63 protein-coding genes and 1 tRNA gene (1 of these 64 running past the window's edge) are annotated in these 55328 nt (G+C 71.6%); 48 read left to right on the top strand and 16 right to left on the bottom strand.

Translation table 11 applies throughout. The features are described 5' to 3' along the window. From ACCP09_RS02925 to ACCP09_RS02840, 18 genes are all read left to right on the top strand, one after another. On the top strand, positions 1-1091 hold the 3' portion of the coding sequence (locus ACCP09_RS02925; RefSeq protein ID WP_433742988.1) for a CoA-acylating methylmalonate-semialdehyde dehydrogenase. The gene continues 400 nt to the left of window position 1, outside the view; the window shows 1091 of its 1491 coding nt (coding positions 401-1491); its start codon lies beyond the left edge, outside the window; its stop codon occupies positions 1089-1091. 364 nt (positions 1092-1455) lie between these two features. After that, complete coding sequence (gene hrcA, locus ACCP09_RS02920) at positions 1456-2481, top strand: heat-inducible transcriptional repressor HrcA (RefSeq protein ID WP_017981227.1); 1026 nt, start codon at positions 1456-1458, stop codon at positions 2479-2481. Between the two features lie 36 nt (positions 2482-2517). Next, on the top strand, positions 2518-3681 hold the full coding sequence (dnaJ, locus tag ACCP09_RS02915; protein WP_017981228.1) for a molecular chaperone DnaJ: 1164 nt from the start codon (positions 2518-2520) through the stop codon (positions 3679-3681). Then, positions 3681-4433 (top strand): 16S rRNA (uracil(1498)-N(3))-methyltransferase, encoded by a 753-nt coding sequence (locus tag ACCP09_RS02910; RefSeq protein ID WP_378332728.1) that lies wholly within the window; start codon positions 3681-3683, stop codon positions 4431-4433. The genes dnaJ and ACCP09_RS02910 overlap by 1 nt, the downstream gene beginning before the upstream one ends. 360 nt (positions 4434-4793) lie before the next feature. Further along, positions 4794-5153, top strand: coding sequence for a histidine triad nucleotide-binding protein (locus ACCP09_RS02905; RefSeq protein WP_433742985.1), 360 nt, complete (start codon positions 4794-4796; stop codon positions 5151-5153). A 90-nt stretch (positions 5154-5243) separates the two neighbouring features. Next, the gene (locus tag ACCP09_RS02900; RefSeq protein WP_027931581.1) at positions 5244-6338 is read left to right on the top strand and encodes a PhoH family protein; all 1095 of its coding nucleotides are present in this window, start codon (positions 5244-5246) and stop codon (positions 6336-6338) included. 2 nt (positions 6339-6340) lie between these two features. Further along, positions 6341-6889 carry an rRNA maturation RNase YbeY gene (ybeY, locus tag ACCP09_RS02895; RefSeq protein WP_017981232.1) on the top strand — a complete coding sequence of 183 codons (549 nt, stop codon included), beginning with the start codon at positions 6341-6343 and terminating at the stop codon, positions 6887-6889. Between the two features lie 11 nt (positions 6890-6900). Next, positions 6901-8238 (top strand): hemolysin family protein, encoded by a 1338-nt coding sequence (locus ACCP09_RS02890; RefSeq protein WP_027931580.1) that lies wholly within the window; start codon positions 6901-6903, stop codon positions 8236-8238. Next, a complete protein-coding gene (locus tag ACCP09_RS02885) occupies positions 8231-8563 on the top strand; it encodes a hypothetical protein (protein ID WP_027931579.1) in 333 nt (110 codons plus the stop codon). Before ACCP09_RS02890 ends, ACCP09_RS02885 begins: the two co-directional genes overlap by 8 nt. After that, positions 8560-9453 (top strand): GTPase Era, encoded by an 894-nt coding sequence (era, locus tag ACCP09_RS02880; RefSeq protein WP_020416609.1) that lies wholly within the window; start codon positions 8560-8562, stop codon positions 9451-9453. The genes ACCP09_RS02885 and era overlap by 4 nt, the downstream gene beginning before the upstream one ends. A gap of 73 nt (positions 9454-9526) precedes the next feature. Next, the gene (locus ACCP09_RS02875) at positions 9527-10279 is read left to right on the top strand and encodes an RDD family protein (RefSeq protein ID WP_378332726.1); all 753 of its coding nucleotides are present in this window, start codon (positions 9527-9529) and stop codon (positions 10277-10279) included. 4 nt (positions 10280-10283) lie between these two features. After that, entirely contained in the window at positions 10284-10697 is a 414-nt protein-coding gene (locus ACCP09_RS02870; RefSeq protein WP_378362028.1) for a DUF2752 domain-containing protein, read from the top strand. Positions 10698-10709: 12 nt separating this feature from the next. Continuing rightward, complete coding sequence (recO, locus tag ACCP09_RS02865) at positions 10710-11465, top strand: DNA repair protein RecO (protein WP_026152973.1); 756 nt, start codon at positions 10710-10712, stop codon at positions 11463-11465. 37 nt (positions 11466-11502) lie between these two features. Further along, positions 11503-12321 (top strand): isoprenyl transferase, encoded by an 819-nt coding sequence (locus tag ACCP09_RS02860; protein WP_017981239.1) that lies wholly within the window; start codon positions 11503-11505, stop codon positions 12319-12321. Then, complete coding sequence (locus ACCP09_RS02855; RefSeq protein ID WP_017981240.1) at positions 12318-12722, top strand: hypothetical protein; 405 nt, start codon at positions 12318-12320, stop codon at positions 12720-12722. Before ACCP09_RS02860 ends, ACCP09_RS02855 begins: the two co-directional genes overlap by 4 nt. Positions 12723-13605: 883 nt before the next feature. After that, positions 13606-14616: a permease gene (locus ACCP09_RS02850; RefSeq protein WP_433742979.1), complete on the top strand. Its 1011-nt coding sequence runs from the start codon at positions 13606-13608 to the stop codon at positions 14614-14616. Continuing rightward, on the top strand, positions 14613-14972 hold the full coding sequence (locus tag ACCP09_RS02845; protein ID WP_027931575.1) for a hypothetical protein: 360 nt from the start codon (positions 14613-14615) through the stop codon (positions 14970-14972). The genes ACCP09_RS02850 and ACCP09_RS02845 overlap by 4 nt, the downstream gene beginning before the upstream one ends. A 12-nt stretch (positions 14973-14984) precedes the next feature. Beyond that, on the top strand, positions 14985-15707 hold the full coding sequence (locus ACCP09_RS02840) for a TIGR03943 family putative permease subunit (protein ID WP_433742977.1): 723 nt from the start codon (positions 14985-14987) through the stop codon (positions 15705-15707). Between the two features lie 133 nt (positions 15708-15840). On the opposite strand, the gene ACCP09_RS02835 is transcribed toward ACCP09_RS02840, so the two are convergent. The 3 genes from ACCP09_RS02835 to ACCP09_RS02825 all read right to left on the bottom strand — a co-directional run bounded on the left by ACCP09_RS02835 (position 15841) and on the right by ACCP09_RS02825 (position 17173). After that, positions 15841-16257 (bottom strand): nuclear transport factor 2 family protein, encoded by a 417-nt coding sequence (locus ACCP09_RS02835; protein ID WP_027931573.1) that lies wholly within the window; start codon positions 16255-16257, stop codon positions 15841-15843. Positions 16258-16364: 107 nt separating this feature from the next. After that, positions 16365-16793: a Fur family transcriptional regulator gene (locus ACCP09_RS02830; protein ID WP_026152974.1), complete on the bottom strand. Its 429-nt coding sequence runs from the start codon at positions 16791-16793 to the stop codon at positions 16365-16367. Further along, positions 16790-17173, bottom strand: coding sequence for an ArsR/SmtB family transcription factor (locus ACCP09_RS02825; RefSeq protein ID WP_020416619.1), 384 nt, complete (start codon positions 17171-17173; stop codon positions 16790-16792). Before ACCP09_RS02825 ends, ACCP09_RS02830 begins: the two co-directional genes overlap by 4 nt. A 173-nt stretch (positions 17174-17346) precedes the next feature. Between ACCP09_RS02825 and ACCP09_RS02820 the strand changes: the two genes are divergently transcribed. Next, positions 17347-18732: a glycine--tRNA ligase gene (locus tag ACCP09_RS02820; protein ID WP_027931572.1), complete on the top strand. Its 1386-nt coding sequence runs from the start codon at positions 17347-17349 to the stop codon at positions 18730-18732. 22 nt (positions 18733-18754) lie between these two features. On the opposite strand, the gene ACCP09_RS02815 is transcribed toward ACCP09_RS02820, so the two are convergent. Together ACCP09_RS02815 and ACCP09_RS02810 are read right to left on the bottom strand one after the other, a co-directional pair. Beyond that, positions 18755-19279 carry a GNAT family N-acetyltransferase gene (locus ACCP09_RS02815; protein WP_431907086.1) on the bottom strand — a complete coding sequence of 175 codons (525 nt, stop codon included), beginning with the start codon at positions 19277-19279 and terminating at the stop codon, positions 18755-18757. After that, the gene (locus tag ACCP09_RS02810) at positions 19276-19824 is read right to left on the bottom strand and encodes a helix-turn-helix domain-containing protein (protein ID WP_123683313.1); all 549 of its coding nucleotides are present in this window, start codon (positions 19822-19824) and stop codon (positions 19276-19278) included. Before ACCP09_RS02810 ends, ACCP09_RS02815 begins: the two co-directional genes overlap by 4 nt. Before the next feature lie 120 nt (positions 19825-19944). On the opposite strand from ACCP09_RS02810, the gene ACCP09_RS02805 reads away from it, so the two are divergent. The 9 genes from ACCP09_RS02805 to ACCP09_RS02765 all read left to right on the top strand — a co-directional run bounded on the left by ACCP09_RS02805 (position 19945) and on the right by ACCP09_RS02765 (position 29259). Then, positions 19945-20862: an ABC transporter ATP-binding protein gene (locus ACCP09_RS02805; protein ID WP_433742974.1), complete on the top strand. Its 918-nt coding sequence runs from the start codon at positions 19945-19947 to the stop codon at positions 20860-20862. Continuing rightward, positions 20859-21587, top strand: coding sequence for an ABC transporter permease (locus ACCP09_RS02800; protein WP_433742972.1), 729 nt, complete (start codon positions 20859-20861; stop codon positions 21585-21587). Before ACCP09_RS02805 ends, ACCP09_RS02800 begins: the two co-directional genes overlap by 4 nt. 14 nt (positions 21588-21601) lie before the next feature. Next, positions 21602-22717 (top strand): sensor histidine kinase, encoded by a 1116-nt coding sequence (locus tag ACCP09_RS02795; protein ID WP_027931567.1) that lies wholly within the window; start codon positions 21602-21604, stop codon positions 22715-22717. Next, a complete protein-coding gene (locus tag ACCP09_RS02790) occupies positions 22714-23319 on the top strand; it encodes a response regulator transcription factor (protein ID WP_433742970.1) in 606 nt (201 codons plus the stop codon). Before ACCP09_RS02795 ends, ACCP09_RS02790 begins: the two co-directional genes overlap by 4 nt. A 25-nt stretch (positions 23320-23344) precedes the next feature. Beyond that, positions 23345-23977 (top strand): YdcF family protein, encoded by a 633-nt coding sequence (locus tag ACCP09_RS02785; protein ID WP_027931565.1) that lies wholly within the window; start codon positions 23345-23347, stop codon positions 23975-23977. A 137-nt stretch (positions 23978-24114) separates the two neighbouring features. Further along, entirely contained in the window at positions 24115-25365 is a 1251-nt protein-coding gene (locus tag ACCP09_RS02780; RefSeq protein ID WP_027931564.1) for a deoxyguanosinetriphosphate triphosphohydrolase, read from the top strand. Next, on the top strand, positions 25365-26258 hold the full coding sequence (locus ACCP09_RS02775) for a YwqG family protein (protein ID WP_433742967.1): 894 nt from the start codon (positions 25365-25367) through the stop codon (positions 26256-26258). Before ACCP09_RS02780 ends, ACCP09_RS02775 begins: the two co-directional genes overlap by 1 nt. A gap of 93 nt (positions 26259-26351) precedes the next feature. Next, positions 26352-27464: a serpin family protein gene (locus tag ACCP09_RS02770; protein ID WP_433742965.1), complete on the top strand. Its 1113-nt coding sequence runs from the start codon at positions 26352-26354 to the stop codon at positions 27462-27464. Positions 27465-27474: 10 nt separating this feature from the next. Then, a complete protein-coding gene (locus tag ACCP09_RS02765) occupies positions 27475-29259 on the top strand; it encodes a glycosyl transferase (protein ID WP_027931560.1) in 1785 nt (594 codons plus the stop codon). Here ACCP09_RS02765 and ACCP09_RS02760 read toward each other — a convergent pair. Continuing rightward, positions 29256-29699, bottom strand: a complete 444-nt coding sequence (locus ACCP09_RS02760; RefSeq protein WP_027931559.1) for a MarR family winged helix-turn-helix transcriptional regulator — start codon at positions 29697-29699, stop codon at positions 29256-29258. The two genes, ACCP09_RS02765 and ACCP09_RS02760, sit on opposite strands and share 4 nt — an antisense overlap. Before the next feature lie 65 nt (positions 29700-29764). On the opposite strand from ACCP09_RS02760, the gene ACCP09_RS02755 reads away from it, so the two are divergent. Continuing rightward, positions 29765-30919, top strand: a complete 1155-nt coding sequence (locus ACCP09_RS02755) for an MFS transporter (protein WP_433742963.1) — start codon at positions 29765-29767, stop codon at positions 30917-30919. Here ACCP09_RS02755 and ACCP09_RS02750 read toward each other — a convergent pair. After that, positions 30916-31104 (bottom strand): hypothetical protein, encoded by a 189-nt coding sequence (locus tag ACCP09_RS02750; protein ID WP_433742961.1) that lies wholly within the window; start codon positions 31102-31104, stop codon positions 30916-30918. The genes ACCP09_RS02755 and ACCP09_RS02750 overlap by 4 nt on opposite strands. A gap of 138 nt (positions 31105-31242) precedes the next feature. Here ACCP09_RS02750 and ACCP09_RS02745 point away from each other — a divergent pair, with 138 nt between their 5' ends. Then, a complete protein-coding gene (locus tag ACCP09_RS02745) occupies positions 31243-31539 on the top strand; it encodes a hypothetical protein (protein ID WP_433742959.1) in 297 nt (98 codons plus the stop codon). 75 nt (positions 31540-31614) lie between these two features. Continuing rightward, positions 31615-32184 carry a carboxymuconolactone decarboxylase family protein gene (locus ACCP09_RS02740; RefSeq protein ID WP_027931556.1) on the top strand — a complete coding sequence of 190 codons (570 nt, stop codon included), beginning with the start codon at positions 31615-31617 and terminating at the stop codon, positions 32182-32184. On the opposite strand, the gene ACCP09_RS02735 is transcribed toward ACCP09_RS02740, so the two are convergent. Then, positions 32144-33127, bottom strand: coding sequence for a sigma-70 family RNA polymerase sigma factor (locus ACCP09_RS02735; protein WP_027931555.1), 984 nt, complete (start codon positions 33125-33127; stop codon positions 32144-32146). The two genes, ACCP09_RS02740 and ACCP09_RS02735, sit on opposite strands and share 41 nt — an antisense overlap. 13 nt (positions 33128-33140) lie before the next feature. Here ACCP09_RS02735 and dnaG point away from each other — a divergent pair, with 13 nt between their 5' ends. From dnaG to ACCP09_RS02710, 5 genes are all read left to right on the top strand, one after another. Next, positions 33141-35027 (top strand): DNA primase, encoded by a 1887-nt coding sequence (gene dnaG / locus ACCP09_RS02730; RefSeq protein ID WP_017981264.1) that lies wholly within the window; start codon positions 33141-33143, stop codon positions 35025-35027. A 3-nt stretch (positions 35028-35030) separates the two neighbouring features. Further along, on the top strand, positions 35031-35552 hold the full coding sequence (locus ACCP09_RS02725; RefSeq protein WP_433742956.1) for a hypothetical protein: 522 nt from the start codon (positions 35031-35033) through the stop codon (positions 35550-35552). Positions 35553-35567: 15 nt separating this feature from the next. After that, the gene (locus ACCP09_RS02720; protein ID WP_027931553.1) at positions 35568-36323 is read left to right on the top strand and encodes a trans-aconitate 2-methyltransferase; all 756 of its coding nucleotides are present in this window, start codon (positions 35568-35570) and stop codon (positions 36321-36323) included. A gap of 17 nt (positions 36324-36340) precedes the next feature. Further along, positions 36341-36997 (top strand): transcriptional repressor LexA, encoded by a 657-nt coding sequence (gene lexA / locus ACCP09_RS02715; RefSeq protein WP_433742954.1) that lies wholly within the window; start codon positions 36341-36343, stop codon positions 36995-36997. Between the two features lie 186 nt (positions 36998-37183). After that, positions 37184-37408, top strand: coding sequence for a hypothetical protein (locus ACCP09_RS02710; protein WP_433742952.1), 225 nt, complete (start codon positions 37184-37186; stop codon positions 37406-37408). Between the two features lie 28 nt (positions 37409-37436). Here ACCP09_RS02710 and ACCP09_RS02705 read toward each other — a convergent pair whose 3' ends face one another. Then, positions 37437-37679: a hypothetical protein gene (locus ACCP09_RS02705; RefSeq protein ID WP_017981268.1), complete on the bottom strand. Its 243-nt coding sequence runs from the start codon at positions 37677-37679 to the stop codon at positions 37437-37439. A gap of 143 nt (positions 37680-37822) precedes the next feature. On the opposite strand from ACCP09_RS02705, the gene ACCP09_RS02700 reads away from it, so the two are divergent. Beyond that, positions 37823-37895: transfer RNA gene (locus tag ACCP09_RS02700), tRNA-Asn, on the top strand. A gap of 368 nt (positions 37896-38263) precedes the next feature. Here the strand turns inward: ACCP09_RS02700 and ACCP09_RS02695 are convergent. Next, positions 38264-38755 (bottom strand): nuclear transport factor 2 family protein, encoded by a 492-nt coding sequence (locus ACCP09_RS02695; RefSeq protein WP_433742950.1) that lies wholly within the window; start codon positions 38753-38755, stop codon positions 38264-38266. A 64-nt stretch (positions 38756-38819) separates the two neighbouring features. Between ACCP09_RS02695 and ACCP09_RS02690 the strand changes: the two genes are divergently transcribed. Together ACCP09_RS02690 and ACCP09_RS02685 are read left to right on the top strand one after the other, a co-directional pair. Next, positions 38820-39545 (top strand): SDR family NAD(P)-dependent oxidoreductase, encoded by a 726-nt coding sequence (locus ACCP09_RS02690; RefSeq protein ID WP_433742948.1) that lies wholly within the window; start codon positions 38820-38822, stop codon positions 39543-39545. After that, complete coding sequence (locus tag ACCP09_RS02685; RefSeq protein ID WP_123683300.1) at positions 39542-40246, top strand: SDR family NAD(P)-dependent oxidoreductase; 705 nt, start codon at positions 39542-39544, stop codon at positions 40244-40246. Before ACCP09_RS02690 ends, ACCP09_RS02685 begins: the two co-directional genes overlap by 4 nt. A 16-nt stretch (positions 40247-40262) precedes the next feature. Here ACCP09_RS02685 and ACCP09_RS02680 read toward each other — a convergent pair whose 3' ends face one another. Genes ACCP09_RS02680 through ACCP09_RS02660 form a run of 5 tightly spaced genes read right to left on the bottom strand, consistent with a single transcriptional unit; the run spans position 40263 to position 46070 of the window. After that, positions 40263-41684: an NAD-dependent succinate-semialdehyde dehydrogenase gene (locus ACCP09_RS02680; RefSeq protein ID WP_433742945.1), complete on the bottom strand. Its 1422-nt coding sequence runs from the start codon at positions 41682-41684 to the stop codon at positions 40263-40265. Continuing rightward, positions 41684-43693, bottom strand: coding sequence for an acetate--CoA ligase family protein (locus ACCP09_RS02675; protein ID WP_433742943.1), 2010 nt, complete (start codon positions 43691-43693; stop codon positions 41684-41686). The genes ACCP09_RS02680 and ACCP09_RS02675 overlap by 1 nt, the downstream gene beginning before the upstream one ends. A 24-nt stretch (positions 43694-43717) precedes the next feature. After that, a complete protein-coding gene (locus tag ACCP09_RS02670) occupies positions 43718-44533 on the bottom strand; it encodes an enoyl-CoA hydratase/isomerase family protein (protein ID WP_433742941.1) in 816 nt (271 codons plus the stop codon). Positions 44534-44544: 11 nt separating this feature from the next. After that, entirely contained in the window at positions 44545-45114 is a 570-nt protein-coding gene (locus ACCP09_RS02665; RefSeq protein WP_433742939.1) for a 3,4-dihydroxy-2-butanone-4-phosphate synthase, read from the bottom strand. Further along, a complete protein-coding gene (locus tag ACCP09_RS02660; protein WP_378362065.1) occupies positions 45111-46070 on the bottom strand; it encodes a phosphotriesterase family protein in 960 nt (319 codons plus the stop codon). The genes ACCP09_RS02665 and ACCP09_RS02660 overlap by 4 nt, the downstream gene beginning before the upstream one ends. 145 nt (positions 46071-46215) lie before the next feature. Between ACCP09_RS02660 and ACCP09_RS02655 the strand changes: the two genes are divergently transcribed. Genes ACCP09_RS02655 through ACCP09_RS02625 form a run of 7 tightly spaced genes read left to right on the top strand, consistent with a single transcriptional unit; the run spans position 46216 to position 53333 of the window. Then, positions 46216-47268, top strand: coding sequence for an LLM class flavin-dependent oxidoreductase (locus tag ACCP09_RS02655; protein WP_433742936.1), 1053 nt, complete (start codon positions 46216-46218; stop codon positions 47266-47268). Between the two features lie 45 nt (positions 47269-47313). Further along, positions 47314-48033, top strand: a complete 720-nt coding sequence (locus ACCP09_RS02650) for a TetR/AcrR family transcriptional regulator (RefSeq protein ID WP_433743108.1) — start codon at positions 47314-47316, stop codon at positions 48031-48033. Positions 48034-48038: 5 nt separating this feature from the next. Next, positions 48039-49271: an acyl-CoA dehydrogenase family protein gene (locus ACCP09_RS02645; protein WP_027931543.1), complete on the top strand. Its 1233-nt coding sequence runs from the start codon at positions 48039-48041 to the stop codon at positions 49269-49271. Continuing rightward, entirely contained in the window at positions 49271-50194 is a 924-nt protein-coding gene (locus tag ACCP09_RS02640; RefSeq protein WP_433742934.1) for a cyclase family protein, read from the top strand. The genes ACCP09_RS02645 and ACCP09_RS02640 overlap by 1 nt, the downstream gene beginning before the upstream one ends. A gap of 17 nt (positions 50195-50211) precedes the next feature. Continuing rightward, complete coding sequence (locus ACCP09_RS02635) at positions 50212-50676, top strand: flavin reductase family protein (RefSeq protein ID WP_027931541.1); 465 nt, start codon at positions 50212-50214, stop codon at positions 50674-50676. Between the two features lie 37 nt (positions 50677-50713). After that, positions 50714-52012, top strand: a complete 1299-nt coding sequence (locus tag ACCP09_RS02630) for an MFS transporter (RefSeq protein ID WP_123683295.1) — start codon at positions 50714-50716, stop codon at positions 52010-52012. A 13-nt stretch (positions 52013-52025) separates the two neighbouring features. Continuing rightward, a complete protein-coding gene (locus ACCP09_RS02625) occupies positions 52026-53333 on the top strand; it encodes an MFS transporter (RefSeq protein WP_433742931.1) in 1308 nt (435 codons plus the stop codon). Positions 53334-53409: 76 nt separating this feature from the next. Here ACCP09_RS02625 and ACCP09_RS02620 read toward each other — a convergent pair whose 3' ends face one another. Continuing rightward, positions 53410-53793, bottom strand: coding sequence for a hypothetical protein (locus ACCP09_RS02620; RefSeq protein ID WP_433742929.1), 384 nt, complete (start codon positions 53791-53793; stop codon positions 53410-53412). Here ACCP09_RS02620 and ACCP09_RS02615 point away from each other — a divergent pair. Both ACCP09_RS02615 and ACCP09_RS02610 read left to right on the top strand, forming a co-directional pair. Further along, positions 53786-54997: a carboxylate-amine ligase gene (locus ACCP09_RS02615; RefSeq protein ID WP_433742927.1), complete on the top strand. Its 1212-nt coding sequence runs from the start codon at positions 53786-53788 to the stop codon at positions 54995-54997. The genes ACCP09_RS02620 and ACCP09_RS02615 overlap by 8 nt on opposite strands. Before the next feature lie 56 nt (positions 54998-55053). Next, positions 55054-55257 carry a helix-turn-helix domain-containing protein gene (locus tag ACCP09_RS02610; RefSeq protein WP_027931536.1) on the top strand — a complete coding sequence of 68 codons (204 nt, stop codon included), beginning with the start codon at positions 55054-55056 and terminating at the stop codon, positions 55255-55257. Positions 55258-55328: the final 71 nt, after the last annotated feature.

Raw genomic sequence — 55328 nt, 5'->3', positions numbered from 1 at the left:
TGTACTCGATCGCGCAGCCGCTCGGCGTGGTCGGGGTGATCTCGCCGTTCAACTTCCCGGCGATGGTGCCGCTGTGGTTCGTGCCCAACGCGCTGGCCTGCGGCAACACGGTCGTGCTCAAGCCGAGCGAGAAGGACCCGTCGGCGTCGCTGTTCATCGCCGAGCTGTTCGCCGAGGCCGGGTTGCCGGACGGGGCGCTCAACGTGCTGCACGGGGACAAGGTCGCGGTCGATGGGCTGCTGACCCATCCGGTGGTGAAGGCGATCTCGTTCGTCGGCTCGACGCCGATCGCGCGGTACGTGTACGAGACCGCGACCGCACACGGCAAGCGGGTGCAGGCGCTGGGCGGGGCGAAGAACCACATGGTCGTGCTGCCCGACGCCGACCTCGACCTCGCGGCGGACGCCGCCGTGTCGGCCGGGTTCGGATCGGCGGGGGAGCGGTGCATGGCGGTGTCCGTGGTGGTCGCCGTGGATCCGGTCGGCGACGAGCTGGTGTCGAAGATCGCGTCCCGGATGGGCTCGCTGACGGTCGGCGACGGGCGGTCGCCGGACTCGGAGATGGGCCCGCTGGTGACGGCGGCGCACCGCGACCGGGTGCAGTCCTATGTGGAAGCCGGGGTGTCGGCGGGGGCGTCGCTCGTGGTGGACGGCCGGTCGGTTTCGGTGCCCGGCGGCGGGTTCTGGCTCGGGCCGACGCTGTTCGACCAGGTGCGCACCGACATGTCGATCTACACCGACGAGATCTTCGGCCCGGTGCTGTCGGTCGTCCGGGCCGGCAGCTACGACGACGCGCTGGCGCTGGTGAACGCCAACGCCTACGGCAATGGGACGGCGATCTTCACCAACGACGGCCGTGCCGCGCGGCGGTTCCAGAACGAGGTCGAGGTCGGGATGGTCGGGCTCAACGTGCCCATCCCGGTGCCCGTCGGGTACTACTCGTTCGGCGGCTGGAAGGACTCCCTTTTCGGCGACAGCCACGCCTACGGGCCGGAAGGGTTCCACTTCTTCACGCGGACCAAGGTCGTCACGTCGCGCTGGCCGGACCCCTCGCAGGGCGGGGTGAACTTGGGCTTCCCGCGCAACTCCTGAGCGCCCACTCGGTTGGCCAGCAGTTCCCGACGCACGCGCCCCGGCCTGGGGCGAGCAGCCGCTCACCCTGTCCGGCCGGGGCGCGATCCCGGCCCTGCTCGGCGCCGTGCCGACCGCGGTGGCCTGTTCGCGCTGGACTGGGCCGCCGACCTGAACCAGGCGATCCGGCAGGCGACCGATCTGTCCGGTGCCGACGAGTGGACCAAGGTCCACCTGACGCAGGGCGTGGTCATCGCGCTCGCGCCGGCGCGGTGGGCGCCCCGTGGGTGCCCGGCACGTGAGCCGGTCACAAGCGAGGGCGCTTCAGGTTCGTCTTCCGTAAACTCAGGGTGAGATACCCGCCGTAGGAGTTCGGAGGTGAGGCGTGCCCAGCTCGGAGGAGCGTCGCTTCGAGGTCCTGCGCGCCATCGTCGCGGACTACGTGTCGACCCACGAGCCGGTCGGCTCCAAGGCGCTCGTGGACCGGCACAGTCTCGGCGTGTCCAGCGCGACGGTGCGCAACGACATGGCGGTGCTGGAGGAGGAGGGGTACATCACCCAGCCCCACACCAGCGCCGGCCGCATTCCCACCGACAAGGGCTACCGGCTCTTCGTCGACAAGTTGTCCGAGGTCAAGCCGCTGAGCCCGGCCGAACGGCGGGCCATCATCAGCTTCCTCGACGGGGCGCTGGACCTGGACGACGTCCTGCGCCGCTCGGTGCGGCTGCTCGCGCAGCTGACCAGGCAGGTCGCGGTCATCCAGTACCCGACGATGTCGAACTCGTCGCTGCGCCACCTGGAAGTGGTGCCGCTCACACCGGCGCGCCTGATGCTGGTGATCATCACCGACTCCGGACGGGTCGACCAGCGCACCGTCGACCTCGGTGACGTGATGACCGAGGAGAACGTCGCCCGCATCCGCGAGATGCTCAACGCGGCCCTGGCCGGCCGCCGCCTCACCGACGCGGCCACCCGGGTCACCGAACTGCCCGACCAGGCGCCCGGCGAGCTGCGCGACGCGCTCGTGCGGATCTGCACGCTGCTGGTCGAGCACCTGGTCGAGCACCCCGAGGAGCGGCTGGTCCTCGGCGGCACGGCGAACCTCACCCGCAGCGTCGCCGACTTCCCCGGATCGCTGCGCCAGGTGCTCGAGGCGCTCGAGGAACAGGTCGTGGTGCTCAAGCTGCTCGCCGCGGCGCGCAACCCCGGTGCGGTCACCGTTCGCATCGGTGAAGAGAATGAAGACGAGCAGATGCGCAGCACCTCGGTCGTGTCGATCGGCTACGGCAAGAACGACATGCTGCTCGGCGGTATGGGTGTGGTCGGTCCGACGAGGATGGACTACCCCGGCACGATCGCCGCGGTGCGCGCGGTGGCCAACTACGTGGGGCAGATCCTGGCCGGCGGCTAGCCAGGGCGATGCTTGTCTAGGAGGACGGTTCAGAAGGTGGCCAGGGACTACTACGGCATCCTCGGGGTGCCCAAGAACGCGAGTGATCAGGAGATCAAGCGCGCCTACCGCAAGCTCGCCCGCGAGCTGCACCCCGACGTCAACCCGTCCGAGGACGCCCAGCACAAGTTCAGCGAGGTCACCACGGCGTACGAGGTCCTGTCGGACCCGCAGAAGCGCAAGATCGTGGACCTCGGCGGCGATCCGCTGGACAACGGGGCCCGCGCCGGTGGTGGCGGCGGCGACCCGTTCGGCGGGTTCGGCGGTCTCGGCGACATCATGGACGCCTTCTTCGGCGCGGCCACCGGCGGCGGACGCGGGCGCGGCCCGCGCAGCCGCGTCCAGCCCGGCTCGGACGCGCTGATCCGGATCAGCCTCAGCCTCGAAGAGTGCGCGACCGGGGTCGACAAGGAGATCACCGTCGACACCGCGGTGCTGTGCGACCAGTGCCACGGCAACGGCACCGCTCCCGGCGGCACCGTGAAGACCTGCGACACGTGTGGTGGGCAGGGTGAGATCCAGTCCGTGCAGCGGTCCTTCCTCGGCCAGGTCGTCACCTCGCGGCCGTGCCCGGTGTGCCGCGGCTTCGGCGAGGTCATCACCGACCCGTGCCGCCAGTGCGGTGGCGACGGCCGGGTGCGTGCCCGCCGTTCGGTGACCGCGAAGATCCCGGCCGGTGTCGGCGACGGGATGCGGATCCGGCTGTCGGCCCAGGGCGAGGTCGGTCCCGGTGGCGGCCCGGCGGGCGACCTCTACATCGAGGTCGACGAGGAGCCGCACGAGGTGTTCGTGCGCGAGGGCCACGACCTGCACTGCAACCTGCGGATCCCGATGACGGCGGCCGCGCTGGGCGCGACGGTGCCGCTGGAGACCCTGATCGACGGCGAGTACGAGCTGTCGGTGGACCCGGGCACCCAGTCGGGCACCGAGCTGGTGCTGGCGGGGATGGGTATGCCGCGGCTGCGCTCGTCCGGGCGGGTCGACGGGCGGGGCGATCTGCACGTCCACGTGGACGTCACGGTGCCGACCAAGATCGACGAAGCTCAGCGCGAGCTGTTGCAGCAGCTGGCCCAGCTGCGCGGCGAGGAGGCCGGGGTGACGTCCAACGGGCGGCACCAGGGCGGGCTGTTCTCGAAGCTGCGCGCCAAGAGTCACAAGTAATGCCGTCCACCACGCCGCCGGTCTTCCTGGTCGAGGAGCTGCCGGCGGGGCCGCGGTTCGTGTTGTCCGGCGAGGAGGCCCGCCACGCGGCGACCGTGCGGCGCATGCGCGCGGGGGAGCGGCTGGTCGCCTCCGACGGCCGCGGTTCGGCCGCGGAGTGTGTGATCGTGGAGGTCCGTCCGGGCCGTGAACCGGTGCTGGACCTGGAGGTTTCCCGGCGGTGGACGGAGGCCGCGCCCGCGCTGCGGGTCGTGGTGGCGCAGGCGCTGGCCAAGGGCGACCGCGGCGAGCTGGCCGTGGAGCTGGCGACGGAGGCGGGCGCGGACGAGATCCTGCCGTGGCGGGCCGAGCGCAGCGTGGTGCGCTGGGAGGAGGGCCCGCGCGGGGCGAAGGCGCTGGCCCGCTGGCAGAACACCGCGCGCGCGGCGGCCAAGCAGGCCCGGCGGGCGTGGGTGCCGCCGGTGCGCGAGCCGGTGAGCACGGCCGAGCTGGCGGCGGTGGCGGCCACAGCGGCGTGTGCGGTGGTGCTGGAGGGCAGTGCTTCGCGGCGGCTGACCGAGCTGTCGCTGCCCGCCGCCGGGGATCTGCTGCTGGTGGTGGGCCCGGAAGGCGGCATCACCGACGGCGAGGTGGACGCGCTGACATCGGCGGGTGCGGTCGGGGTCCGGCTGGGCCCCACGGTGCTGCGCACGTCCACCGCGGCCGCGGTGGCCCTGGGCGCCCTCGGTGCGATGACTTCCCGCTGGGACTGACCGTCACGCGCTGTCGTCGCCGGACCGGGCGAACCGTGGAGCCGGTCATCTCCGCGGAACATCACGGAAACCGCACCGCAAGCGGCTCAACGGCTGATTCGCGTACCGCCCGTCTTCGAAACCTGGAAAAAATTGGGTGTCGACTGTGGCGCACCGGGCATCGCACCCATTACCCTGACCCACACGACACCTGGGGTCGCCCCCGGGTGCCCAAAGCCCCGCCGGACACCTCCCCCCTCGGTCCGGCGGAGCCGCGGAGGCGGTGGAGCGACCCCCAGGCTCCACCGCCCCGCGGCGTCTACCGCGAGTCGCGACTTCCCTTGCGCCACCGCACTTCCCGCACGCGATAGGGTTCGCCGCATGAGTGATGCCGAGACGCTGTTCGAACGGATCATCGCCGGTGAGATCCCGAGCGAGAAGGTGTACGAAACTGAAACGACTTTCGCGTTTCGGGATATCCAGCCGCAGGCTCGCGTGCACGTGCTCGTGGTGCCGAAGAAGCGTTACCGGAATGTCGGCGAGCTGGCCGCCGCCGATCCGCAACTGCTCTCCGACGTGCTGACGACCGCCGCGAAGGTCGCCGAACTCGAGGGCATCGCCGAGTCGGGGTACCGCGTGGTCTTCAACACGGAGAGTGACGCCGGCCAGACCGTCTTCCACGTGCACGCGCACGTCCTGGGCGGGGAACAGCTCGGGTTCTTCGGGCGGCTCGCGAAGTAACCGACTGCGCGCGCCCCGCCCGGCCCGCTAGCATCGATGGGGTAAGCAGGAAGAGAGCAGCGGAAACGCAGAAGGCAGGCCCGAGGACACTTGGCCGGAACCGCACAGGGTGGAGCCGCCCGATCGGACGTTCCCGAGAGCGCCGGGGACGTCACTGAGACCACCGGAACCGCACGGAGCACGCGCAGCGCCCAGTCCCGGTTCCCCATTCCGGACGGCGCGGTGCTGACGCTGCTCGGATCCCGCGACGAGAACCTGCGGGTGGCCGAGGAACTGCTGGCCGCCGACGTCCACGTCCGGGGCAACGAGGTCACCCTCACCGGGGAGCCCGCGGACGTCGCGTTCGGCGAGCGCGTGTTCGCCGAACTGGTCGCGCTGGCCGGGCGCGGCCAGCAGGTCGGCCCGGACACCGTCCGCCGGACCGTCGGCATGCTGTCGGCAGGCGGCGCGGAGTCGCCTGCCGAGGTGCTCAGCATGGACATCCTGTCCAGGCGCGGCCGCACCATCCGCCCCAAGACGCTGAACCAGAAGCGCTACGTCGACGCCATCGACAAGCACACGATCGTGTTCGGGGTCGGCCCGGCCGGCACCGGCAAGACGTACCTGGCGATGGCGAAGGCCGTGCAGGCGCTGCAGGCCAAGGCGATCACCCGGATCATCCTCACCCGCCCCGCGGTCGAGGCCGGGGAGCGGCTCGGCTTCCTGCCGGGCACGCTGTCCGAGAAGATCGACCCGTACCTGCGGCCGCTGTACGACGCGCTGCACGACATGGTCGACCCGGACTCGATCCCGCGCCTGATCCAGGCCGGCACGATCGAGATCGCCCCGCTGGCCTACATGCGCGGCCGCACCCTCAACGACGCGTTCATCATCCTCGACGAGGCGCAGAACACCACGCCCGAGCAGATGAAGATGTTCCTCACCCGGCTCGGCTTCGGCTCGAAGATCGTGGTGACCGGCGACATCACGCAGGTCGACCTGCCGACCGGGCAGAAGTCGGGCCTGCGGGTGGTGCGTGAGATCCTGGAAGGCGTGGAAGACTTGCATTTCGCCACGCTGACCAGCTCCGACGTGGTGCGCCACCGGCTGGTCGGGGACATCGTGGACGCCTACGAGAAGTGGCAGGCCGAGCAGGACGCCGAGCGCGGCACCGGCACCGGGAACGGCTGGCGGGGCCGGCACTGAGCATGACCATCGAGATCGCGAACGAGTCCGGCGTCGCGGTGGACGAGACGTCGATCGTCTCGGCTGCGCGCTTCGCGCTGGACCGCATGGAGGTCAGCCCGCTCGCCGAGCTGTCGGTGGTGCTGGTGACCCTGGACGTCATGTCCGACCTGCACGAACGGTGGATGGACCTGCCCGGTCCCACCGACGTCATGGCCTTCCCCATGGACGAGCTGGACGCCGCCCGCCGCCCCGACGCCGGTGACCCGTCGCCCGCGCTGCTCGGCGACATCGTGCTGTGCCCGGCCTTCGCCAGGGACCAGGCCCGCACCGCCGGTCACTCGCTGCTCGACGAGCTGCACCTGCTGACCGTGCACGGTGTGCTGCACCTGCTCGGCTACGACCACGCCGAGCCCGCCGAGGAGCGCGAGATGTTCGGGCTGCAGAAGCGGATCCTGGCCGACTTCCAGGCCGCGGTCGCCGAGGCGCGGCGCCGCGACGCGCAGCGCACGGCCGACGACCGGCTGCTGGGGGCCGCGGGCCTGGACGGCCCCGCCGACGCCGAAAGCTGAGGCGGCCGGAGATGGCGAGTTCGGCCGCTCTCCTGGTGATCGCCGTGGCGCTGGTGCTGCTCGGCGCGGTCCTGGCGGCCGCCGACGCGGCGGTGAGCACCGTGTCCAAGGCCCGCGCCGAGGGGCTGGTCCGGATGGGCCGCCCCGGCGCCCGCCAGCTGGCCATGGTGATCGACGAGCGGCGCAGGCACATCAACCTGCTGGTGCTGCTTCGGCTCGGCTGCGAGCTGACCGCGACGGTCCTGGTCACCGTCGTGTTCCTGCGCTGGATCAAGCCCGAAGCGCTGGCGCTGGTGGTGGCCGCGCTGGTGATGGTGCTGGTCAGCTACGTCCTCATCGGCGTCGGGCCGCGCACCATCGGCCGCCAGTACCCCTACCGCGTGGGCACCGTCATCGCCTGGCCGGTGCGGGTGCTCGGTTCGGTCCTCGGGCCGCTGTCCCGGCTGCTGATCATCATCGGCAACGCGATCACCCCCGGCCAGGGGTTCCGGGAAGGCCCGTTCACCACGGAAATCGAGCTGCGCGAGCTGGTCGACCTGGCCGAGGAACGCGGCGTGGTGGAGCCGGGCGAGCGGCAGATGATCCACTCGGTGTTCGAGCTCGGCGACACGGTGGCGCGCGAGGTGATGGTGCCGCGCACCGAGATCATCTGGATCGAGCAGACCAAGAGCGTCCGGCAGGCGCTCGCGTTGTCGCTGCGTACCGGGTACACCCGGCTGCCGGTGATCGGCGAGTCGGTGGACGAGATCGTCGGCGTGGTCAACATCAAGGACCTGGTCCGGGCGCAGCTCGAAGGCGGCGAGGCCAAGCCGGTGTCGGACCTGATGTACCCGGCGAGCTTCGTGCCCGACTCCAAGCGCCTGGACGACCTGCTGCGGGAGATGCAGGTGTCGCACAACCACCTGGCGATCGCGGTCGACGAGTACGGCGGCACCGCGGGCCTGCTGACCATCGAGGACATCCTGGAGGAGATCGTCGGCGAGATCACCGACGAGTCCGACCTGGAGGAACGGCCGCCGGTCGAGCACCTCGACGACCGCACGGTCCGGGTGTCCGCGCGGCTCGGCGTCGGCGACCTGGGCGAGCTGTTCGGACTGGAGCTGGAGGACCACGACGTGGAGACCGTCGGTGGTCTGCTCGCGCAGCGGCTCGGGCGGGTGCCGCTGCCCGGCGCCGAGGCCGAAGTGGACGGCCTGCGGCTGCACGCCGAGGGCGGCAAGGACCGCCGCGGCCGGATGCGGATCACGACCGTGGTGGTGCAGGCGGAGAGCGACGAGCTGGCCGGACGTAGGGTGCGTACCGGTAACGGTGACCACGACGAGGCCGACAGGAGTGTGGACCATGCCTGAGCTGGACCCGGAGGACGAGAAGATCGTCATCCTCGCCCGATCCGCGCGGGCGCGGAACTCCGCCGCCGAGGGCGCCGCGGTGCGCGACACCGACGGCCGCACCTACGCGGCCACCACGGTCGACCTGCCCTCGTTCAAGATCACCGCGTTGCAGGCGGCGGTCGCGGCTGCGGTGTCCAGCGGGGCGGAGGGCCTGGAGGCGGCCGCGGTCGTCACGGCCGAGCCGTTCGTGGCCGAGGCGTCCGTGCAGGCCGTGCGCGACCTGGCGAAGACGGCGACGATCCTGCGGGCCGATCCGTCCGGAACCGTGCAGGAAGTCCTGTGACCCACCGCTCCGGTTTCGCCTGCTTCGTCGGCCGTCCCAACGCCGGCAAGTCCACCCTGACCAACGCGCTGGTCGGCACCAAGGTCGCGATCACCTCGAGCAAGCCGCAGACCACCCGGCACGCCATCCGCGGCATCGTCCACCGCGACGACGCCCAGCTGGTCATCGTGGACACGCCCGGCGTGCACAAGCCGCGGACCCTGCTCGGGCAGCGGCTCAACGACGTCGTGCGCGAGACATGGTCCGAAGTGGACGTCGTGGGGTTCTGCGTGCCCGCCGACGAGAAGGTCGGCCCCGGCGACCGCTACATCGCGAGCGAGCTGCGCAAGGTCGCCAAGCGCACCCCGGTCATCGGGATCGTCACCAAGACCGACGTGGCCAAGCCGGAGCAGATCGCCGAGCAGCTGCTGGCGCTGCAGGACGTGCTGGACTTCGAAGAGCTGATCCCGGTGTCCGCGGTGGACGGTTTCCAGGTGAAGCAGCTGGAGGACCTGCTGGTCGCGCGGCTGCCCGAGGGCCCGCAGCTCTACCCGGACGGCGACCTGACCGACGAGCCGGAGCAGACGCTCGTGGCGGAGCTGATCCGCGAGGCGGCGCTGGAGGGTGTGCGCGACGAGCTGCCGCACTCCATCGCGGTGACCGTCGAGGAGATGCTGCCGCGCGAGGACAAGCGCGACCTGCTCGACATCTACGCCACGGTGTACGTCGAGCGGCCCAGCCAGAAGGGCATCATCCTGGGCCACCAGGGCGAGCGGATGAAGGCCGTCGGGGCGCAGGCGCGGCAGCAGATCCAGAAGCTGCTGGGCACCAAGGTCTACCTCAACCTGCACGTGAAGGTCGCCAAGGACTGGCAGCGCGACCCGAAGCAGTTGCGACGCCTGGGTTTCTGACCGGTTCCGCGGCCCCCACCGGAGCACCGGGTACGCTGCCGCCCGACGTGATCCACTCCGAGGGGGAGACGCAGTGACCAATCCCTATGGTCAGCCGCCGGGGCAGCAGCCCTACGGGCAGTACCCGCAGACCGGTCCGCAGCCCTACGGCCAGCCGTCCGGCGGGTTCCAGCAGCCGTACGGCCAGCCTGGTCAGCCGCAGCCCGGTTACCCGGCGTACGGGCCGCCGCAGGGTTATCCGGGCCAGCCCCAGTACGGGCAGCCCCCGTACGGCCAGCCCCAGTACGCCGGCATCCCGCCGATGCCGGGCCAGGCGCACATCGTCGTGCCGGGGTCGCAGATCCAGTTCCGGCACACGCCGCCGCTGGTGCTGGCGACGATGGGCAGCCGGTTCCTCGCCCGGGTCGTGGACGGGCTGATCATCGGTGTGCCGCTGACGATCCTCGTGCTGATCCTGCAGCTCGCCGTGCTCGCCGGTGACCCGAGCACGTGGTGGATCCTCCTCCTGTTCCTGCCGCTCACCTCGCTGTCCGTGCTGGTGTACGAGGGCGCGATGCTCGCCACGCGTGGCGCGACGGTCGGCAAGAACGTGGCGGGCATCCGGATCGTCACCGAGCAGTCGGCGGGACAGCCGGGCGCCGGGATCGGCGGCGGGCCGGCCTTCACCCGGCTGGCCACGATGGTGCTGCCGGGCCTGATCCCGTGCATCGGCGGTCTGGTCGAGCTGCTGGTGGTGCTGTCGCCGTTCTTCGACGAGCAGGCGCGCCAGGGCTGGCACGACAAGGCCGCGAAGACTTACGCCATCTCGACGAAGGCGCTGTACTGAGGTCATGGGCGAACGGTCGTGGCGGAGCGTGCGGGTCACGCCCGCCGTGGCCGCCGCCGGTCTCGCGGCCGGGGTGGCGCTCGGCACCGGCGTGCTCCGGATCCCGTGCTGGTTCCACGCGCTGACCGGCCTGGACTGCCCGTTCTGCGGCGGCAGCCGGGCGCTGGGCGCGTTGTTGCGCGGCGATGTGGCCGGGGCCCTGTCCTACAACGCGTTCGCGCTGGTGGTGCTCCTCCCCCTGGCGATGGCCACGCTGGTCGCGGCGGTCCGGTGGGAGGCCGGGCTGGCTCGCCGGTGGTGGCCGCCTGGCGCGCGGGGACGGTGGCTCACGCTGTCCGTCGCCGGTGCCGCGCTCGTGTGGTGGGTGGGGCGGAACCTGCCGTTCGCGCCGTTCACCGGGTTGTCCGCGTACGCGTGAGACCATGGAGACGTGAGTCTTTATCGCGACACCGGCGTGGTGCTGCGGGTCCACAAGCTGGGTGAGGCGGACCGCATCATCACCTTCCTCACGCGGCGGTACGGCAAGGTCCGGGCCGTCGCGAAGGGGGTGCGCCGCACGACGTCGCGGTTCGGGGCGCGGCTGGAGCCGTTCGGGCACGTCGACGTGCAGTTCTACACCGGCCGCACCCTGGACGTGATCACGCAGGTCCAGACGGTCGACGCGTTCGCGCTGCCGCTGGTGGGCGACTACCAGCGCTACACGGCGGCCAGCGCGATCGCCGAGACCGCCGACCGGCTCACCGTCGAGGAGGGCGAGCCGGCGATGCGGCTGTACCTGCTGGTCGTGGGGGCGTTGCGGGCGCTGGCCGACGGCCAGCGGGACGCCTCGCTGGTGCTGGACGCGTTCCTGCTGCGGGCGATGGCGTTCGCGGGCTGGGCGCCGGCGATCACCGAGTGCGCGCGTTGTGGCCTGCCCGGCCCGCATACCGCGTTCAACGTGCAGGCGGGTGGCCTGCTGTGCGGCAACTGCCGCGTCCCCGGGTCGGTGCACCCGGCGCCCGAGGTGCTGGTGCTGCTGGAGTCGCTGCTGCACGGGGACTGGGACGTCGCGGAGGCCTCGGTCGCCGGGACCCGGCGGGACGCCAGCGGCATCGTGGCCGCTCACCTGCAGTGGCACCTCGAACGGCAGCTGAAGTCGTTGCCGCTCGTCGAGAGGCGTGCCAAGGAGCTCCAGCCGGGCAAGTAGGGTCGGAAGCCGCAACCCGAGGCAGTGGGAGGATCAGGTGCGGCTCAAGGCACGTGCGGCGAGTTCGGCTGCGGTGGAACTGCGGGCCCCGGACCCGCACCCGTCCGGTGCGAAGCCGCCGGCGATCCCCGCCGAGCTGGTGCCGAACCACGTCGCACTGGTCATGGACGGCAACGGCCGCTGGGCCAACCAGCGTGGCCTGCCGCGGATCGAGGGGCACAAGCGCGGCGAGGCAGTGATGATCGACGTCGCCAGTGGGGCGGTCGAGCTGGGCGTCAAGTGGCTGTCGGTGTACGCGTTCTCGACGGAGAACTGGAAGCGCAGCCCGGACGAGGTGCGGTTCCTGATGGGCTTCAACCGGGACACCATCCGCCGCCAGGTCGACTACCTGGGTTCGATCGGCGTGCGGATCCGGTGGGCGGGGCGCGCGCCGCGGCTGTGGCGCAGCGTCATCAAGGAGCTGCAGGCGGCCGAGGAGAAGACCAAGCACAACACGCTGCTGAACATGACGATGTGCGTGAACTACGGCGGCCGCGCGGAGATCGCCGACGCGGCCCGCCAGGTGGCGCGGCTGGCCGCCGAGGGCAAGATCAACCCGGACAAGGTGGACGAGCGGATGCTCGCGAAGTACATGTACCAGCCGGAGATGCCGGACGTGGACCTGTTCCTGCGGCCCTCCGGCGAGCTGCGGACGTCGAACTTCATGCTCTGGCAGTCGGCCTACGCGGAGTTCGTCTTCCAGGACACGCTGTTCCCGGACTTCGACCGGCGCCAGCTGTGGGCGGCGTGCGAGGAGTACGCGCGCCGGGACCGCCGGTTCGGCGCCGCGGTGGACGCGGCGAAGGGGGCGTCGTGAACACGGAGGCGGCGGACACCGCGGAGCTGCTCAGCCGGGCCAGGGAGGCGCTGGAGACGTACCTGGAGGTCCACGTCGACGACGACGGTGCGTTGACGTTCTCCCACAACGGCGTGCCGTGCGTGATCCAGTCGACGCAGCTCGCCGAGGGCCTCACGGTGCTCAGCCTGACCTGCGTGGTGGGCTGGGACCTGCCCGACGACCCGGCCTTCGCCGCGAAGGCGGCCGAGCGCGCCGGACAGGGCCTGTTCGGGACGCTCGGGGTGCAGCACGCGGAGCGGGGGCTGGACCTGACGCTGCGGTACGCGTTCCCCGCGCAGGGGCTGGAGATCTCCGCGCTGGGGACCCTGCTGATGCTGGTGGTCTCGACGGCTTCACAGCTGCGTGCCGAGCTGACCTAGGCTCAGCCGGCTGCGCGCTTGGTTGCCCGGCTGGGCGGTTGGGCGGTTGCCCGGTTGGGCGGTGCGCGGCTGGGCGGTTGGGTGGTTGGGTGGTTGTCTGGCTGGGGTGCGCGGCTGGGTGGTTGCTTGGCTGGGCGAATGCGCGGCTGGGCGGTTGCCTGGCTGGGTGGTTGCTTGGCTGGGCGAATGCGCGGCTGCGCGGTTGCCTGGCTGGGCGGTGCGCGGTAGCGCAGCCCGGCCAGCCCTTTCATCGCTCCGGGTTTCACCCTGCGGTGCTCCAAGCCCGCAGCTCCAGGCTGCGGCGCTCCACCGCCCGACACCCCCCACCGCGCTTTCCGCCACCCTGCGTTCCCGCCACCCGCGTTCCAACCCCGGGCAACCCCGCCACCCGGCGTTCCCAAGGTCCGGCCTTCCTGCCGCCCGGCGTTCCGGCCGCCTGGCGTTTCGGCTACCCGACGTTCGGGTCGCCCGGCGTTCCTGCCGGAACCTCCGGCGTTCCCATCGCCGGTTTCCGGCCGCCCGGCGTTTCGGCTACCCGGCGTTCCTGCTGCCCTGCGTTCCCGCCGCCCTGCGTTCCCGCCACCCGCGTTCCAACCCCGACTGCCCCGCCACCCGGCGGTCCCACGGTCCGGCATTCCCATCGCCCGGCGTTCCCGGCTCCGGCCACCCAGCCGTCCCGCGGGCCTGATGTCCCAACCCCAGACCGCCCTGCCGCCCACCACCCGCGACTCACCAACCCACCCACCTCCGCCCCACCGCCACCTCACCAACCCACCACTCGCACCCGCACGACTGGTCACTTCGTGTGCCTCAGCGCACGAGACGGCCCACTCGTCGACCCAACCGGCGCATCCTGAAGCCGGTGCCTGGCAGTATCGGCCCGGTGAGCGAAGTACTGGACCGGACCGAGCCCGAGGGCACGCGGCGTCGCGGGCGGATCACCTCCATCGAGGTGCTCTGCGCCCTCCTCGTCGTCGCCGTGCTCGGGCAGGGCTGGCTGCGCGACGTGCTCGACGTGCCGGCCCTGCGGACCGGCTCCACGGTGTTCGTCGCGGTCTGCGTGCAGGCCCTGCCGTTCCTCGTGCTCGGCGTGCTGATCAGCGGGGCCATCGCGGCGTTCGTGCCTGCCCGCGTCCTGCGCCGGGTCATCCCGCGCAACCAGGCGGGCGCCGTGGGCGTCGCGGGGCTCGCCGGGGTCGCCCTGCCCGGCTGCGAGTGCGCGTCCGTCCCGGTGGCGCGCCGCCTCATCGGGCAGGGGGTGGCGCCTGCCGCCGCGCTCACCTTCCTGCTCGCCGCCCCGGCCGTGAACCCCGTCGTGCTCGTCGCCACCGCGGTCGCGTTCCCCGGGCAGCCCGAGATGGTGCTCGCCCGGTTCCTCGCCTCCTTCGCGACCGCCGTCGTGATGGGCCTGCTGTGGGCGAAGTGGGGCAAGCTCGACTGGATCGTCCAGCGTGCCCTCGAGCGCCTGCCCGACGGCGGCAACCGGTGGCGCACGTTCACCGAGACCGCCCGGGCCGACCTGGTCGAGTCCGCGGGGTTCCTCGTGCTCGGCGCCCTCATCGCCGCCACCATGAACGTCCTGGTGCCCGCGGCGTGGTTCGAGGTTCTGAGCAACCAGATCGTGCTGGGCGTGCTCGTGATGGCGGTCCTCGCGGTGGTGCTCGCCCTGTGCAGCGAGGCCGATGCGTTCGTGGCCGCCTCGCTCACCGCTCTGCCGCTGCTGCCGCGGCTGGTGTTCCTGGTGGTCGGCCCGGCCATCGACGTGAAGCTGTTCGCCTTGCAGGCGGGCACCTTCGGGCGGTCGTTCGCGGTACGGTTCGCCCCGGTGACGTTCCTCGTGGCGACCGCCTGCGCGGTGATCGTCGGGGTCCTCGTCCTGGGAGGTGCGAGATGATCCAGCAACAGCCGCGAACCGGGCTCGCCGTCGCGTCGGCAGCGCTCGGTGCCGTCGGGATCGTGATGGCCATGTCGGTGTGGGTCACGTGGGCGTTCGTCCGGCCGCGGGCCGGGGACGCGCTGCCGTCACCGCTGGTCGTGGTGCTCACGTTGGTGCTCGGCGCGCTGTGGGTCCTGATCCTGGTGCTGGCAGTGCTGGCCGTCCTGTTCGGCGTCCTGGGCCGCGACGCCGCGGGCGGGCTGGCGCGCGCCGGGATCGTGTTCGGGTCGCTCGCCGCGTTGCTCGCGCTGGCCGGCGCCGTCGCGTTCGTGGTGTCCGCGGCCGACTGGCTGACCGTCGTCCCGGCACGGTAGGGGAGGAACCCGGTGCGTCGCGAAACGCAGAACATCCTGCTGGTGCTGCTCGGCGGGGCGCTGTTGAAGATCGGCGTCAACGGCGACTACCTGCGCTACGTCAAACCCGCCCAGCAGCCGTGGGTGGTCGCCGGGGGAGCGGTCATCCTGCTGCTCGGTGCGGTCGCGATCGTGCGGGACGTGCTGGAAGCGCGCCAGGCCAGGACGGTCGCCGCGGGCCACGACCACCACCACCCGGCGCGTTCGGCGTGGCTGCTGGTCGTCCCGGTGCTGGCGGTGTTCCTCGTCGCGCCGCCCGCGCTCGGTTCCGACTCGGTCATCCGCACCTCGGCGGGCGCGCCCCGTTCGGCCGTCGCCCAGGACGCCGCCGCTTTCCCGCCGCTGCCGGCCGGCGACGTGGTGCCGCTGACCCTCACCGAGTTCGTGACGCGGGCGGGCTGGGATTCCCGCGGCTCCCTCAACGGCCGGACGGTCCGGCTGAGCGGTTTCGTCGTGCACGGCAAAGAGGGCGTGCTGCTGGCGCGAATGGTGATCCGCTGCTGCGCGGCCGACGCGGCGCCGATGACGGTCCGCCTGGCCGGCCCCCAGGCGGCCCGCTACCCCGACGACACCTGGCTGGAGGTGACCGGCCAGGTGGTCCCCGGCACGGCCGTCGCCGCCAACGGGTACACGCCCGACGTCACGGTCACCGCGCTCCGGCCGATCCCCGCACCCCAGGACGCCTATGAGTACTAGCCGGGTGAGGGGGCCAAACGGCGGGGCCCACCGCAACCACCAGGCTCCCGAGCGCACCCCCCGAACAGCACCAGCGTCAGCAGTTCGGCGTCCGCCAGCTGCCGGCACCGGCTGTGCCGTGGGGGTTACCCGTCTAGCCCAGGTCGGGCGGCTCGCCGCCGGTGTGCGCGAACAGCTTGTTCACGATCTTCCAGGTCCCGCCGATGCGTGCCAGCGACAGGTAGTCCAGGAAGGAGACCGTTCCCCAGTAGCCTTCCTCGGCCACGGTCACGAACGCCGCGTCGCCGGTCTGCTGCACCGAGAGGATCCGCGAACGGTAGTGCCCGGTGTCCGCCGGGGCGCTCGCGACCATCTCGGCCAGCTCCGAGATAGGAACGTCGTAGCGTTCGCCGCCCAAGGAGCCGAACATGCGGGCGTCCTCGTGGAAGGCCTCCCGCACCTTGTCGGCGTTGCCCGTCGCCTCACCGTCCAGGCACAGCTGGACGACCCGGCAGATCGCGTCGTAGTCGTCGACCGTCGTCGCGGTGGTTTCGCTGATTGCGTGAGCCATGCGTCGCCCTCCTCACCGGAGTCATCAGGAGGCGCAAAGAAAAAACGCTACGCCTCGACCAGGCCCGGCACCAGGCCGCGACCCGTCCCCGGCGGCGTGGCCCGGACCTAACTCCCCAGGCGCTTGGCGCAATCGGTGCAGGTGCCCACGATCTCGACGGTGTGCCGGATGTCCGAGAAGCCGTTGCCGGACGCGACCTTCTCCGCCCAGCGCTCCACCGCCGGGCCCTCCACCTCCACCGTGAAGCCGCAGTGCCGGCACACCAGGTGATGGTGGTGGTGCGTCGAGCAGCGGCGGTAGATCGCCTCGCCCGACTCGGTCCGCAGGACGTCGACCTCGCCGGCCTCGGACAGCGACTGCAGCGTCCGGTACACCGTGGTCAGGCCGATGCCGTCACCACGTTTGCGCAGCTCGTCGTGCAGTTCCTGCGCCGACCGGAAGTCGTCGACCTCCGACAGCAGGTCGACCACGGCCGCGCGCTGCTTCGTCGACCGGCGGCCGGGCACCGGGGCCCGGCGAACGTCGCTACTCGTCATGAACCCTCCTGGACGTGGGCCACCGCGTCCATCACGATGTGCGCAAGATGATCGTCGACGAGCCGGTAGACCACCTCACGGCCCCGGCGTTCACCCCGCACCACCCCGGCCGCCTTCAGCACCCGCAGGTGCTGGCTGATCAACGGCTGCGCCACGTCGAGCGCGTCCACCAGTTCGTGCACGCACCGGTCGGCGTCCCGCAGCTGCAGCACGATCGCGATCCGCACCGGAGCCGACAGCGCCCGCAACAGCTCGCCCGCCTCGGACAGCGTCGCCGCGGGCTGGGGCGGCGTCCGTGGCTTCAGCTCGTCGCCGGCGTGGACCTGGTCGGCGTCGTCGGGCAACCCGGGCAGCGCGGCGTCCGGACGAGCCATCGGCATAGCCATCTCCAGCCTCGAGTCGGTCGGTGTCACACCATCCTAGTGTCCAGCCGGTAGTGGTTGCCGTTATCGCCTCCCCGGGGGCCATGTCAAGCCCCGCGCCGGGCCGCGACGGCGGCCGGATACGCTGGACGGAACCGATAACCGTCCCCGCATCTGATGGAGAGCGTGGAGTGCCCGCCAACATTGAGACCGTCGTCAGCCTGTGCAAGCGTCGTGGCTTCGTCTTCCCGAGCGGGGAGATCTACGGCGGAACCCGGTCGGCGTGGGACTACGGACCGCTCGGCGTCGAGCTCAAGGAGAACATCAAGCGCCAGTGGTGGCGCACGATGGTCCAGAGCCGTGACGACGTCGTCGGCCTCGACTCCTCCGTGATCCTGCCCCGCCAGGTGTGGGTGGCCTCCGGTCACGTCAACGCCTTCAACGACCCGCTGGTCGAGTGCACCGTCTGCCACCGCCGCTACCGCTCGGACCAGCTGGCCGAGGACTACAGCGCGCGCACCGGCAAGGACATCTCCGAGGACGACCTGTCCGACGTCCCGTGCCCGAACTGCGGCACCCGCGGCCAGTACACGCCGCCGCGCGAGTTCAACATGATGCTCAAGACCCACCTGGGCCCGGTCGAGTCCGAGGAGGGCCTGGCCTACCTCCGTCCGGAGACCGCGCAGGGCATCTTCGTGAACTTCCTCAACGTGCTGACCACGTCGCGGAAGAAGCCGCCGTTCGGCATCGGCCAGATCGGCAAGTCCTTCCGCAACGAGATCACCCCCGGCAACTTCATCTTCCGCACCCGCGAGTTCGAGCAGATGGAGATGGAGTTCTTCGTCGAGCCGGGTGAGGACGAGCGCTGGCACCAGTACTGGATCGACCTGCGCACCGAGTGGTACACCGACCTCGGCATCAACCGCGACAACCTGCGCCACTACGAGCACCCGAAGGAGAAGCTGTCGCACTACTCGAAGCGCACCGTCGACATCGAGTACCGCTTCGGCTTCTCCGCCGGCCAGGAGTGGGGTGAGCTCGAGGGCATCGCGAACCGCACCGACTTCGACCTCACCACGCACTCCAACCACTCCGGCGTCGACCTGGCGTACTTCGACCAGGCCACGAAGGAGCGCTACCGCCCGTTCGTCATCGAGCCGGCAGCGGGTGTCGGCCGGCCGATGATGGCGTTCCTGCTGGACGCCTACCACGAGGACGAGGTGCCCAACGCCAAGGGCGGTGTCGACAAGCGGACCGTGCTCAAGCTCGACCCGCGGCTCGCGCCGTTCAAGGTCGCGGTGCTGCCGCTGTCCCGCAACGCCGACCTGACGCCGAAGGCGAAGGACCTGGCCGCCGCGCTGCGTCGCAACTGGAACGTCGACTTCGACGACGCGGGCTCCATCGGCAAGCGCTACCGCCGCCAGGAGGAGATCGGCACCCCGTTCTGCGTCACCGTCGACTTCGACACCCTGGAGGACCAGGCCGTGACGGTGCGGGAGCGCGACAGCATGCAGCAGGAGCGCGTGGCGATCGACAAGGTCGAGGCCTACCTCGCCGCCCGCCTCCCCGGCTGCTGATCCAGTCCGGCAAGAGCCCTGGTCACCCCGCGGTGACCAGGGCTTTCTTGTAGAAGAACGTCGTCGCTTTGAGCACCCCGGCCGGGTCGGCGGCGTAGTCCGGCACCGTCCCGGCCTCGGTCCACCCCGCCGCGGCGTACAGGCGTGCGGCGGGGCTGCCGGTTTCGGTGTCCAGCACCAGCAGCGTGATCCCGGCGTCGCGGGCGCCGCGCTCGGCTTCCGCGAGCAGCGCCCGGCCGAGGCCGCGGCCCCGCGCGTCGCGGTGCACCAGGAGTTTCGCCAGCTCGGCGCGGTGTGGCGCGTTCGGCAGCTGGGCGGGCCGGATCTGGACGGTCCCCACCAGACGGGGGCCGTCCCAGGCCGCCCAGACCAGGACGCGCCCCTCGGCCACGTCGCCCGCGAGCCCCTTCCACCAGGCCCCGGCCGACGCGGCGTCGAGCGGGGCCAGGAACCCGACGGACGCGCCGCCGTTCGTGCAGTCCGCGAGCACCTCGCCAAGGGCGGGTACGGCGGTGGCGAAGTCCGCGGGGGACAGTCGCGTGATCACGGCATCACCAGTACCAGCAGGTAGCGGGCCGGTTCCGGGCCGGAACACACGAACCGCGTCGGTCCCCACAGCCGGAACCGCAGGCAGTCGCCGGGTTCGAGCACGTGGGTCTCGCCGTCGACCGTCAGCTCCAGGCTCCCGTCGAGCAGCCACAGGTGCTGCTCCAGTCCCGGCACGGACGGCGCGTCGTACCGGATGTCGGCGCCGGGGCGCAGCGTGCCCTCGACGACCTCCGCGCGCAGTGCCGGGTGCGGCGGCGACACCGACCGCCGCACGAACCCGCTGTCCTCGTCGGTCCATACGCTCTGCGCGGACGCGCGCACCACCTGCGCGCCCTCGGCCTCCACCTCGGTCAGCAGGCGCGACATCGGGCGCTCGTAGACGGTGCACAACTTGCCCAGCAGGGACGCGGTCGGGCTGATCTCGCCGCGTTCCACACGGGACAGCGTCGAGCGGCTGATCCCCGAGCGGTCGGCGAGGTCGTCGAGCGACCAGCCGCGTTCGGCCCGCAGCTCGGCCAGGCGCGCGGCCAGGCGATCCTCCATGGTTCTCACATCAGAGACTGTATCCCAGATTTGAGAGCGGGTCGGCCCCTGACACTTGTCACGGCCGGATCATGACGCTCGGCCTGCGAACCGGGGCCTCCGCGGCCGCACGCTAAGAGCATGGACGGAACCCAGACCCTGACCCGGGCCGCGGTGCGGCTGACGGGCCTGCGCAAACACTACGGCGAGGTGCGCGCCGTCGACGGCGTCGACCTCACCATCGCGCCCGGCGAGGTGGTCGCGCTGCTCGGCCCGAACGGCGCGGGCAAGTCGACGACCGTCGACATGCTGCTCGGCCTGACCACGCCCGACGCCGGCGAGGTCGCGATCTTCGGCACGACTCCCGCCGAGGCGGTGGCGCGTGGCGCGATCGGCGCCATGCTGCAAGGCGCCGCGCTGCTGGAGGACGCGACCGTCGGCGAGATGGTCGGCATGATCGCGTCGCTGCACCGCAAGCCGATGCCGGTCGCCGAGGCCCTGCGCCGCGCCGGCATCGAGGACCTGGCGAACCGGCGCGGCACCAAGCTCTCCGGCGGCCAGAAGCAGCGCGTGCGGTTCGCCGTCGCCCTGGTCAGCGACCCGGACCTGCTGGTGCTCGACGAGCCGACCGCCGCGATGGACGTCGGCAGCCGCCGCGAGTTCTGGAAATCCATGCACGCCTACACGAACACCGGCCGCACCGTGTTGTTCGCGACGCACTACCTGGAGGAGGCCGAGGAGTTCGCCGACCGGGTCGTGCTCATGCGCGGCGGGCGGATCGTCGCGGACGGTACGGTCGCCGAGGTCCGCGCGCTGGCGAGCGGGCGGACACTGCGGGCCGCCGTGCCCGAGGCCACCCCGGCGGCGGTCGCGGAACTGCCTGGCGTCACCGAGTACGAGGTGCGCGGCGGCCGGATCGCCGTGTCCACTTCGGACTCCGACGCCACCCTGCGGGCGCTGCTGACCCGCTTCCCCGGCGCGCACGACGTCGAGATCACCGCGATCGGGCTGGAAGGCGCCTTCCTGACCCTCACCGCCGACGAGGAGAAACACCGATGAGCCTGAAGTTCCTGACCCTGGAGATCCGGCGCGTGCTGCGCGCCCCGCGGTTCCTCATCTTCACCGTGGCGTTCCCCGTCCTGATGTTCCTGCTCTACGTCGGCATCTTCGCGCGCGGCGACCAGGACGCCGTCGCGCCGCTGATGGTCGGCATGACCTCCTTCGGTGCCATGTCGGCGGCGCTGTTCGTGGGCACCCGGGTGGCGGTCGAACGCAAAGCCGGCTGGCAGCGGCAGCTGCGGCTCACCCCGCTGTCCGGCGCCGGTTACCTGAGCGCGAAGGCCGCGACCGGCCTGACGCTCGCGCTCGCGCCGGTGGTCCTCGTGCCGCTGGTCGGCGCGCTGACGCAGGGCGTGTCCCTCGGGGCGGGCAGCTGGCTGCGGGTCACCCTGGGGGTGTGGCTCGCGGCGATCCCGTTCGCGTTGATCGGGCTGCTCATCGGCCAGGTCGGCACGGCCGACTCGGTCCAGCCGATCACGCAGCTGGTCATGCTCCCGATGGCCCTGCTCGGCGGCATCTTCATCCCCGTCGAGGCGATGCCGCACTGGCTGCTGCAGATCTCGCACGTGCTGCCCAGCTACTGGATGGCGCAGGTCGGGCGCGGCGCGGTGACCACCGACCTGAGCACGAGCCTCGGGCAGGACGTGCTGTGGCTGGCCGTGTGGACCGCGGCGGTCGGGATCGCGGTGGTCCGGCGTTACCGTAAGGACTCCGCGCGGGTGTGATGGGGAGAAGCACGGTGGCCGAGGACAGGACGCAGTGGTGGAACGAGCACGCCGCCGGACGGCCCCGCCCGCGGTTCGCGCGCCGCTGGCCGCTCGCCGGCACCATCTTCTACCTGGCCAGCGCCGTGCCGGTCGGCCAGCGACTCGACCCGCAGCTCATCGTGCTGCTCGTCGCCTACGGCTTGTGCTACGTGACCTTCCCGTACTTCCTGCTGTCGCACCGGCGGATGCGGGTCCGGCTGCCGTTCGCGCTGCTGATGCTCGTGCTCGGGTGGGCGGTGCTGCTCCAGGGCGCCAGCATCTACATGCTCCTGTACGCCACGCTGGCGATCGCGATGAGCATGCCGGCGGGGTGGGTGCTGGTGTTCGACGGCGCCGCGGTCGCCGGGTGCGGGCTGCTGCTGCTCGTCCACAACGACGTGCGCGGCACCCCGTCCGACATCGGCACGGTCGTCGGCATCACCACGGCGATGTTCTTCATGGGACGGCTCGCCCAGACCGTGCGACGACTCCGGCGGGCCAACGAGGAGATCGCCGCGCTGGCGGTGAGCGCGGAGCGGGAACGGCTGGCGCGGGACCTGCACGACATCCTCGGCCACAGCCTCACCACCATCGCGGTCAAGGCCGGTCTGGCGCGGCGGCTGATCGAGACCGCGTCCGACGAGGAGCGCGCGGTCACCGAGATCCGCGAGGTCGAGGCGCTGGCGCGCAGCGCGTTGACCGACGTGCGCGCGACGGTGTCGGAGTACCGCGAGGTGTCGCTGTCCGCGGAGCTGGTGGGCGCGCGGGCGGCGCTGCGGGCCGCCGAGATCGACGCGGAACTGCCGAGCGCGGTCGACAACGTGCGGCCGGAGCTGCAGAGCGCCTTCGGGTACGTGCTGCGGGAGGCGGTGACGAACGTGCTGCGGCACTCCGGCGCCGGCCGCGTGAAGGTGCGGCTGGGGCGGAACTGGCTGGAGATCTCCGACGACGGCCGCGGCACTGAACCGGCCGCGGCCGGCAACGGGTTGCGCGGGCTGGCGGAGCGGCTGGCCCAGCTGGGTGGCACGCTGCAGGTCCGGGCGCGGCCCGGGGAGGGGTTCCAGCTGCGGGCCGAGGTGCCCGCGGCGAAGCCGGTGGAGGTTTCGTGATCCGGGTCCTGCTGGCCGACGACCAGGCGATGGTGCGGGGCGCGCTGGCGACCGTGCTCGGGCTGGAGCCGGACATCGAGGTGGTCGGGCAGGTCGGGTCCGGCGACGAGGTGCTCGCCGCGGCGAAGGAGACCACGCCGGACGTGGCGCTGCTCGACGTCCAGATGCCCGGCACGGACGGCCTGACCGCGGCCGCCGAGCTGCATGCGGCGTTGCCGTCGTGCCGGATCATCGTGTGCACCACGTTCGGCAGGCCCGGTTACCTGGCGCGGGCGATGGCCGCAGGGGCGGCCGGGTTCGTGGTGAAGGACTCGCCGCCGGAACAGCTCGTCGACGCGGTCCGGCGGGTCCACAACGGACTGCGCGTGGTCGACCCGGCGCTGGCCGCGGAATCGCTGGCGACGGGGGCGAGCCCGCTCACGCCGCGCGAGCACGAGGTGCTGCGCGCGGCCAGCGACGGCGGCACGGTGTCGGACGTCGCGCGGCGGCTGCACCTGTCCGAGGGGACCGTGCGAAACCACCTGTCCGCCGCGATCGGCAAGACCGGCGCCCGCACCAGGGCCGAGGCCGTCCGGTTGGCGGAGGAGCACGGCTGGCTGTGAGGACCCGTCTGGGAGGATGACCGGGATGGGTGAGCGGGTGAGCTGGGTGCGCCGGGCCGTGCTGGGCACGGTGCTGGTGCTGCTGATGGTGGTCGCCGGGACGGCGTTCCGGGTGTGGCAGGTCGCGCGCGAGGACGACCGCACGCACGCCGACGCGATCGTGGTGCTCGGCGCGGCGCAGTACAACGGGAAGCCGTCGCCGATTTTCCAGGCGCGGCTGCGGCACGCGATGGACCTGTACGAGGAGGGGGTCGCCGACCGGATCGTCACCGCGGGCGGCAACCGGGCGGGCGACGCGTACACCGAGGCTTCGGCAGGGGCGAACTGGCTGATCGAGCAGGGGGTCCCCCGCGAGGCGACGCTGGCGGTGGGCGAGGGCAGCGACACGCTCGGCAGCCTGCGCGCGGTGGCCGGCGCGTTCGGCGAGCGGGGGTGGCGGACCGCGGTGCTGGTGAGCGACCCGTGGCACTCCCTGCGCGCGCGCACGATGGCCAACGACGCCGGCCTGGACACCTGGACCTCCCCGACGCACCGCGGGCCGATCGTGCAGACGCGGGAGACGCAGTTCGCCTACATCTACCGCGAGACGGGTGCGTTGTTGTTCTACCGGCTGACCAAGACCCCGGCCGACAACATCGGCGGTACCGGCCTGGGCTGAGGTTCGCGCGGGCTGCCAGCGCCCGCAGGCGTCAGAGGTTTCGTCGCGCTTTCCACTCGCGCCCGCACGAGTGGGCATCTCGTGTGTCCTGGTCAGAACCCCCAGGAAATGTCGGTGGGTGCCCGTAGAGTTGCGGGGTGTACAGCGAGCACGATCAACAGCGGTGGCTCGGCGAAGCGCCGAAGCGGGCGGCGCTTCCCGGGTCGCGGCCGGACGGCCGGAGTGCGTTCGCGCGGGACCGGGCCCGCGTGCTGCACTCCGCGGCGCTGCGCCGGCTGGCCGGCAAGACCCAGGTGGTCGGGCCGGGGGAGGGCGCCGAGGTCAGCGGCGTGCCCCGCACGCGGTTGACGCACTCGCTGGAGGTCGCGCAGATCGGGCGCGGCATCGCCGAGGAGCTGGGGGCCGATCCGGACCTGGTGGACACGGCGGGGCTGGCGCACGACATCGGGCACCCGCCGTTCGGGCACAACGGCGAACGGGCGCTCGACGAGGTGGCGCAGTCGTGCGGCGGGTTCGAGGCCAACGCGCAGACGCTGCGCATCCTCACCCGGCTGGAGCCGAAGGTCGACTCGGCCGGGCTGAACCTGACGCGTGCGTGCCTGGACGCGTCGACGAAGTACCCGTGGCCGCGGCGGGCGGGCACGGCGAAGTTCGGGGTGTACGCCGACGACCGGGAGGTGTTCGACTGGATGCGGGCAGGCGCGCCGGAGGGCCGCACCTGCCTGGAGGCGCAGATCATGGACTGGGCCGACGACGTGGCGTACTCGGTGCACGACGTCGAGGACGGTGTGCTGTCAGGACGGTTGTCGCTGTCGGTACTGGCCGACCCGGGGGAGCGGGCGGCCGTGGCCGAACTGGCGGCCAAGCACTTCTCGCGGCTGTCGGTGTCCGCGCTGGAGGGCGCCGCGCGGGACCTGCTGGACCTGCCCGTGGTGGCGGAGCTGGCGCGCCCCGGGGTCGACTCGACGCCGCACGGGCAGATCGCGCTGAAGCGGATGACGAGCGAGCTGGTCGGCCGGTTCGCGTCCGCCGCGGTCACCGGAACGCGCGCCGAGTACGGCGACGGCCCCCTCACCCGCTACGCCGCGAGCCTGGTGATGCCGGAACGCGTGGCGGCCGAGGTGGCGCTGCTGAAGGCGCTCGCGCTGCGCTACGTGATGAGCGACCCCCGGCGGCTCGCCATGCAGGCCGGCCAGCGTGAACTGCTGGCCGAGCTGGTGACGGTGCTCGCCGAGCGCGCCCCGGAGCCACTGGAGACCGCGTTCCACCCGGCGTGGCACGCGGCCCCGGACGATGCCGCGAGGCTCCGCGTGGTCATCGACCAGGTCGCCTCCCTGACGGACGCGCAGGCGCACGCCTGGCACCGCTGGCACACCGGACGCCACTGATGCCCACCCACGAGGCGCGACTGCGCGCGGTCGCGCGCCGGACACTGCCGCCGCCCATCGCCGAACGCTGGATCTCGATGTTCCGGCCCGCCGTGCGCCTGCGCCCGGCACGCCGGGGCGACCGGGTGGTCGGCCGGCTCGGCGGCTGCCCCGCCGTGCCGGACGACTTCGAGTGGCCGGTGTGGCCGGGGGAGGGCTCGCTGAGCTTCGTCGCGTCCGTCGACTGCGCGAAGCTGCCCCGCGAGTCGATCGACCTCGCCCTGCCCGCCGACGGCACGCTGTTGTTGTTCTACTTCGACGACACGCTCGGCTACTTCGACCCGGCCTTCCCGCCGCGCACCGTCGGCGTGTGGGACCCGGAGTCGCTGACCGCGGGCGCGCGAGTCATCCACGTCCCGGCCGGGGTGCCGGTCACCGAACGCGAACCACCCGCCGACATCGAGCCCTACGACTGGATCCCGCTGGCCGCCGCGCACCGGCTGACCGGCCCGGACTGGTCCCACCCGGCGTTCCGCGCCGCGTGCCGGGACCTGCCGGCGAACGTCCTGTCCTTCTTCGACGACCACGCCAACGGCGACGCGTTCATGACCGGTCTGGCGGCGACCGTGCCGAGTCCGGCACACCAGATCGGCGGCTACGCGTTCCCGGTCCAGGACGCCGTCGAACTCGACGTCGCTGCCGCGCACCTGCGTGCCGACCTCGTACGCGACGAGCAGGCGTGGCCCGCGGTGCAGGAGGAAGCCCGGCGGTGGGTCGCGCTCGCCCAGATCGACTCGGACGACGAGACCGGCATGATGTGGGGCGACGCGGGCCGGCTGCACTGGCTCATCCGTGCCGCAGACCTCGCGGCCGGGCGGTTCGACGCGGCGTCCTTCACCTGGCAGTGCGGATGAGTTGTCACCCACCTGCGCCTCCCCGTCCCAGCACCTCGCACCCGCCCCAGCAAAGGCCCCGGCGCCGCGCTCCGGTCCGGTAGCGTCGGGGGCGTGACCACGCCCGAAAGTGACCATCTGCGATTCAGCCTCGCGGTTCACCGGGTCGTCGCCGGCGCCAGTGGCGACTCGGTGGTCTCGCCGTACTCCATCGCCAGCGCGCTCGGCCTCGCGAGCCAGGCGGCCGACGGCCCCGCCGCCGAGGAGCTGCTCCACCTGCTCACCGGGGGCGACCCGGACATCGCCAAGCAGGCCGACCTCCTCCGCGCCGCCGCCACGCTCGACAACACCACCCGCCAGGAGGACCCGGTCCTCGCCGTCGCCAACACGCTCTGGGCCTGGGACGAGCTGCCGGTCCGCGACACCTTCCTCGCCGACCTCGCGGGCTGGCCGGGCGCGAGCGCGAAGACCGCCCCGTTCGTCACCGACCCCGACGGCGCCCGCCGAGCCATCAACGCCGACGTCGCCCAGACCACCCGCGACCTCATCCCCGAACTGCTGCCCCCGGACTCGGTCGGCGCGGACACCGTCGCCAGCCTCGTCAACGCCCTCTACCTCAAGGCCGCCTGGCAGCACCCGTTCCGCGAGGCCACCACCCGCGACGAGCAGTTCCACAGCCCCGGCGGCCCGCGCCGCGTCCGGATGATGCGCAAGACCGAACGCCTCGGGTACGCGCACCAGGACGGCTGGCAGGTCGTCGAGCTGCCCGGCGCAGGCGTCACCGCGACCGTCCTGCTGCCCGACGGCGACCTCGCCGCCCAGGAGCCGGACCTCGACGACACCCGGCTGGCCGCCCTGCTCGCCGCCCCCAAGCGCGTCCAGGTCGACCTGCGCCTGCCGAAGATCGACCTCGACCGCCCCGCCGACCTCACCGGCGCGCTCAAGCACCTTGGCGTGCGCACCCTGTTCGAGCCCGGCGAGGCCCCGCTCGGCCGCCTCACCCCGGACCCGCGCGCGTTCGTCTCGGCCGTCCAGCACCAAGCGGTTCTCAAACTCGACGAGCAGGGTCTCGAGGGCGCCGCGGCCACCGCGGTCATGATCCGCACCCTGGCGGCCGTCACCCCGGCCGACCCCGTCGAGGTGCGCGTCGACCGGCCTTTCCTGCTCCTCGTGCGGCACGCCCGGACGGGTGTGGTCTACTTTTTCGCCCGCGTAGTCGAGCCCTGAGGGTGAAAGAGTGACCGCTTTGCTGCAGGCGCCCGAGACCGTGCCCGAGGTCGGAGAGGAACGGCGCCGGTTCGGCCGCGCCGACGCACTGGTCATCGGCATCTACATCGTCGCCGCGTTCATCCTCTACGCCGGGTTGTGGGTCAACCTGGGCAGCGGCGGCTACATGTACAACAGCGGCCAGGACCAGAACATGTGGGAGTGGTTCTTCGCGGTCACCGCCCACGCGGTGTTCAACTGGGAGAGCCCGCTCGGCAGCACCCTGCAGAACTACCCGGACGGCGTGAACCTCATGGCCAACACGGCCATGTTCGGGCTCGGCATCCCGCTGTCACCGATCACGCAGCTGTTCGGCCCCACGGTGACCTGGGCGATCGCGCTCACCGGCGGCCTGGCGGGCACGTCGATCGCCTGGTACTGGGTGTTCTCGCGGCACCTGGTCACCTCGCGCACGGCCGCCGCGATCGGCGGCGCCTTCTGCGGTTTCGCGCCGGCGATGATCTCGCACGGCAACGCGCACCCGAACTTCGTGGTGCTGTTCCTGATCCCGTTCATCGTGATGCGGCTGATCCGGCTCGCGCAGGGGCACCGGCCCGTCCGCGACGGCATCGTCCTCGGCCTGATGCTCGCCTACCAGGTGTTCCTGGGCGAGGAACCGCTGCTGATCATGATGATGGCGTTCGTGCTGTTCGCCGCGGGCTACGCGGTGTCCCGGCCGCGCGAGGCCCTGCGGATGGTCAAGCCGATGGCGGGCGGCCTGACCGTCGCCGCGGTCGTCGCCATCGCGATCGCGATCTTCCCGCTGTGGTGGCAGTTCTTCGGCCCGCAGAGCTACCGCACCCTGGAGCACGGCCCGGTCGGCAACGACACCGCGGCGTTCACCCGGTTCGCGACCGAGTCGATCGCGGGCACCCCCGAGGCCGCCGCCGACGTGTCGATGAACCGCACCGAGGAGAACGCGTTCTTCGGCTGGCCGCTGATCATCCTCATGGTCGTGCTGACCGTGTGGCTGTGGCGCAACGTCGTGGCCCGTGCCATCGCGATCTCGATGTTCCTGATGGCCTGGCTGTCGCTGGGCGTCGAAATGATCGTCAACCACGAGGAGACCGGGGTCCCCGGCCCGTGGCGGCTGCTGGCCGAGCTGCCGCTGTTCGACTCGCTGCTCGAATCGCGGCTGGCGATCGGGTGCATCCCGGCGGTCGCGGCGCTGCTCGCGATCGCCACGGACCGCGTGTTCGAGGCGGCGCCCGGCTTCCGCGACCGGAACCTGCCGGTGCGGTTCCTGTGGCTGGGCGCGCTGGCCGCGGTGCTGCTGCCGATCGCGCCGACGCCCTACAAGACCTACATCCGCCCCGAGACCCCGGCCTTCTTCGCCGACGGGGCGTGGCGCCAGTACGTCGGATCCGGTTCGGTGGTCGTCGTGCCGCTGCCCAACGGCGGCGACGCGCGGGCGCTGCACTGGCAGGTGGAGGCCGACCTGGGCTTCCCGCTCGCCGACGGGTACTTCGTCGGCCCGAGCGGCCCGGACGACAAGCGCGGCCGGTACGGCGCGGTGAACCGCCCGACGGCCGACCTGCTGGCCGAGGTGCGGGACAGCGGCGAGGTGCCGAACGTGACGGTCCAGCAGCGCGCCCAGGCGGTCGAGGACCTGAAGTACTGGAAGGCCGACGCGGTCGTGCTCGCCCCCGTGACCAACGGCAACGCGCTGCACCAGACGGTGGACCAGCTGCTCGGCGGACAGGCCGTCTACGTGGACGGCGTGTGGGTCTGGGACGTCCGCGCCCTCCGTGGCTAGGAGTCCAGCACCTCACGTGCCAGCCGGTCGAGGTAGCTCGCGAACCGGCGCCGGTCCTCGGCCGGCCAGTGCGCCACCAGCGCCTCGAACACCTGCTCTTGGTGCGCGTGCGACACCGCGAGGAACTCCGCGCCCGCTTCGGTGAGTGACAGCCGCGCGCGGCGGGCGTCCTCGGCGGACGTGTCGCGCCGCAGGTAGCCGTCGCGCACGGCGTCGGCGATCATCCGGCTCGCGACCGACCGGTCCAGGCCCAGCTGGCGCGCCACGTCGGCGACGGTGACCTCCCCGCGCGGCGCGGCGCTGTGCACGGCTTCCACGACGTACAGGTTCTGCACGGTCGCGGTGCGCGGGGCGTCCTCGTCCAGCCGCTGCGCCACTTCCGGCGCCCAGCGCCGGGACCAGAACCGCACCAGCCGGAACAACGCGCGCCCCGCGGCCATCGAAAACTCCCTCCGTCAGCCGACATCCTTGCATGCGTGCAAAACGCACGCATAATATGTGCGAAATGCACGCAAAAGACCGGGCCTTCGCCGCGCTGCTGCTCGGCATGCTGATGGCACAGCTCGACACCACCGTCGTCGTCGCGGCGCTGCCCGCCCTGCAGGCCGACCTCGCCGCGGGGACGGCCGTCGCCGGGGTCACCACCGCCTACCTGGTCACGGTCACGTTCGCCACGCTCGTGCTCGGCAGGCTCGGCGACCGCCACGGCCGGCGCGCCGTCTTCACCGGGTCCGTCCTCGTCTTCGCCGCCGCGTCGGCCGCCTGCGCCGCCGCACCGGACATCGCCACGCTCGTCGCCGCGCGAGCCGTCCAGGGCATCGGCGGCAGCGGGCTCGTCGTCACCGCGATGAGCGCGCTCGGCGAGATGTTCGACCGCGACCAGCTGATCCGCCGCGCGGGGTGGCAGACGGCGGTCTTCGCGCTCGCCTCCGTCGGCGGCCCGCCGCTCGGCGCGCTGCTCGTCGCCGGACCGGGCTGGCGGTGGATCTTCCTGCTCAACCTCCCGCTGTGCCTGATCGCCCTCGCGATCGGTTTCCGTGGCCTGCCCACCGGAACCGGCCGGACCCCGCCGCTGCGACCCGCCGTCCGCGCGATGTTCGCCGACCGCACCACCCGTCGCGCGGTCGTCGTCACCGCGTTGTCCGGGCTCGCGTTGTTCGGGACGTTCACCTACGTCTCCCTGGTCATCGGGCTGATCGGCGCCACGTCCGCGCTGCTCACCGCGATGACGGCCGGTCAGCTGGTCACCTCGGCGTCTTTCGCGGCGTGGGCGCGCCGGTGGCCGGACCTGCCGGCGTGGGGACGGCTCGGTTGCACCAGCGGCGCGGTGGGTCTCGTCCTGCTGGCCCTCGCGCCGCACGCCGGTGTGGCCGTGCTCGTGCCGGGGCTGTTCCTGGCCGGTGCCGCGTTCGGGCTCACCGCGTCGGCGTACACGCTGCTCGTGCAGACCACCGTGGCGAAGGAAGTGCTGGGCGCGAGCATGGGGGTGCTGGCCTTCGCGCGCCAGGCCGGAGGCGTCGTCGGCACCGCGGGCCTCGGCACGGTCGCGGTGCTGTGCACCGGCGGTTTCGGCAGCCCGGGGTTGACGATCGCGTTCGCGTGCGCCGCTCTCGCGATGGCCGTGGCGCTCGCTGTCACACCCCGGGAAGCCGCCGGCTAGCTCGCCGCCTTCTTGAAGACCTCGTACACGGCCAGGTAACTCTTGCCGCCGTGACCGTCCGCGATCGCCCGCGCGGCGTCGCCGGTGCTCGTCGAAACCTCCCGGGAACCGCTGTAGAGGAAGACGGATCCGGGTTGTCCGACCATGGGCGGGGGCACCATGATCGCACCGTCCAGGTAGGACATGCCCGCTCGGCCGCCCACTCGGCCACCGCGCGCGCTTCCTCGGGGGTGCCGGAGTTGAGGTTCACCAGCACCCGGCCGCGCAAGGCGTCGCCGGCGGAGCCGAAGACCTCGTACATGGTCTCGTAGTCCTTGAGGCACATGATCGTGGCCGGGCTCGCGGACACCGCTTCGGCGATGGTCGCGGCACGCTGGACGCCCGTGGCGACGAGGCCGTCGGCCCGTTCCAGGGTGCGGTTTCACACGGTCGTGGGGTGGCCGTGGCTGTGCAGCGTCTCGGCGATGGCGAGGCCCATGGGACCGAGGCGCGAACGCATCGACGAGGCCGTGGCCGGTTTGCTGGCCGCACGCGCCAGACTGGACGCCATCATCGCCGCCACAGCGCCGGCGGTGGCCGACGATCCCGAGGCCTGTACCGCAGCCGTCGCGGCGCGGTGACCCGGCGCCAGCCGCTCGCTGTCACATCTCGCGCGGCCGTCTCGTCCCCACGGCAGGACCACGAAGGAGGACGACATGCCACGCATCCCCGTGGTGTCCGAAAAGGACGCCGGCCCGCTCACCAAGCTCGTCTACCGCTACGCGCGCAAGCGTTTCGGCGCCGTGCCGGAGCCGTTCGCCGTCGTCGCGCACCGGCCCGCCCTGATGCGGGCCAGCGGGATCCACGAGATGCTCGTCGAGAAGGCGATCAAGCACCTGCCGGTGAACGTGGCCGAGCTCGCCCAGTACCGGACGGCCGTGCGGCTGGGCTGCTCGTGGTGCGTCGACTTCGGCACCATGCTGCAGAAGCACCACGGCCTGGACATCGACCGCCTGAAGAACATCGACGATTACGCCACGTCGGAGCTGTTCACCCGCCAGGAACGCCTCGCCCTCGCCTACGCCGACGCGATGTCCGAGACTCCGGTCGCGGTCACCGACGAGCAGGTCGCCGAGCTGGAGCGCGAGTTCGGCCGGCCCGGGCTCATCGAGCTGACCTACCTGATCGGCCTGGAGAACCAGCGCGCCCGCGTCAACAGCGCCCTCGACATCACCGACCAGGGCTTCACGTCCGGGGACGCGTGCCGGGTTCCACAAGCCGGCTGAGCTTGTCGGGGTTCGCCTGGTCGTAGATCGCGGTGATCAGCCCGTCCCGGACGGTGAACGTCTCCAGGTGCGCGTCCAGCGGCCGGTAGCCGTCGCCGCCGGGGGCGGGCGGCAGGTAGATCCCGAGATCGCCGTTGACCAGCAGCGGGCGGCCGCCGGCCAGCGCCTCCGGCCGGTAGAACCGCAGCAGGCCGAGGAAGAAGCGGATGATCTTGTCCGCGCCCACCATGACCTGCACCGTGGTCTTCGCCTTGCCGTCGCTGTCGCCGATGAGCACGACGTCCGGGTGCAGCACCTCGGCCACCGCCCGCACGTCGCCCTTCGCCAGCGCCGTCATGAACCGGTCGAGGATCTCCTGCTGCTCGGCCAGCTCCGCGCGCGGCGGCGGCTGCGCGTCGTCCAGCGCCCGGCGTCCGCGCGACGCGTGCTGCCGCGCCGTCGCCGTGGTGACGCCCAGGATCTCCGCGATCTCGTCGAACGGCACGGCGAACGCGTCGTGCAGCACGAACGCCACCCGCTGCTCGGGCGTGAGCTTGTCGAGCACGATCATCGCCGCCATGCGCACGCCCTCGTCGCGGACGGCGGCCTCCAGCGGATCGTCCGCGGACGGCGCGCCCAGCGGCGTGACGATCGGTTCCGGCAGCCACTGGCCGACGTACTTCTCCCGGCGCGCGGTCGCCGAGCGGAGCCGGTCCAGGCAGATCCGCCCGACCACCGTGGTCAGCCAGGCGCGCAGCTCGTGGATCTCCGCACGCTTGTCCTCGTCCAGCGCGGCCAGGCGCAGCCACGACTCCTGCACCGCGTCCTCGGCGTCGCTCACCGAACCGGTCAGCCGGTAGGCGACGGCGGTCAGGTGCGGGCGCAGCGCGGCGAACTCCGCGGCGACCCCATCCAGCGTGCTCACACACCCGAGTGTGCCGTACGACCCGGCCCCGCCGGTCACTAGACTGGTCGTCGTGGCAGGCCGGATCCGGGAAAGTGACATCGCGGAGGTGCGCCAGCGCAACCGGATCGACGAGGTCGTGGGCGATTACGTGGCCCTGCGCAACGCCGGCGGGGGAGCGCTGAAGGGGCTGTGCCCGTTCCACGACGAGAAGACCCCGTCGTTCAACGTCCGGCCAACGCACGGCACCTTCCATTGCTTCGGCTGCGGTGAGGGTGGCGACGTCATCAAGTTCCTGATGAAGATCGACCACCTCCCGTTCGTCGAGGCGGTCGAGCGGCTGGCCGACCGCGTCGGGTTCCGGCTCACCTACGAGGGTGGCGGCGGCAGCGTCCAGCGCGACCGCGGCACGCGCACCCGCATGGTCGAGGCGCACAAGGCCGCCGCCGAGTTCTACGCCGAGCAGCTGCGCACGCCCGAGGCCCAGATCGCCCGCGACTTCCTGGCCGAGCGCGGCTTCGACGAGACCGCGGCCCGCACGTTCAGCTGCGGCTACGCCCCGGCAGGCTGGGACAAGCTGACGAAGTACCTGCTCAACCGTGGGTTCGAGTTCAGCGAGCTGCTCAAGGCCCAGCTGGTCAAGGAGGGCCGCCAGGGCCCGATCGACCGGTTCCACCGCCGGCTGGTGTGGCCGATCCGCGACCTGTCCGGCGACGTCGTCGGGTTCGGCGCGCGGCGGCTGCACGACGACGACCCGATCCAGGCCAAGTACCTCAACACCAGCGAGAGCCCGATCTACAAGAAGTCGCAGGTGCTGTTCGGGCTCGACCTGGCCAAGCGGGAGATCGCCAAGCGCCACCAGGTGGTCGTCGTCGAGGGCTACACCGACGTGATGGCGATGCACGCGTCCGGCGTGCCGACCGCGGTCGCGTCCTGCGGCACGGCGTTCGGCGAGGACCACATGAAGGTGCTGCGCCGCCTGCTGATGGACGACGACGCGTTCCGCGGCGAGATCATCTTCACCTTCGACGGCGACGAGGCGGGCCAGAAGGCGGCGCTGAAGGCGTTCGAGGGTGAGCAGACCTTCGCCGGCCAGACCTACATCGCGGTCGCGCCCGACGGCATGGACCCGTGCGACCTGCGGCTCGCCAAGGGCGAGGCCTCGGTGCGCGACCTGGTCGCCCGCCGCACGCCACTGTTCGAGTTCGCGATCCGCAGCATCCTCAAGGAGTACGACCTCGACTCGGTCGACGGGCAGGTCGCCGCGCTACAGCGCACCGTGCCGCTGGTCGCGCAGATCAAGGACCGCGCGAAGCGGGACGGCTACGCCACCAAGCTGTCGTGGTGGGTCGGCTGGCAGGACGAGGCCATGGTCGTCCGGCGCGTGCGGGAGAGCGCGGGCGGCGCGGTCCGGACCAACGGGCGCAAGCCGGTGCAGCGGGTCAACGGCGCCCCGGCGGCGGACGTGCCGCGCCCGGACCCGAACGACCCGCGGCTGATGGCGCAGCGCGAGGTGCTCAAGGCGGCGCTGCAGGAGCCGGCGTACGCGGGCCCGGAGTACGACGCGCTGCCCGAGGAGGCCTTCACCCACCCCGCGTACGTCGCGGTGCACCGCGCGGTGCTCAAGGCCGGCGGCACGGGCAGCGGGCTGGCCGGGCCGGCGCTGATCGACGCGGCGACCCCGTACACGCCCGACGGGCCGGTGCGCTCGCTGCTGTCCGAGCTGGCCGTGGAACCGCTGCGCGCCAAGGGGGAGGCCGACGGGCACTACATCGGCAGCATGATCGCCGCGGTGCAGGAGAACCTGGTCGGACGGCAGATCGCGGAGATCAAGTCGCGGCTGCAGCGGCTGTCGCCGATCGAGGCGGCCGACGACTACCGCGCGTTGTTCGGGGACCTCGTCGCGCTTGAGGAGTACCGCAAGGCGCTGAAGGCGCAGGCCATCGGCGGGCTGGGGTAGGCCGTGCGGTGGCTGCGACGGCTGATCGGCGACCCGCTGCCGGACGAATTCCCCGGACGGCTGGCCGAGGGGGAGAACGCGATCGGGTCGGCGCCGGTCTGCGGTGGCGGGCACCTGGTGGTCACCGAGCTGGGGCTGTGGATTCCGGTGCCCGAGGGCGCCCGGCGGATCGGCTGGCACCTGATCAGCAAGGCGGTCTGGGGTGACGGCGCGCTGACGGTCACCGAGGCCGACGAGACCGGCACGGCCGGCGCCGCGGTGGTGCTGCGCGACCGCGAGCCGGTGCGGTTCGAGCTACCGCGGCCAGGCAAGGTGCCGTGGCTGGTCCGGCAGCGCGTGGACGGCTCGATCCGGGCGCGCCACCGGGCGGAGCTGACCAGCGGCGGGGTGTGGTTCGTGCAGCGGAAACTGCCCGGGCGCGACGGTGTGGTGCTGCAGGCGCGGCCGGATCCCGGCGTCGACCTCGAGATCGTCGCGGCGATCGCGCGGGAGGCCGCGGAGAAGCTGGCGCCGCCCCAGGCTTAGCAGTACGCTCGTACTGTGTGGGATCCTGCGAAGTACCTCGACTACGCGGACCTGCGGGGACGCCCGTTCTACGACCTGATCGGCCGGATCGCCGCGGCTGAACCACGGCGGGTCGTGGACCTGGGCTGCGGGCCCGGGAACCTGACGGTGTCGCTGGCTTCGCGCTGGCCGGGGGCGAAGCTGGAGGCGCTGGACAGCTCGCCGGAGATGGTCGAGGCGGCGCGCGCGGCGGGTGTCGATGCGCGGGTGGCCGACGTGCGCGAGTGGTCGCCGGAGCCGGACACGGACGTGGTGGTCACCAACGCGGTGTTGCAGTGGGTGCCGGAGCATCGTGCGTTGCTGCGGCGCTGGGTGGGGGAGCTGCCGTCGGGCGCGTGGTTCGCGATGCAGGTGCCGGGGAACATGGACTCGCCGTCGCACACGCTGGTGCGGGAGGTGGCGGCCCGGCCGGAGTGGTCGGCGCGGCTGGGTGGGCTGCGGGGCGTCGAAGCGGTCGACTCGCCGGTGGAGTACGCGGAGTTGTTCGCCGACGCGGGGTGTTCGGTGGACGCCTGGGAGACGACGTACGTGCAGCGGCTGAGCGGGCCGGACGCGGTGCTGGAGTGGATCACCGGGACCGCGTTGCGGCCGGTGCGGGCGGCGTTGGACGACGAGGGGTGGCAGCGGTTCCGGGCCGAGCTGGCGCCCTTGCTGAACGAGGCCTACCCGCCGCGCGCGGACGGGACGACGTGGTTCCCGTTCCGGCGGGTGTTCGCGGTGGCGCGGGTGTGAGCGTCTAACATCCGCGGGTGACCTCCTACGACGATCTTTTCGAGCACCTGGACGTGGCGTCACTGCCCGAGCGGCAGCAGCGGATCCTGGTCGCGATCCGCGATTGGGTGAACCGGTACGGGTACGCGCCGAACACGCGGGAGATCGGGGAGGCGGTCGGGCTGCGGTCCTCGTCGTCGGTGTCGAAGCACCTGGCGGCCTTGGAGGAGAAGGGTTTCCTGCGCCGCAGCGCGACGATGTCCCGGCCGATCGACGTGCGGGCATTCCTGTACGGTTCGTCGTCGCGAGCGAATTCGGACGATTCGGTGCCGGTGCCCGTGGTGGGCGACATCGCGGCGGGCACGCCGATCTCGGCGATCGAGCAGCTGGACGACACGCTGACCCTGCCGAGGGAACTGACCGGACGCGGCACGGTGTTCGGCCTGCGGGTCCGCGGCGACTCGATGATCGACGCCGCGATCTGCGACGGGGACATCGTGGTCGTGCGGCAGCAGTCGGAGGCCCACTCGGGCCAAATCGTCGCGGCGATGATCGACGAGGAGGCGACGGTGAAGGTGTACCGGCGCCGCAACGGCCACGTGTACCTGGAGCCGCGAAACCCAGCGTACGAGGTAATCGACGGCGACCGGGCCGTGATCCTGGGCGCCGTGGTGTCGGTGCTGCGGAGCGTTTGATTCTTTTTCCGGCACGGGGCACGTCACCCCAGGTCGGTGACCTGGGGTGGAAGCTCCCCCGGCAGGACTCGAACTGGCAACCCTTCGGTTAACCGCTACATGTCGAGTAGCGGCGACCTGGCGTCTTGCTGCTTCGGCTGCTGCCGTCGGCCCGCATTTCAGGAGTGTGAACGCCAGGCCGCCGGGGTGCGCACCGAGGTCGCCGCGCGGGTCGCGCACCGGGACGGGATCGTGGTGCTGTCCGGGGTCGGCGCCACGGTGCTCCCGAGCCCTGCGCGAGCGACGCCGCCCGCCGGGGGTGGCGTGGTCCGCCCACTGCCCCCGACGGTCACCCGCAGTGTCGTGATGTTCCACCGCCAGGGGGAACTGTCCCAGCCGCCCGGGCGTTCCTGCAGCCCTGAGCTCACCTGATCCCGCGGAGCCGGCGGCCTGGCGGCGGTCAGGCCTGGGTCGCCTTCGGTTCGCGGGCCCGGTGGCCGTTCGGACCGCTGTGGGAGCGCGCGAACGGCAGCTTGTCACCCACCTTCTCGCCGACCTTGGCCCGCACGACGCCGGCGGCGCCCTGGACCGCGGGGTGGTCGGCGACCGCCCGGTAGGTCCGCACGATCTGCTCGTACCTCGCACGCCCCGCCCGCGCCCCGAGCACGTACCCGACGGCCGCGCCGAGCAGGAAAGTCTTCATGCCCGCCTCCTGGTGTCTCCGGCTCGATCACTCATTGTCCCCCAACGCGCGCGAAACTGCCGGGGGGTGCTTGCAGAGCGCGATCGCCCATGAGCTAGAGTTCTCTCCCGTCAGCCCGGAGCGATCCGGGCAGGCCAGAGCGTTCCCCTGTAGCTCAATTGGCAGAGCATTCGGCTGTTAACCGAAGGGTTGCTGGTTCGAGTCCAGCCGGGGGAGCAGCGCAAACAGGGCCCCGGAGATCATCCGGGGCCCTTTTGGCATCCAGGGGTGACATCAGTCGCCAGGCTGGTTCGTCGGCGCGGCCATCTGACGCTTCGCCTGGTCCAGCACGTGACTGACCGTTGATGTTGTCGAGGCGTGGCCCAGGTGCTCCATCACCTCGCGGATGGTCGCCCATCCTCCAGGAGTGTGGCGCAAGTCATGCACACGACTGCGATCGATGCGAGCTGCGGAATCGCGGGGTGGACGGTTCGGCGCGACGCCGGGGCTGACCACCGGTGAGCCCTACCGGACGATGGGACGTGCGGCTGTACGACGGGACGAGCCGGATCCACCAGGTGACCAATCGCCAAGCTGGCGACGGCTCAGTGCAACAGCCGGGTGAGGGAGGCGGCCGGGTCGGCGTCTCCCCGCGCGCCGCGCTTCCAGGTGGGTGGGCTTGGCGCGGCGGGTGGCTCTGGTGACGTGTGCTCCCAGTCCAGGATCACCGTCCGCCGCGCGATCCGCCAGCGGCCCTCGCGGCGGGAGAACACGTCGTGGTACCGCAGCCCCTGGAACAGCGGCTCGCCCTCGAGTGGGTCCTTGCGGTACAGGCAGTACGTCTCCGCCTCCGCTCGGTCGCCGTCCACCACGATCGTCGGCGTGCCGAGGAAGTGCCACGTGCCGGCCAGGCTCGCGCCGTACAACTCGAAAAACGCGAACAACTCGTCCACGGTCCCGCTGAACCGGCCGTGGTCGTCCGTCGCGTCGGGGTGGTAGCACGTCCGCGCCAGCGCGCGGTCCCCGCGGTCGATGGCGTGCGCGTACCGGCACAGCACGTCCGTGATTTCCGCTCTGGCAACGAGTTCGTCGATCACGCATTGACAATGACGCACGTGTCATGTTCAAGTCAAGGGCAGGTTCGACAGAGAGGTCGTTGCCATGACTGGGAAAAGGGTCGCTCTCGTGACGGGCGCCGCTTCGGGGATCGGCGCGGCCATCGCGCGGCAGTTCGTCGGCGAGGGCGTCCGGGTCGCGGCACTCGACCGCGCCGGCACCGCCCCGCCCGGCACTCTCCAGATCACCTGTGACGTCACCAGCGACGAGCAGGTCGCGGCCGCGGTGGAGCAGACCGTGCACGAGCACGGCCGGATCGACATCGTGGTCAACGCCGCCGGTGTGCTCGCGCGCGCGGGAATCCGGGACACCACCTGGGAAACGTGGCACAACGTCCTGGACGTCAACCTGTCCGGCACCTTCCGCGTCGTGCGCGCCGCCCTGCCCCACCTGACGACCGGGTCGGACAAGCGGATCGTCAACATCGGCTCCGGCGCCGCCGACCGCGGCTACGCCTACCCTGCCTACACCGCGTCCAAGGGCGGTGTTGTCGCGCTCACCAAGGAACTCGCCGCCGAGCTCGCGCCGCGCGGGGTCACGGTCAACGTCGTCAACCCCGGTTTCGTCCGCACGGCCATCAACGACGACGCCTGGTCCGACGACGAAGCGAGGGCGCGCTGGGAGACGACCATCCCGTTGGGACGGATGGGACGGCCGGAGGAGGTCGCCGCGGTGGTCTGCTTCCTGGCCTCGCCCCAGGCGAGTTACCTGACGGGACAGGTGATCCGCGTCGACGGCGGCCGCTCGGCGATCTCGGCGAGGCCCGCGTGAACCGGGTGGCGGGCAAGGTCTGCGTGGTCACCGGCGCGGCCCGCGGCCTCGGCGCCGCGATCGCGCGGCTGCTGACCGAGAACGGCGCGAGCGTCACCGGGTTCGACGTGACCGGTGAGCAGAGTGTGGACATCCGCGACGAAACCCAGGTGGCCCAGGCCATGCGAAGCGTCGTCGAGGAGCATGGGCGCATCGACGTCCTGATCAACAACGCCGGCATCGCCGGGCCGCGCAAGCCGTCACACGAGGTGACCGTCGAGGAGTTCGACAACGCCTTCGCAGTCAACGTCCGCGGCACCTGGCTGTGCACCAAACACGCGGTCCCACACATGCCGGACGGCGGCAGCATCGTCAACATGTCGTCGATGTACGGCCTGGTCGGCAACTCGATGCTGCCGGTCTACCACGCCACCAAGGGCGCGGTGCGGCTGATGACCAAGGCGGACGCCGCCACCTACGCCCCGCGTGGGATCCGCGTCAACTCCGTCCACCCGGGATCGATCGAAACCGGTTCGGCCGGTTCGATCCGCCAGGACGAGGCCGCGCGGGAGTACAACGCCCGCACGCTCGCGAGCATCCCGCTGGGCAGGCGTGGTGAGCCGCTGGACGTCGCGTACGGGGTGCTGTACCTGGCGTCGGACGAGTCGCGGTACACCACCGGCGCCGAACTGGTCATCGACGGTGGCTTCACGGCCGTGTGAAGCCACCGCCGACGCCTCAGGAACCCAGTCCGCCCAGGCAGAGGTACTTCAGCTCGGTGTAGTCCTCGATCCCGTACCGCGAGCCCTCCCGGCCGGACCCGGACGCCTTGATCCCGCCGAACGGGGCCGCCGCGGTCACGATCGCGCTGTCGTTCACGCCCACCATGCCGTATTCGAGGGCTTCGCCGACCCGCCAGGCCCGCCGGTAGTCCTCTGTGTACACATACGCCGCCAGACCGAACTCCGTGGCGTTGGCACGCGCGACCACCGAATCCTCGTCGGTGAACGAGTACACCGGCGCGACCGGCCCGAAGATCTCCTCGCACCCGAGCGCCAGGTCATCCCGGACGCCGGTCAGCACCGTCGGCTCGAAGAACCGGCCGCCGGGGGAGCGGCCGCCGGTCACCACGCGTGCTCCGGCGGCCACCGCTCCGGCGAGCAGACCCTCCACTTTGGTCACCGCCGCCGACGAGATCAGCGGCCCGACGTCGGTCGCCGGGTCCAGGCCGTGCCCGAGCCGCAGCGACGACGCGGCGTCGGCGAGGCGGCGCGCGAACTCGTCGTGCACCCGGTCCTGTACGTAGATCCGGTTGGCCGAGATGCACGTCTGCCCGGCGTTGCGGAACTTCGCCGCGACCGCGCCGCGCACCGCGAGGTCCAGGTCGGCGTCGTCGAACACCAGGAACGGCGCGTTGCCGCCCAGCTCCATCGACACCCGTTTCAGCGTGTCCGCGCTGCCCCGCGTCAGGTGCCTGCCGACCTCGGTCGACCCGGTGAACGACAGCTTGCGCACCACCGGGCTCTCCAGCAGCTCACGTCCGATCACCGAGGGCTCGCCGGTCACGATGTTCAGCACCCCCGCGGGCACGCCGGCCTCCTCGGCCAGCCCGCCCAGCGCCAGCGCGGACAGGGGAGTCAGCTCGGCGGGTTTCACGACCACCGTGCAGCCCGCCGCCAGCGCGGGAGCGATCTTGCGCAGGATCATCGAGCTGGGGAAGTTCCACGGCGTGATCGCGGCGACCACCCCGACCGGCTGCCGGATCACCACGAGCCGGCGGCCCGCCCGGTCGGCCGGGATCACGTCCCCGGTGATCCGCTTGGCCTCTTCGGCGTAGAACTCGAGGAAATCCGCCCCGGACAGGATCTCCGCACGGGCCTCGGCCAGCGGTTTGCCCTGCTCACGGGTGAGCAGCCGGGCCAGCTCGTCGGTCCGGGACCGCATGAGCCCGTGCAGGCGCATCATCACCGCAGCCCGGTCCGCGGCCGTCAGCGACCGCCACGACGGCAACGCGGCCGCGGCCGCCTCGATGGCCCGCCGGGTCTCCTTCGCACCCAGCGCGGGCACGGTGTCGACCAGTTCGCCGGTGGCCGGATCCAGGACTTCGAGCGTGTCGCCCGAGTCCGCGGAGATCCACTCCCCGTCGACGTAGCAGCGCATCAGAACTCCGTCACGACGGCGTCGGCCGCCCAGCACTCGGTCGGCGTCACGATCAGCGGGTTGATCTCGACCGTCTGGTAGCCGCCCAGGCTGCCAGCGTCGAACGCCTCGCACAGCCCGGCCAGCGCCGACACGGCGGGCTCGTGCCCGGTCACGCCCACCTCGGCGAGCAGGTGCTCGGCGTCGCCCCGCCGCAGTGGCAGCCGCCGGGTCAGCGCCCGGTTGGCCAGCTCGGTCGCCGTGCCGCCGAGCCCGACCACGACGTACCGGCCCAGCACCGGATCGGTGTTCAACCCGACCAGGACCTCCCGCCCGAACACCATCTCCTCGACCAGGAAGCCCTCGACGTCCTCCGGCGACAGCCCGGCGGCGACCACGTTGGACTCGATCTCCTTCGTACAGGCCGGCAGGTCGGCGGCCTGCGCGACGCCCAGGGCGACGCCGCCGATCCGCGACTTGTGGCTGACCGGCGCAATCACCTTCACCGCGAACGGCGGCCGCAGGTCCGCGGCCAGCGCCGCGATGTCCTCGCCCCGGCCGGCCCGGACCCCGCGCACCACGGGCAGTCCGGCCGCGGCGATCAGGTCACGCGAGTCGGCCTCGCTCAGCACCCGTGCCTCCGCCGCGACCGTGCGCGTAGCTGCCGCGGGCTGGGCGGGGAACAGCTTGCCCAGCGCGGAGAACGTGAGCCGGAGGTTGTGCAGCACCGCGACGTGCGGATGTGCCTGCCGGTACGCGCGCACGAACTCCGTGTCGGGCACCGGCGCCATCGAGTTGATGATCAGCGGCATCTCGTTCTCCGCGGACAGCCGGGAGAGATCACCCCAGTTCCACGTGTGCACCGATTCGTGCTCGGTCTCCGACGGGAACTGGACGCTCCACGGCAGCAGGACCAGGCCGGTGTTCGGGTCCTTGAACACGGTCCCGTTGATGCTGTCGTCGCCCTCGCGGCGCTTCACCCCGATCACGTCGAGCGGGTTGTCGATGAACGACCCCGGCCCGGCCAGCTCCCGGATCTTCGCCACCGTCGAATCGGTGAACACCGTCAGGTTGACCCCGTGCCGGTCGGCCAGGTCGCTGCACAACGCCGCGGCGCCACCGGAGCCGCCGAGCACCGACACCGCCCGCGGCCGGCCCGCCTTCACTCCGAGCAGGCACAACGTGGCCAGCCGCACCAGTTCGTCGGCGCCGTCCGCCCGCAGGACCCCGTGCTCACGCAGCAGCTCGGAGAACACCGAGTCGGTGCCCGAGATGCTCGCGGTGTGCGACATGACCGCACGCGCTCCGCGTTCGGACACCCCGGACTTCAGGACGATGATCTGCTTGCCTGCCTGCCGCGCGTACTCGAAGGCGTCGAGGAACACGGGCAGCTGCTGCTCCGAAACGCCCTCCAGGTACACGCAGACCACGCGCGTGGTGTCCCGGCGCAGCGCCAGGTTCAGCGCCTGCGGCACGCCCAGCACGGCGCCGTTGCCGGTCGACGCGCAAAAGTCGACGCCGAGGTTCTCCTCGGTCGCCGCGGCGAGGAACGCCGACAGCAGCGCGCCGCTCTGCGACACGATCGACACCGGCCCGGGTTTGGCGTCCAGCCAGGCCGGTTCCGCGACCGCGCACACCTTCTCGGCGAAGTCCGCGAAACCGACGCAGTTCGGCCCCCACAGCCGGGTTCCGGTGCCGGCGACGATGTCCACCAGCTCGGCCTGCAACGCCCGGCCGGTGTCGTCGCGCTCCCCGAAACCGTCGGTCACCAGCACGATGTCCCGGGTTCCCGCGGCGGTCAGCTGACGGACGGCTTCCACCGAGGCTTCCCGGCGGATCGCGATGACGGCGGCGCGGGGCGTTTCCGGAAGCGCGGACACGTCCGGAACGGTCGGCAGCCCGGCGATGGTTTGGTGGTTGGGCGTCACCGGCACGACCTCGAGCGCGGGGTCGAGCGTGCGCAGGTTGTGGATGGCGCAGGTGGTCCAGAAGTTGCGGGGCGAGGCGCCGACGACGGCTACCAGGGACATGGGTCTCCTTGTCGTGGAAGTGGGTCAGCGGGTGAGCGAGCCGCCCTCGGCGTACCAGGCACGGGCGGCGGAGATGCCCATCTCGGACAGCTGCCCGGACATCCAGCGGTTGCCCGCGGAGGTGTGGATGAGCGCGTCCCAGCCCGCGCAGTTGTCCAGCGTTTCGCGGAAGCCCTGGCGGACCAGGACGTCGTTCGCCGCGCGCTTCTTGATCTCCAGCATGTCCAACGGGGTCTTGGCGATCTCGGTCGCGACCTCGCGTGCCTTGTCCAGCACCGCGGTCTCGGGCACCGAGTAGTTGGCCCAGCCGCGGCGGGCCGCCTCCGGGCCCATCATGTGGCTGCCCGCGGTGTAGGACAGTTCCTTCGCCTTCTTCGGGCCGATCGCGTACATCGCCATCGGCCCGAGCATCCCGCCGCCGATCGGCAGGACCGGCCACGCGATCTTGGTGTCGTCGCCGACGACGGCGAGGTCGGCGCACGCCGGGATCAGTGTCGCGCCGCCCATGCAGTAGCCGTGCACGGCCGCCACCACCGGCTTGGGCACGTCGAACACCGCCGAGAACGCCCGGATGTGCCCGCGCAGGCGCAGCCAGTCTTCGTGCGCGGTGCGGTGGGCATACCCGTTGCCGGACGGCGGTTTGCTCACGTCCCAGCCGACGCTGAACGCGCGGCCCTCACCACGCACGATGATCACCGACACGCTGTCGTCGGCGGCCAGCTCGGCCAGCGCCTCCTCGTAGGTGGTGAACAGCTCGTCGTTGAACGCGTTGAGCTTGTCCGGGCGGTTCAGAACCACCTCGGCGATCTTCCCGTTCCGCTCGGTGCGGACGACGCTCATGGGGTTTCCTTTCAGTGGGAGAGCCGGTGGGCGAGCACGCCGGACGCGGTGACCACCGGCAACCCGGGCAGCGGCTCGTCGGAGGTGAGGGCGGCGCCGGCGACGGCGAACCCGGCACCGGCGAGCCGGACCAGGTCGAAGGCCGCTTCCCGGCCCGTGGCCCGGCCGAGCACACCGTCGGGGTGCGCGCGGTAGGTGATCACGTGCCCGGGCCGGGTGAAGACGTTCGGCGCGGTGCCGGGCGTGCCCAGCAGCGAGATGGTGCGGGCGCGGTCGGCGGCGGAAATGCCGGTGCCGACGCCCTCGGCGTCCACGGACACGCCGTAGGCCGGCGCGCCGCGGTCGGCGGGGGACTGGGCGGCGAGCCGCAGCCGGTCGGCCTCCGGTTCCGGCAGCGTGACGACCAGGAAGCCCGACGTGCACCGGACCACGCCCGCCACCAGCGCGGTGGTCGCGGACCGCGCGGCGAACACGAGCTCGCGTTCCGGGTGCGGCCCCAGGTCGTCGAGCAGCACGACCGGCCGCCCCGCGCGCAGCGCGCCGAGCGCGGTGTCTGTTGTGGACTCCTGCAGGACGGTCACGAGAAGATCTCCCGCGGGTTGTCGATCAGCATCACGTCGATGTCGCGTTGCGACACCCCGGCCGCCAGCAGCGCGGGCACCACGTCCTCGGTGATGTGCGTGAACCGCCAGTCCGGCAGGTGCTTGGTGCGGAAGTCGTCCGGGAAGTTGTGGCTGTGGCAGGACGCGTCGTGCGAGAGCACCATGCGGGAGGCGTACCCGCGCTCGGCCAGGGCGGCGACGGTCGCGACGCGCTTGTCGAAGGCCAGCTTGGTGTCCAGGCCGAACCGGTCCATCCCGAGGTAGGAACCGTTGTCCAGCAACCGTTGCAGGTAGTCCAGGTCGTCGGAGTCGCCGCTGTGCCCGACGATCACCGCGCCCAGGTCGACACCCTCCTCGGCGAAGATCTTCTGCTGGTCGAGGCCGCGCTGCGTGGACACGTCGGTGTGCGTGGAGATCGGCACCCCGGTCTCCAGGTGCGCACGGGCGACCGAGCGCAGCACCCGCTCCACGTCGGGCGTCACGCCGGGAACGTCGGTGGCGCACTTCAGGATCCCGGCGCGGATGCCGGTGCCCGCGATGCCCTCGGTGATGTCGCGGACGAACATGCCGGTCATCGGCTCGTCACCGCCGATCAGCCGTCCCGGGCCGCGGAACTTGAGGTAGTTGGGCAGTTCGGCGAACGTGTAGAACCCGGTGGCGGCGATGATCCGCACCGGTGACCGTTCGGCCACCGCGCGCACGCGCCGGATGTCCCGGCCCAGGCCCAGCACGGTGAGGTCGACGATGGTGTCGATCCCGGCTTCCTTCAACGCGACGAGCTTGGCGACCGCGTCGGCGATGCGCTGTTCGTCGTCCCAGGTCTCGGGGTAGTTGACCGCGTACTCGTGGTTGATGACGAACACGTGCTCGTGCATGAGCACGCGTCCGAGGTCGCCGGTGTCGAGCGCGCCGGTCACGGTCTGGACGGTGGCCATCGAAGTGGTTCTCCCTCGGGCGACGGCGGTGTCTGCCCGTTGACAATGACGCGCGTGTCATGTTTAGTCAAGTGAGTCTTCACCCGGCGCTGCAAGGGTTTTCGTTCAGCGCAGTGTCTCGTTCACCGGGTCGTATTGGAGTGCCATGAGCAACGTCGCCACACCGCACTACGGGATCTTCAGCCTGTCCAACGTTCCGCCGTGGAACACCCACAACGAGGTCGTGAACAAGGCGATCGAGCAGATCGTCCACGCGGACAAGCTGGGCTTCGAAGAGGCCTGGGTCGCCGAGCACAACGGACGCCGCTACGGCATCGTCGCCTCCGCGCAGCTGCTGCTCGCCGCCGCCGCGGCCGCGACCAGCCGGATCCGGCTCGGCTCCGGGGTTTCCCGGCTGCCGATGCACCACCCGCTGCGCCTGGCCGAGGACTACGCCTACGTCGACCAGCTCTCCGGCGGACGGCTCAACTTCGGCATCGGCAAGGCCTACGACCGGCTCGAGTTCCAGGCCTACGGCATCCCGGAGGCCGAGCGGGACGAGCGCTACGAAGAGGTCTTCGAGATCGTCATGCAGGCGTGGCGGACCGGCAAGGTCAAGTTCGCGGGCAAGCACTACCGGGTCCCCGCCGAGGGGGAGGTGGCCGACGAGATCGAGCTGTTCCCCGAGGTCGCGCAGAAGCCGACGCCGCCGGTGTTCGTGATGGTCTCGTCCAGCGAGGAGTCGCTGCGCTCGGCCGCCCGCCGCGGGTTCTCGTTCGTGCTCGGGCAGCGCCCGACCCGCGACGACGTGCGCAGGCTGGTCGGGGTCTACCGCGAGGAGGCCCGCGCGGCCGGGCACTCGTTCGACGCGATCGACGAGAACATCGCCCGCGCGTCCCAGCTCAAGGCCATCCACGTGGCCGACAGCCACGAGCAGGCGCGTCGCGAGTACGAGCACGGCTACATGTGGTACGTCAACATCCTGAGCAACCGCGCCAAGGTCGGCCTCGGCATCGACGAGCTCACCTACGACGAGTACATCGACCGCAAGACCCTGATCCTGGGCAGCCCGGAACAGGTCGCGGAGGAGCTGGCCTCCTTCCACAGCCACACCGGCCTCGGTGGCCTGGTGGCCTGGTTCGACGCCGGCAGCCAGCCGCAGGAGCAGGTTCTCCGTTCCATGACGATGTTCGCGGAGAAGGTGCGCCCGCAGCTGTGAATCGCGACAATGGCGCGAACTGACGGCGGACCACTTGGGGTGAAGATGACGAGCGGCGGCACGACGGGCAACAAGCGGACCGGGTCGAAGGCGACGCGCGAGCGCGCGGACGCGCAGCCACGCACGGCGCGCGGCCAGAAGACCCGGGAACGGCTGCTCGCCGCGGCGCGCACGGTGTTCGAGAACAAGGGTTTCCTGGACACGCGCGTCTCCGACATCTGCGACGAGGCCGGGCTGGCGCACGGCACCTTCTACATCTACTTCCCGGACAAGGAAGAGATCTTCTACACGCTGGTCGACTCGGTCGTCGCCGACCGCTACCTGCTGACCGCCGTGCCGGAGGACTTCGAAGGGACCGTCGTCGACCGGTTCGCCTACACCCTGCGGCAGTACTTCGAGGAGATCCAGCGGTCCAAGCGCCTGAGCCGCATCGTCGAGCAGGTCGTGACCTTCGACGAGCACATGCGCGAGAACCGCATGGAGATCCGCCGCAAGTTCCGCGAGCGCATCCAGCACGGCATCGAGCGCCTGCAGCAGCAGGGCGCCGCCGATCCGGACATCTCAGCCGAACTGACCGCCGAGGCCATCGTCGCGATGATCAACAACTTCGCGTACATCAACCTCATCCTCGGCGAACGCGACGACCTGGACATCGAGCAGGTCGTCGCCACCCTGACCAGCATCTGGGCGCGCTCGCTGGCGCTGGACCTGGAGAAGGCCAACGCCAACGACCTCAAGCGCGCGCCCAAGAAGAGGAAGACCTGAAGCGCATGGATTTCACCGTCCCGGACGAAGCCAGGGAGACCGCGAAGGGGGTGCTCGGCTTCATCGAGCGGTACGTCGAGCCCCTCGAGCGGAAGCACGCGGACCTGCTGGCGGAGGAACGGCACCGCTACGACGACAACGGCCTGCTCAAGCCCGAGATCAGGGCGCTGAAGAAGCAGGTGCGGATGGCCTCCGCCGAGGCCGGGTTCTACACGATGTTCGGCGACGAGGCGCTCGGCGGGGGCGGGCTCGGCGAGGTCGCGCTCGTCCACATCCAGGAGGAGCTGAACCGCGTCTGCGGACCGCACCGGCCGCTCGTCCACGAGAACGTGATCCCGTCGGTGTTCACCAACGGCTTGAGCCCGATCCTCTCCGAACTCAAGCCCGACGTCCGCGAGCGGTACGTCGCCGGGATCGCGTCGGGGGAGAAGACCCTCTGCTTCGGACTGTCCGAACCCGGCGCGGGCTCCGACGTCCAGCGGATCCGCACCCGCGCGGTGCGCGACGGCGACGAGTGGGTGATCAACGGTTCCAAGCAGTGGATCACCAACGCGCCCTACGCCGACTACTGCATCCTGTTCGCGGTCACCGATCCCGAGGCCAACCGCGAACGGCGTGGCGGCATCACCGCGTTCTTCGTCGACACCGCCAGCGAGGGTTTCGAGTGCAGCAGCACCATCCCCATCCTCGGGCACGTCGGCTCGCACATCGGCATCGTGACCGTGGACAACCTGCGGGTGCCCGACGACCACGTGATCGGCACCCTCCACAAGGGACTTTCCCTGGCGCTGCTCGGGATCAGCAAGGGGCGGCTGTCGATGTCCGCGATGTGCGTCGGGCTGGCCCGCTGGTCGCTGGAGCGGGCACTGGACTACGCCCGGCAGCGTGAGACGTTCGACAGCGTGATCGGCGACCACCAGGCCATCCAGATCAAGCTCGCCGAAATGGCGATGGACATCTACGCGGCCAAGTCGGTGGTCGGGCGGACCGCCGCGCTGGTGGAGAGCAAGCAGCGGGCGATCAAGGAGACCTCCATCGCCAAGGCCCTGTGCACCGAGATGCTCGGCCGGGTGTCCGACGCCGCGATGCAGGTGCACGGCGCGATGGGCCTGACCAACGAGATGCGGCTGGAGGAGGTCTGGCGGCACGCGCGCACGCTGCGGATCCCGGACGGCACGTCGGAGATCCAGCGCCGCACGATCGCCGGGCGCCTGCTCGCCGGCGACACGGAGCTGTGATGCTCCCCAAGTACGCCGAGCTGCCGCGCCTGGACGACTACGGCAACCACTCCTGGGGCGTGTTCGGCCAGGACGACGAACTCGGCACCCTCAACCTGATCGACGCCGACGCGGTGCGCGCGGCCACCGCCCTGGTGCGCACCGGTGAGCGGGTCGGCCTCAGCCTCCCGCTGGACCAGCCCGATCCGCCGCTGTTCCGCCGGGAGCCGTTCCGGCACACCGTCAAGCGGATCGGCAGCATGTGGGACGACCGGCTGGACTCGTTCTTCCCGCAGGGTTCCACGCAGTGGGACGGGTTCCGCCACCACCGGGTCCGCCAGCACGGTTTCTACGGCGGCGTCCAGGACGATCCCGCGCCGGGCAACCCCCGGTTGAGCATCCACCACTGGGCGAGCTCCGGGATCATCGGGCGCGGTGTGCTGCTCGACGTCGCCCGGCACTTCGGCGACCTGGACGCGCTGGCCGAGCGGTCGATCACCGCCGACGACCTGCGTGCGGTCGCGGAGGCGCAGGGCGCGGAGATCCGGCCCGGCGACATCCTGTGCGTGCGCACCGGCTGGCTGTCCGCCTACCGGGGACTGGACGCCGAGGGCCGCGCGGCGATCTCCGCGCAGAAGTCGTCGTTCAGCTCCGTCGGGCTGGCCGCCGACGAGAGCACGGCGGAACTGCTGTGGGACTGGCACGTCGCCGCGATCAGCGCCGACAACCCGGCCGTCGAGGTGACCCCCGGCGACGCGGCGGTCGGCAGCCTGCACCGGCGGCTGCTGGGGATGCTCGGCATCCCGCTCGGCGAGCTGTTCGACTTCGACACCCTGGCCGCCCGGCTCCACGAGAGTTCCCGGCCGGACTTCCTGTTCGTCTCCGTGCCGCTGGCCCTGGTCGGCGGTCTCGGATCGCCCGGCAACGCGGTCGCCGTGCTCTGACCCGGAAGGAGGACACCATGACCGTGCCCGGTCGCCTGATGCGGGACGTGCTCGGCTCCTTCTGCTCCGGGGTCGTGGTGGTCACCGCCGCCGGTCCCGAGCCGGTCGGCTTCACCTGCCAGTCGTTCGCCTCCCTGTCCCTCGACCCGCCACTGGTCACGTTCGCGCCCGGTCGCGGGTCGCGCACCTGGCCGAGGATCCGCGAAATCGGCTCGTTCTGCGTCAACATCCTCGCCGCCGACCAGCGGCATCTGTCGGACGCGTTCGCGCGGTCCGGCACCGACAAGTTCGCCGGCGTGCGCTGGTCGCCGAGCGAGCTGGGCTCGCCCGTCCTCGACGGCGTGCTGGCCTGGATCGACTGCGAGATCTGGGCCGAGTACGACGGCGGCGACCACACCATCGTCGTCGGCGAGGTCCGCGCGCTGGCCGCCGCACCCGGTGAGCCGTTGCTCTTCCACCGCGGGGCCTACCTCGCCTCCTGAAATCCCCCATGTCCCTCTCAACGAAGAGAGCGCGATCATGTCCACTCTGCAGCCCCGACGCGCCGCCGCGGCGAGCGTCATCGGCACCACCATCGAGTACTACGACTTCTTCATCTACGCCACCGCCGCCGCGCTGGTGTTCAACAAGGTGTTCTTCCCGACGCTGACCGGCCTGGCCGGCACACTGGTGTCGCTGTCGACCTTCGCGGTGGCCTTCCTGGTCCGCCCGCTCGGCGGCGTGATCATCGGGCACCTCGGCGACAAGGTCGGGCGACGGCCGATGCTGGTGCTCACGCTGACCATGATGGGCGGCGCGACCCTCCTCATCGGACTGTTGCCCGGATACTCGACCATCGGCGTCGCCGCGCCGGTCCTGCTGATCCTCCTACGGGTGCTGCAGGGGTTCGCGATGGGCGGCGAACTCGGCGGTGCGGTGCTGCTGACGATGGAGCACAGCCAGCCGGGCAAACGCGGGTTCTACGGCAGTTTCGTGCAGATCGGCGGCCCGCTCGCGCTCGTGCTGGCGACACTGGTCTACCTGCCGCTGGGCGCCATGCCGCAGCAGGACTTCCTGAACTGGGGCTGGCGGATCCCGTTCCTGCTCAGCGTGGTCCTCATCGCCGTCGGCTACTTCCTGCGGCGGCGGATCGACGAGAGCCCCACGTTCACCGAGATCAAGCGTGCCGGCCGGGTGGACCGGGCGCCCGCGCTGACCATCGTCCGGCAGTATCCACTCCGGACACTGCTGATCGCGGGCACCACCCTGATCGGCGGCATCGCGTTCTACATGATGGCCGTGTTCGGCCTGTCCTACGCCACCAAGGACCTCGGCCTGCCGCGCGGCACGATCCTGCTCGTCGTGATGGCGTCGATGGTGCTGGACTGCCTGTTCGTGTTCGCCGCGGGCACGCTGTCGGATCGGCTGGGCCGCCCGAAGGTGATGCTCGCGGGGATGATCGGTCTCGCGGCGCTGTCGTTCCCCTGGATCTGGATGCTGGACACCGGGAACCCGTGGGTGATCTTCGCCGGGTACGTGCTGCTGTGCGTGCCGCACGGCGCGGTGCAGGGCGTGGCGGGCGTGTTCTACGCGGAGGCGTTCCCGCCCGCGGTGCGGTATTCCGGACTGTCCATCGGCTACACGATCGGCATGATCGCGGGAAGCGCGATCGCCCCGGTGGTGGCCGAAAGCCTGGTGAGCGCGTTCGGGTCCGCCGCGCTGGGCTGGTACATGCTCGCGATGGCCGCGATCTCGCTGGTGTCCACCGTGGTGATCGTGCGCTCCCACACGGTGACCGGCCGCGAACAGGCGCCCGTGACGAGCCCGCTGACCCCCTGACGAGGAGAGCCTGATGACTGCACTGCAGCCCAAGCGCGCGGCCGCGGCCAGCGTGATCGGCACGACGATCGAGTACTACGACTTCTTCATCTACGCCACCGCCGCCGCGCTGGTGTTCAACAAGGTGTTCTTCCCCAACCTGTCCGGCCTGGCCGGCACGCTCGTGTCGCTGTCGACCTTCGCCGTGGCGTTCCTGATCCGGCCCGTCGGCGGGGTGATCATCGGCCACCTCGGCGACAAGGTCGGTCGCCGCCCGATGCTGGTGCTGACGCTGATCCTGATGGGCGGTGCGACCCTCCTCATCGGACTGTTGCCCGGCTATTCGACGCTCGGGGTGCTGGCCCCGGTCCTGCTGATCGTGTTGCGGATCGTGCAGGGCTTCGCGATGGGCGGCGAGCTGGGTGGCGCGGTGCTGCTGACGATGGAGCACAGCCGGCCCGAGAAGCGCGGCTTCTACGGCAGCTTCGTGCAGATCGGCGGCCCGCTCGGCCTGGTCGTCGCCACGCTGGTGTTCCTGCCGCTCAACGCGCTGCCGCAGGAGGTCTTCCTGTCCTGGGGCTGGCGGATCCCGTTCCTGCTCAGCGTGATCCTCGTGGTCGTGGGGTACGTGCTGCGCCGCACGATCGACGAGAGCCCGACGTTCGCCGAGATCAAGCGCTCCGGCCGCGTCGAGCGGGCGCCGGCGCTGACCATCCTGCGGCGGTACCCGGCGCGGGCGCTGCTCGTGGCGGGCACGACTCTCAGCGGCGGCGTCGCGTTCTACATGATGTCGGTGTTCGGGTTGTCCTACGCCACCAAGGAACTCGGCCTGAGCCGGGGCACGATCCTGCTCATCGTGATGGTGTCGATGGTGCTGGACTGCCTGTTCGTGCTGGCGTCCGGCGTGATCTCGGACCGGGTCGGGCGGCCGAAGGTGATGATGTTCGGCATGATCGGCAAGGCGGTGCTCGCCTTCCCGTGGATCTGGCTGCTGGACAGCGGCGACCCGTGGATCGTCTTCGCCGGGTACGTGCTGTTCTGCGTGCCGCACGCCGCCGGGCAGGGCGTCGCCGGGGTGTTCTACGCCGAGGTGTTCCCGGCGAAGGTGCGCTATTCGGGGCTGTCCATCGGGTACACGATCGGGATGATCGCGGGCAGCGCCATCGCCCCGATGGTCGCCGCGAGCCTGGTCGCGGCGTGGGGCACGGCCTCGCTGGGCTGGTACATGCTGTCGATGAGCGTCATCTCCACGGTCTGCACCACGGTCATCCTGCGCTCGCGCAAGATCCGCGGGACAGCGGAGGAGGAGGCGCCGGTGGTCCGGACCGAGGTCGTCGGCTGACGCCCGGGCGAGGGATGCCTCACGCCCCCGCGCGAGTGTGACCGCGCGGGGGCAAGGTATCCCTCCGGGTACGAGATCACGACGGCCCCTGTCCCTGGCGGTCATCGGCGTCGGGCCGCGGGGTTGTCGGTGCTGGAGCGACTCGCGGCGGCTCTGCGCCCGCGACGACGGGCAGCTCCGGTACCGGCCGGGCGGCGACGAGCTGCTGATCGTCGCCGGTTCCCGCAGCGGCCTGCCCTTCCTGGCGCGTGCCCAGGTGCACCGCCGCGAGCGCGGCAGCACCAAACTGGACTTCGCGGCCGAGGTCGAACCGCTGATCTGGGCGGAGGCGGAGCACGCCCACTACCGCCGGATCGTCGGCCTGCGCGACGGCGAGGACGCCGCCGCGCGCTTGACCGCCGCGTTCCCGGACGTGGTGGACGAGCGGATCGCGGACCACTTCCGCGGGGTTGATGAGCACCGCCCACGTGTGCGGGTGTCACATCCACCTCGGCGTCCCGGACTCGGACACCGGCGTGGAGGTGATCAACCACGTGCGGCCGTGGCTGCCGGCGGTCAGTGCCAACTCGCTGTTCGCCGAGGGGGCCGACACCGGGTACGCGAGCTGGCGGTACCTGGCGATCTCCCGCCGGCCCAGCGGTGACCCGCCGCCGTATGCCGAATCGGCCGGGCAGTACGAGCAGCTGGTCGAGGAGATGGCGCGGTCGGGGGCGATCATGGACCCCGGGAACCTCCGCTGGGACATGCGCCTGTCGCCGCGCCACCCGACGGTCGTGATCCGCGTGTGCGACGTGGCGGCGACGGAACGGGAGGCGGCGCCGCTCGCGGTGCTCGCGCAGGGCCTCGCCGCCGCGGCGTTCGCCCGGATCGGGGACGGGGTGGACGCGCCGCGGGTGCCGCAGGAGGTGCTGCGGGCCGACCTGTGGCGCGCGGCGCGGGACGGCCTGGACGGGACCAGCGTCGACCCGGTGGACCGTTGGTGCTCGCGCGGCTGCTGGACGAGGTGCGGCCGCACCTGGACGGCGGGGCGAATGAGTTCGCCGAGCAAGCCTTGCCGTCGCTGGTGGCGGCCGGTGGCGGGCGTCCCGGCAGCGGGCGGCCTTCGAGCGGCGTGGCGTCGGCGCGGTGGTCGAGCTGCTCACCGGTTCCGGGATTTACCCGGAGGTGGCGCGGGGCGGCCGTCGTTAGCCTCGGTGATCGTGTTGTTGCGTACCTTTCAGCCGCTGTCCCGGGTGACCGGCGACCTCGTCGGCGACTGGGACCGTGTGCCGGCCGGGCTGGTGGCGCCGTACCGGGCGATGGTGGCGGCGATGGAGCGAGCCGGGGTCGGCACGGGTGGGCGGCCGCCGGTGTGGGCGTGGCACGGGGAGCTGCGGCTGATCGACGCCATGCTGCTGTTCGACGCCGAGCACGAGCTGAGCCGCGGGTTCGCGACGGTCGAGTTCGACGCGCCGGCCGGGCTGGTCGTGGAGTCGGACTACGGGCGGTGGAACGACTTCCTCGCCGCGTCTCTGGAGGGGCGGGAGTGCGCCTGGGAGCTGGGGCCGGCGGCGCGCGAGCCGGTTCAGGTGTGCCTGCCGTACGTGCGGGCTTCGTGGGTGCGGGACGTGCGGCCGCTGCCGACCGGCGGGTGGGACCGGCTCGATCCGGCCGCGGCGGTGTGACGTCTTGTCCTGTTCTGTCATTGACCCGGCACGGTCCGGGCGATGACGATCGCGGTGTGGCAGAGGTGACCGACCTGCCCCGCGGTGACCTGGTGCTGCTGGGGCTGCTGGCGGAAGGGCTGTCGCCGGAGGAGGTGGCCGGGCGGGTTGGCCTGTCCGGCCGGACCGTGCGGCGCCGCATCAGGGCCGTCTGCGACCGCCTCGGCGTGGCGACGCCTATCGAGGCGGTGGTGTGGGCGGTGCGGCGGGAGATGATTTGACCGCGCCGGCCCGCGCACCGCGCGGCCCGGCTCCGGCGGGCCTGCCAAACCCCGCCGGAGCCGGAACCCCA

Origin of the sequence: Amycolatopsis sp. 3B14 (assembly GCF_050958625.1) — a bacterium.
In the GTDB taxonomy this organism is placed as follows: Bacteria; Actinomycetota; Actinomycetes; order Mycobacteriales; family Pseudonocardiaceae; genus Amycolatopsis_E; species Amycolatopsis_E thermoflava.
Note: the sequence above shows the minus strand (reverse complement) of the source record. Positions and strands in the feature narration are given on the sequence as shown.

Excerpts from the sequence above, each read along its gene's own strand:
- ACCP09_RS02705 (WP_017981268.1), bottom strand. The coding sequence starts at position 37,679 with ATGAAGACTTTCCTGCTCGGCGCGGCCGTCGGGTACGTGCTCGGGGCG.
- ACCP09_RS02750 (WP_433742961.1), bottom strand. The coding sequence starts at position 31,104 with ATGTCCTACCTGGACGGTGCGATCATGGTGCCCCCGCCCATGGTCGGA.
- ACCP09_RS02680 (WP_433742945.1), bottom strand. The coding sequence starts at position 41,684 with ATGCGCTGCTACGTCGACGGGGAGTGGATCTCCGCGGACTCGGGCGAC.
- ACCP09_RS02645 (WP_027931543.1), top strand. The coding sequence starts at position 48,039 with ATGGATTTCACCGTCCCGGACGAAGCCAGGGAGACCGCGAAGGGGGTG.
- ACCP09_RS02615 (WP_433742927.1), top strand. The coding sequence starts at position 53,786 with ATGAGCACCGCCCACGTGTGCGGGTGTCACATCCACCTCGGCGTCCCG.
- ACCP09_RS02785 (WP_027931565.1), top strand. The coding sequence starts at position 23,345 with ATGGGTGAGCGGGTGAGCTGGGTGCGCCGGGCCGTGCTGGGCACGGTG.
- ACCP09_RS02905 (WP_433742985.1), top strand. The coding sequence starts at position 4,794 with ATGAGTGATGCCGAGACGCTGTTCGAACGGATCATCGCCGGTGAGATC.
- ACCP09_RS02885 (WP_027931579.1), top strand. The coding sequence starts at position 8,231 with ATGCCTGAGCTGGACCCGGAGGACGAGAAGATCGTCATCCTCGCCCGA.
- ACCP09_RS02810 (WP_123683313.1), bottom strand. The coding sequence starts at position 19,824 with ATGGAGGATCGCCTGGCCGCGCGCCTGGCCGAGCTGCGGGCCGAACGC.
- ACCP09_RS02660 (WP_378362065.1), bottom strand. The coding sequence starts at position 46,070 with ATGGCCACCGTCCAGACCGTGACCGGCGCGCTCGACACCGGCGACCTC.
- ACCP09_RS02755 (WP_433742963.1), top strand. The coding sequence starts at position 29,765 with ATGCACGCAAAAGACCGGGCCTTCGCCGCGCTGCTGCTCGGCATGCTG.
- ACCP09_RS02845 (WP_027931575.1), top strand. The coding sequence starts at position 14,613 with ATGATCCAGCAACAGCCGCGAACCGGGCTCGCCGTCGCGTCGGCAGCG.
- ACCP09_RS02655 (WP_433742936.1), top strand. The coding sequence starts at position 46,216 with ATGAGCAACGTCGCCACACCGCACTACGGGATCTTCAGCCTGTCCAAC.
- ACCP09_RS02835 (WP_027931573.1), bottom strand. The coding sequence starts at position 16,257 with ATGGCTCACGCAATCAGCGAAACCACCGCGACGACGGTCGACGACTAC.
- ACCP09_RS02675 (WP_433742943.1), bottom strand. The coding sequence starts at position 43,693 with ATGTCCCTGGTAGCCGTCGTCGGCGCCTCGCCCCGCAACTTCTGGACC.
- ACCP09_RS02890 (WP_027931580.1), top strand. The coding sequence starts at position 6,901 with ATGGCGAGTTCGGCCGCTCTCCTGGTGATCGCCGTGGCGCTGGTGCTG.
- ACCP09_RS02625 (WP_433742931.1), top strand. The coding sequence starts at position 52,026 with ATGACTGCACTGCAGCCCAAGCGCGCGGCCGCGGCCAGCGTGATCGGC.
- ACCP09_RS02830 (WP_026152974.1), bottom strand. The coding sequence starts at position 16,793 with ATGACGAGTAGCGACGTTCGCCGGGCCCCGGTGCCCGGCCGCCGGTCG.
- ACCP09_RS02745 (WP_433742959.1), top strand. The coding sequence starts at position 31,243 with ATGATCGTGGCCGGGCTCGCGGACACCGCTTCGGCGATGGTCGCGGCA.
- ACCP09_RS02775 (WP_433742967.1), top strand. The coding sequence starts at position 25,365 with ATGCCCACCCACGAGGCGCGACTGCGCGCGGTCGCGCGCCGGACACTG.
- ACCP09_RS02670 (WP_433742941.1), bottom strand. The coding sequence starts at position 44,533 with ATGAGCGTCGTCCGCACCGAGCGGAACGGGAAGATCGCCGAGGTGGTT.
- ACCP09_RS02825 (WP_020416619.1), bottom strand. The coding sequence starts at position 17,173 with ATGCCGATGGCTCGTCCGGACGCCGCGCTGCCCGGGTTGCCCGACGAC.
- ACCP09_RS02640 (WP_433742934.1), top strand. The coding sequence starts at position 49,271 with ATGCTCCCCAAGTACGCCGAGCTGCCGCGCCTGGACGACTACGGCAAC.
- ACCP09_RS02800 (WP_433742972.1), top strand. The coding sequence starts at position 20,859 with ATGAGCCTGAAGTTCCTGACCCTGGAGATCCGGCGCGTGCTGCGCGCC.
- ACCP09_RS02690 (WP_433742948.1), top strand. The coding sequence starts at position 38,820 with ATGACTGGGAAAAGGGTCGCTCTCGTGACGGGCGCCGCTTCGGGGATC.
- ybeY (WP_017981232.1), top strand. The coding sequence starts at position 6,341 with ATGACCATCGAGATCGCGAACGAGTCCGGCGTCGCGGTGGACGAGACG.
- ACCP09_RS02650 (WP_433743108.1), top strand. The coding sequence starts at position 47,314 with ATGACGAGCGGCGGCACGACGGGCAACAAGCGGACCGGGTCGAAGGCG.
- ACCP09_RS02910 (WP_378332728.1), top strand. The coding sequence starts at position 3,681 with ATGCCGTCCACCACGCCGCCGGTCTTCCTGGTCGAGGAGCTGCCGGCG.
- ACCP09_RS02870 (WP_378362028.1), top strand. The coding sequence starts at position 10,284 with ATGGGCGAACGGTCGTGGCGGAGCGTGCGGGTCACGCCCGCCGTGGCC.
- ACCP09_RS02805 (WP_433742974.1), top strand. The coding sequence starts at position 19,945 with ATGGACGGAACCCAGACCCTGACCCGGGCCGCGGTGCGGCTGACGGGC.
- ACCP09_RS02635 (WP_027931541.1), top strand. The coding sequence starts at position 50,212 with ATGACCGTGCCCGGTCGCCTGATGCGGGACGTGCTCGGCTCCTTCTGC.
- ACCP09_RS02740 (WP_027931556.1), top strand. The coding sequence starts at position 31,615 with ATGCCACGCATCCCCGTGGTGTCCGAAAAGGACGCCGGCCCGCTCACC.
- ACCP09_RS02760 (WP_027931559.1), bottom strand. The coding sequence starts at position 29,699 with ATGGCCGCGGGGCGCGCGTTGTTCCGGCTGGTGCGGTTCTGGTCCCGG.
- ACCP09_RS02630 (WP_123683295.1), top strand. The coding sequence starts at position 50,714 with ATGTCCACTCTGCAGCCCCGACGCGCCGCCGCGGCGAGCGTCATCGGC.